53 protein-coding genes and 1 tRNA gene (1 of these 54 running past the window's edge) are annotated in these 57,314 nt (G+C 74.6%); 17 read left to right on the top strand and 37 right to left on the bottom strand.

Annotation, left to right across the window (positions count from 1 at the left end):
• A protein-coding gene (gene polA, locus ACI79I_RS05965) for a DNA polymerase I (RefSeq protein ID WP_456991370.1) crosses the window boundary here: on the bottom strand, positions 1 to 120 show its start. 2,625 nt of this gene lie to the left of the window's left edge; the window shows 120 of its 2,745 coding nt (coding positions 1-120); it begins with the start codon at positions 118 to 120; the stop codon falls past the left edge of the window.
• Between the two features lie 97 nt (positions 121 to 217).
• On the opposite strand from polA, the gene ACI79I_RS05960 reads away from it, so the two are divergent.
• Complete coding sequence (locus ACI79I_RS05960; protein WP_456991369.1) at positions 218 to 640, top strand: PaaI family thioesterase; 423 nt, start codon at positions 218 to 220, stop codon at positions 638 to 640.
• Between the two features lie 79 nt (positions 641 to 719).
• Here ACI79I_RS05960 and ACI79I_RS05955 read toward each other — a convergent pair whose 3' ends face one another.
• Positions 720 to 1,352: a GNAT family N-acetyltransferase gene (locus ACI79I_RS05955; protein ID WP_456991368.1), complete on the bottom strand. Its 633-nt coding sequence runs from the start codon at positions 1,350 to 1,352 to the stop codon at positions 720 to 722.
• A gap of 269 nt (positions 1,353 to 1,621) precedes the next feature.
• On the opposite strand from ACI79I_RS05955, the gene ACI79I_RS05950 reads away from it, so the two are divergent.
• The 5 genes from ACI79I_RS05950 (at position 1,622) to ACI79I_RS05930 (ending at position 6,316) form a co-directional block, all read left to right on the top strand.
• The gene (locus ACI79I_RS05950) at positions 1,622 to 2,908 is read left to right on the top strand and encodes an ABC transporter permease subunit (protein WP_456991367.1); all 1,287 of its coding nucleotides are present in this window, start codon (positions 1,622 to 1,624) and stop codon (positions 2,906 to 2,908) included.
• A 3-nt stretch (positions 2,909 to 2,911) separates the two neighbouring features.
• Complete coding sequence (locus ACI79I_RS05945; protein WP_456991366.1) at positions 2,912 to 3,910, top strand: branched-chain amino acid ABC transporter permease; 999 nt, start codon at positions 2,912 to 2,914, stop codon at positions 3,908 to 3,910.
• Positions 3,911 to 3,914: 4 nt separating this feature from the next.
• On the top strand, positions 3,915 to 4,955 hold the full coding sequence (locus ACI79I_RS05940; protein ID WP_456991365.1) for an ABC transporter ATP-binding protein: 1,041 nt from the start codon (positions 3,915 to 3,917) through the stop codon (positions 4,953 to 4,955).
• The gene (locus ACI79I_RS05935; protein WP_456991364.1) at positions 4,952 to 5,809 is read left to right on the top strand and encodes an ABC transporter ATP-binding protein; all 858 of its coding nucleotides are present in this window, start codon (positions 4,952 to 4,954) and stop codon (positions 5,807 to 5,809) included. Before ACI79I_RS05940 ends, ACI79I_RS05935 begins: the two co-directional genes overlap by 4 nt.
• 87 nt (positions 5,810 to 5,896) lie before the next feature.
• Complete coding sequence (locus ACI79I_RS05930) at positions 5,897 to 6,316, top strand: DUF7712 family protein (protein WP_456991363.1); 420 nt, start codon at positions 5,897 to 5,899, stop codon at positions 6,314 to 6,316.
• Positions 6,317 to 6,401: 85 nt separating this feature from the next.
• On the opposite strand, the gene ACI79I_RS05925 is transcribed toward ACI79I_RS05930, so the two are convergent.
• Both ACI79I_RS05925 and ACI79I_RS05920 read right to left on the bottom strand, forming a co-directional pair.
• Complete coding sequence (locus tag ACI79I_RS05925; RefSeq protein WP_456991362.1) at positions 6,402 to 7,739, bottom strand: ABC transporter substrate-binding protein; 1,338 nt, start codon at positions 7,737 to 7,739, stop codon at positions 6,402 to 6,404.
• Between the two features lie 192 nt (positions 7,740 to 7,931).
• Positions 7,932 to 8,531, bottom strand: a complete 600-nt coding sequence (locus ACI79I_RS05920) for an ANTAR domain-containing response regulator (protein ID WP_456991361.1) — start codon at positions 8,529 to 8,531, stop codon at positions 7,932 to 7,934.
• Positions 8,532 to 8,607: 76 nt separating this feature from the next.
• Between ACI79I_RS05920 and ACI79I_RS05915 the strand changes: the two genes are divergently transcribed.
• A tRNA-Leu gene (locus tag ACI79I_RS05915) sits at positions 8,608 to 8,681 on the top strand.
• A gap of 251 nt (positions 8,682 to 8,932) precedes the next feature.
• Entirely contained in the window at positions 8,933 to 10,741 is a 1,809-nt protein-coding gene (locus ACI79I_RS05910; RefSeq protein WP_456991360.1) for a pyridoxal-dependent decarboxylase, read from the top strand.
• 1 nt (position 10,742) lies between these two features.
• Here ACI79I_RS05910 and ACI79I_RS05905 read toward each other — a convergent pair whose 3' ends face one another.
• The 17 genes from ACI79I_RS05905 to ACI79I_RS05825 all read right to left on the bottom strand — a co-directional run bounded on the left by ACI79I_RS05905 (position 10,743) and on the right by ACI79I_RS05825 (position 33,613).
• Positions 10,743 to 11,627, bottom strand: a complete 885-nt coding sequence (locus tag ACI79I_RS05905; protein ID WP_456991359.1) for an acyl-CoA thioesterase — start codon at positions 11,625 to 11,627, stop codon at positions 10,743 to 10,745.
• Complete coding sequence (gene pyk, locus ACI79I_RS05900) at positions 11,624 to 13,039, bottom strand: pyruvate kinase (RefSeq protein ID WP_456991358.1); 1,416 nt, start codon at positions 13,037 to 13,039, stop codon at positions 11,624 to 11,626. Before pyk ends, ACI79I_RS05905 begins: the two co-directional genes overlap by 4 nt.
• A 217-nt stretch (positions 13,040 to 13,256) precedes the next feature.
• A complete protein-coding gene (locus ACI79I_RS05895; protein WP_456991357.1) occupies positions 13,257 to 14,747 on the bottom strand; it encodes a glutamate synthase subunit beta in 1,491 nt (496 codons plus the stop codon).
• A complete protein-coding gene (gene gltB / locus ACI79I_RS05890) occupies positions 14,740 to 19,431 on the bottom strand; it encodes a glutamate synthase large subunit (protein ID WP_456991356.1) in 4,692 nt (1,563 codons plus the stop codon). The genes ACI79I_RS05895 and gltB overlap by 8 nt, the downstream gene beginning before the upstream one ends.
• Before the next feature lie 320 nt (positions 19,432 to 19,751).
• Positions 19,752 to 20,723, bottom strand: a complete 972-nt coding sequence (gene lgt / locus ACI79I_RS05885) for a prolipoprotein diacylglyceryl transferase (protein WP_456991355.1) — start codon at positions 20,721 to 20,723, stop codon at positions 19,752 to 19,754.
• Positions 20,720 to 21,517: a tryptophan synthase subunit alpha gene (trpA, locus tag ACI79I_RS05880; protein ID WP_456991354.1), complete on the bottom strand. Its 798-nt coding sequence runs from the start codon at positions 21,515 to 21,517 to the stop codon at positions 20,720 to 20,722. Before trpA ends, lgt begins: the two co-directional genes overlap by 4 nt.
• On the bottom strand, positions 21,514 to 22,863 hold the full coding sequence (trpB, locus tag ACI79I_RS05875) for a tryptophan synthase subunit beta (RefSeq protein WP_456991353.1): 1,350 nt from the start codon (positions 22,861 to 22,863) through the stop codon (positions 21,514 to 21,516). The genes trpA and trpB overlap by 4 nt, the downstream gene beginning before the upstream one ends.
• Positions 22,864 to 22,936: 73 nt before the next feature.
• Positions 22,937 to 23,746, bottom strand: coding sequence for an indole-3-glycerol phosphate synthase TrpC (trpC, locus tag ACI79I_RS05870; RefSeq protein ID WP_456991352.1), 810 nt, complete (start codon positions 23,744 to 23,746; stop codon positions 22,937 to 22,939).
• Between the two features lie 128 nt (positions 23,747 to 23,874).
• Positions 23,875 to 24,510: a Trp biosynthesis-associated membrane protein gene (locus tag ACI79I_RS05865; RefSeq protein WP_456991351.1), complete on the bottom strand. Its 636-nt coding sequence runs from the start codon at positions 24,508 to 24,510 to the stop codon at positions 23,875 to 23,877.
• A gap of 70 nt (positions 24,511 to 24,580) precedes the next feature.
• A complete protein-coding gene (locus tag ACI79I_RS05860) occupies positions 24,581 to 26,089 on the bottom strand; it encodes an anthranilate synthase component I (RefSeq protein ID WP_456991350.1) in 1,509 nt (502 codons plus the stop codon).
• Positions 26,076 to 26,450, bottom strand: a complete 375-nt coding sequence (gene hisI / locus ACI79I_RS05855; protein WP_456947485.1) for a phosphoribosyl-AMP cyclohydrolase — start codon at positions 26,448 to 26,450, stop codon at positions 26,076 to 26,078. Before hisI ends, ACI79I_RS05860 begins: the two co-directional genes overlap by 14 nt.
• Positions 26,451 to 26,486: 36 nt before the next feature.
• Positions 26,487 to 27,161 carry a hypothetical protein gene (locus ACI79I_RS05850; protein WP_456991349.1) on the bottom strand — a complete coding sequence of 225 codons (675 nt, stop codon included), beginning with the start codon at positions 27,159 to 27,161 and terminating at the stop codon, positions 26,487 to 26,489.
• Positions 27,162 to 27,318: 157 nt separating this feature from the next.
• Complete coding sequence (locus ACI79I_RS05845) at positions 27,319 to 28,971, bottom strand: FAD-binding dehydrogenase (RefSeq protein WP_456991348.1); 1,653 nt, start codon at positions 28,969 to 28,971, stop codon at positions 27,319 to 27,321.
• Positions 28,972 to 28,981: 10 nt separating this feature from the next.
• On the bottom strand, positions 28,982 to 29,494 hold the full coding sequence (locus ACI79I_RS05840) for a hypothetical protein (RefSeq protein WP_456991347.1): 513 nt from the start codon (positions 29,492 to 29,494) through the stop codon (positions 28,982 to 28,984).
• Between the two features lie 29 nt (positions 29,495 to 29,523).
• A complete protein-coding gene (locus ACI79I_RS05835) occupies positions 29,524 to 29,973 on the bottom strand; it encodes a hypothetical protein (RefSeq protein ID WP_456991346.1) in 450 nt (149 codons plus the stop codon).
• Positions 29,974 to 30,026: 53 nt separating this feature from the next.
• Complete coding sequence (locus tag ACI79I_RS05830; protein ID WP_456991345.1) at positions 30,027 to 31,841, bottom strand: ABC transporter ATP-binding protein; 1,815 nt, start codon at positions 31,839 to 31,841, stop codon at positions 30,027 to 30,029.
• A complete protein-coding gene (locus tag ACI79I_RS05825) occupies positions 31,838 to 33,613 on the bottom strand; it encodes an ABC transporter ATP-binding protein (RefSeq protein ID WP_456991344.1) in 1,776 nt (591 codons plus the stop codon). The genes ACI79I_RS05830 and ACI79I_RS05825 overlap by 4 nt, the downstream gene beginning before the upstream one ends.
• A gap of 104 nt (positions 33,614 to 33,717) precedes the next feature.
• Between ACI79I_RS05825 and ACI79I_RS05820 the strand changes: the two genes are divergently transcribed.
• The gene (locus ACI79I_RS05820; RefSeq protein ID WP_456991343.1) at positions 33,718 to 34,320 is read left to right on the top strand and encodes a TIGR03085 family metal-binding protein; all 603 of its coding nucleotides are present in this window, start codon (positions 33,718 to 33,720) and stop codon (positions 34,318 to 34,320) included.
• A 12-nt stretch (positions 34,321 to 34,332) separates the two neighbouring features.
• On the opposite strand, the gene ACI79I_RS05815 is transcribed toward ACI79I_RS05820, so the two are convergent.
• The 5 genes from ACI79I_RS05815 to ACI79I_RS05795 form a co-directional block, all read right to left on the bottom strand.
• Positions 34,333 to 35,739: an FAD-binding oxidoreductase gene (locus ACI79I_RS05815; protein WP_456991342.1), complete on the bottom strand. Its 1,407-nt coding sequence runs from the start codon at positions 35,737 to 35,739 to the stop codon at positions 34,333 to 34,335.
• 129 nt (positions 35,740 to 35,868) lie between these two features.
• Positions 35,869 to 36,663: an imidazole glycerol phosphate synthase subunit HisF gene (gene hisF, locus ACI79I_RS05810; RefSeq protein WP_456991341.1), complete on the bottom strand. Its 795-nt coding sequence runs from the start codon at positions 36,661 to 36,663 to the stop codon at positions 35,869 to 35,871.
• Positions 36,660 to 37,052 carry a RidA family protein gene (locus ACI79I_RS05805; protein WP_456991340.1) on the bottom strand — a complete coding sequence of 131 codons (393 nt, stop codon included), beginning with the start codon at positions 37,050 to 37,052 and terminating at the stop codon, positions 36,660 to 36,662. Before ACI79I_RS05805 ends, hisF begins: the two co-directional genes overlap by 4 nt.
• Complete coding sequence (gene priA / locus ACI79I_RS05800) at positions 37,049 to 37,780, bottom strand: bifunctional 1-(5-phosphoribosyl)-5-((5-phosphoribosylamino)methylideneamino)imidazole-4-carboxamide isomerase/phosphoribosylanthranilate isomerase PriA (protein WP_456991339.1); 732 nt, start codon at positions 37,778 to 37,780, stop codon at positions 37,049 to 37,051. The genes ACI79I_RS05805 and priA overlap by 4 nt, the downstream gene beginning before the upstream one ends.
• 20 nt (positions 37,781 to 37,800) lie before the next feature.
• Positions 37,801 to 38,724, bottom strand: coding sequence for an SDR family oxidoreductase (locus tag ACI79I_RS05795; RefSeq protein WP_456991338.1), 924 nt, complete (start codon positions 38,722 to 38,724; stop codon positions 37,801 to 37,803).
• A 141-nt stretch (positions 38,725 to 38,865) separates the two neighbouring features.
• On the opposite strand from ACI79I_RS05795, the gene ACI79I_RS05790 reads away from it, so the two are divergent.
• The 5 genes from ACI79I_RS05790 to ACI79I_RS05770 are packed head-to-tail and all read left to right on the top strand — an operon-like array spanning position 38,866 to position 42,607.
• Positions 38,866 to 39,627 (top strand): CoA transferase subunit A, encoded by a 762-nt coding sequence (locus tag ACI79I_RS05790; RefSeq protein WP_456991337.1) that lies wholly within the window; start codon positions 38,866 to 38,868, stop codon positions 39,625 to 39,627.
• Positions 39,627 to 40,298 carry a 3-oxoacid CoA-transferase subunit B gene (locus tag ACI79I_RS05785; protein WP_456991335.1) on the top strand — a complete coding sequence of 224 codons (672 nt, stop codon included), beginning with the start codon at positions 39,627 to 39,629 and terminating at the stop codon, positions 40,296 to 40,298. The genes ACI79I_RS05790 and ACI79I_RS05785 overlap by 1 nt, the downstream gene beginning before the upstream one ends.
• 29 nt (positions 40,299 to 40,327) lie before the next feature.
• The gene (locus tag ACI79I_RS05780) at positions 40,328 to 41,173 is read left to right on the top strand and encodes an IclR family transcriptional regulator (RefSeq protein ID WP_456991334.1); all 846 of its coding nucleotides are present in this window, start codon (positions 40,328 to 40,330) and stop codon (positions 41,171 to 41,173) included.
• Positions 41,174 to 41,216: 43 nt separating this feature from the next.
• A complete protein-coding gene (locus ACI79I_RS05775; RefSeq protein WP_456991333.1) occupies positions 41,217 to 41,816 on the top strand; it encodes a nitroreductase family protein in 600 nt (199 codons plus the stop codon).
• 26 nt (positions 41,817 to 41,842) lie between these two features.
• Positions 41,843 to 42,607, top strand: a complete 765-nt coding sequence (locus tag ACI79I_RS05770; RefSeq protein WP_456991332.1) for an SDR family NAD(P)-dependent oxidoreductase — start codon at positions 41,843 to 41,845, stop codon at positions 42,605 to 42,607.
• A 69-nt stretch (positions 42,608 to 42,676) separates the two neighbouring features.
• Here ACI79I_RS05770 and hisH read toward each other — a convergent pair whose 3' ends face one another.
• Positions 42,677 to 43,321, bottom strand: a complete 645-nt coding sequence (gene hisH, locus ACI79I_RS05765; RefSeq protein WP_456991331.1) for an imidazole glycerol phosphate synthase subunit HisH — start codon at positions 43,319 to 43,321, stop codon at positions 42,677 to 42,679.
• A 188-nt stretch (positions 43,322 to 43,509) separates the two neighbouring features.
• Here hisH and ACI79I_RS05760 point away from each other — a divergent pair, with 188 nt between their 5' ends.
• Positions 43,510 to 43,767 carry a hypothetical protein gene (locus ACI79I_RS05760; protein WP_456991330.1) on the top strand — a complete coding sequence of 86 codons (258 nt, stop codon included), beginning with the start codon at positions 43,510 to 43,512 and terminating at the stop codon, positions 43,765 to 43,767.
• Here the strand turns inward: ACI79I_RS05760 and ACI79I_RS05755 are convergent.
• Genes ACI79I_RS05755 through hisD form a run of 4 tightly spaced genes read right to left on the bottom strand, consistent with a single transcriptional unit; the run spans position 43,764 to position 47,006 of the window.
• Complete coding sequence (locus ACI79I_RS05755) at positions 43,764 to 43,940, bottom strand: hypothetical protein (protein WP_456947504.1); 177 nt, start codon at positions 43,938 to 43,940, stop codon at positions 43,764 to 43,766. The genes ACI79I_RS05760 and ACI79I_RS05755 overlap by 4 nt on opposite strands.
• 23 nt (positions 43,941 to 43,963) lie before the next feature.
• Positions 43,964 to 44,560, bottom strand: a complete 597-nt coding sequence (hisB, locus tag ACI79I_RS05750) for an imidazoleglycerol-phosphate dehydratase HisB (protein ID WP_456991329.1) — start codon at positions 44,558 to 44,560, stop codon at positions 43,964 to 43,966.
• 5 nt (positions 44,561 to 44,565) lie between these two features.
• On the bottom strand, positions 44,566 to 45,705 hold the full coding sequence (locus ACI79I_RS05745) for a histidinol-phosphate transaminase (protein WP_456991328.1): 1,140 nt from the start codon (positions 45,703 to 45,705) through the stop codon (positions 44,566 to 44,568).
• Positions 45,702 to 47,006 (bottom strand): histidinol dehydrogenase, encoded by a 1,305-nt coding sequence (hisD, locus tag ACI79I_RS05740; protein WP_456991327.1) that lies wholly within the window; start codon positions 47,004 to 47,006, stop codon positions 45,702 to 45,704. The genes ACI79I_RS05745 and hisD overlap by 4 nt, the downstream gene beginning before the upstream one ends.
• Positions 47,007 to 47,205: 199 nt before the next feature.
• Between hisD and ACI79I_RS05735 the strand changes: the two genes are divergently transcribed.
• Entirely contained in the window at positions 47,206 to 48,006 is an 801-nt protein-coding gene (locus ACI79I_RS05735; protein WP_456991326.1) for an LON peptidase substrate-binding domain-containing protein, read from the top strand.
• Here the strand turns inward: ACI79I_RS05735 and ACI79I_RS05730 are convergent.
• The 6 genes from ACI79I_RS05730 to lspA form a co-directional block, all read right to left on the bottom strand.
• Entirely contained in the window at positions 47,999 to 48,679 is a 681-nt protein-coding gene (locus ACI79I_RS05730; protein WP_456991325.1) for a hypothetical protein, read from the bottom strand. The genes ACI79I_RS05735 and ACI79I_RS05730 overlap by 8 nt on opposite strands.
• Before the next feature lie 136 nt (positions 48,680 to 48,815).
• Positions 48,816 to 52,385 carry a DNA polymerase III subunit alpha gene (gene dnaE / locus ACI79I_RS05725; protein WP_456991324.1) on the bottom strand — a complete coding sequence of 1,190 codons (3,570 nt, stop codon included), beginning with the start codon at positions 52,383 to 52,385 and terminating at the stop codon, positions 48,816 to 48,818.
• 206 nt (positions 52,386 to 52,591) lie between these two features.
• Positions 52,592 to 53,035, bottom strand: coding sequence for a GNAT family N-acetyltransferase (locus ACI79I_RS05720; protein WP_456991323.1), 444 nt, complete (start codon positions 53,033 to 53,035; stop codon positions 52,592 to 52,594).
• A complete protein-coding gene (locus ACI79I_RS05715; RefSeq protein ID WP_456991322.1) occupies positions 53,032 to 53,805 on the bottom strand; it encodes a CPBP family glutamic-type intramembrane protease in 774 nt (257 codons plus the stop codon). The genes ACI79I_RS05720 and ACI79I_RS05715 overlap by 4 nt, the downstream gene beginning before the upstream one ends.
• A gap of 13 nt (positions 53,806 to 53,818) precedes the next feature.
• Positions 53,819 to 54,757, bottom strand: a complete 939-nt coding sequence (locus ACI79I_RS05710; RefSeq protein ID WP_456991321.1) for an RluA family pseudouridine synthase — start codon at positions 54,755 to 54,757, stop codon at positions 53,819 to 53,821.
• Positions 54,758 to 54,834: 77 nt separating this feature from the next.
• Complete coding sequence (gene lspA, locus ACI79I_RS05705) at positions 54,835 to 55,461, bottom strand: signal peptidase II (protein ID WP_456991320.1); 627 nt, start codon at positions 55,459 to 55,461, stop codon at positions 54,835 to 54,837.
• A 191-nt stretch (positions 55,462 to 55,652) separates the two neighbouring features.
• Between lspA and ACI79I_RS05700 the strand changes: the two genes are divergently transcribed.
• Positions 55,653 to 57,146: a malate:quinone oxidoreductase gene (locus ACI79I_RS05700; RefSeq protein ID WP_456991319.1), complete on the top strand. Its 1,494-nt coding sequence runs from the start codon at positions 55,653 to 55,655 to the stop codon at positions 57,144 to 57,146.
• The last annotated feature ends 168 nt before the right edge of the window (positions 57,147 to 57,314 follow it).

The following is a 57,314-nucleotide window of genomic DNA, read 5'->3' as shown; positions in this document are numbered from 1 at the left end:
CAGGGCGAAGAAGGCGCGGTAGGCCAGGGAGTGCCCGTCGAGCAGCAGCAGCCGCGGGCGCACGGCGCCAGCGGTCGGGACGGCGGGGCTGGACGCGGGGGCGGAGACCGGAGCGGACATCGGGCCCGATCCTAGTGAAGGGACCCCGCTGCCCCCCGGCCCTCGCGAGCTCGGGTCGGGCCCCTGCAGCGGGGCCGTGGACGGTTACCGTGCCGCGGTGACCCTCGCCCGCCCCGACTGGCTGCCCCCGGGCTTCTCCAGCCCGCTCGACGAGAAGCTCGGCATCGAGATCACCGACTACGACCCCGAGCACCTGGTCGCCACCATGCCGGTCGAGGGCAACCAGCAGCCGGCCGGGCTGCTCCACGGCGGGGCCACCTGCGCGCTGGTCGAGACGGTCGCGTCCTGGGCGGCGGCCCTCGGCGCGGGCCCGGGACGCACCTGCGTCGGCGTCGAGCTCAACGTCAGCTACCTGCGGGCGGCCACCAGCGGGACGGTCACCGCCGTCGCCACACCGGTGCGGCGCGGCCGGACACTCGCCACGTTCCGCGTCGAGGTCAGCGACGACGCCGGCCGGCCGACGGCGACCGCCCGGCTGACCTGCATGCTCGGGGACGCGGCCTCGTCGCGGCAGAGCTGACGCGACCGCGCTGCTGGGCGAGGTCCAGCTGCCAGGACCCGCGCGTCGTCGGGCAGTGACGGGCTGAACTCGAGGGCGGTCAGCCCTCGGCGGCGTCCAGGAGCGGGACGACCCGCGCGACCGGCCGGCGCCGCACCGCGGGACGGCGTGGGGCCGGGACGGTCACCCCGCCGCGCTGCCAGGCCGACAGCGCCCGGGCCAGCGTCTCCCGGGGGACGATCCGGCGGGTGGTGAGCGGGGCGAACCCCATGCGCGCGAAGAACCGCTGCCGCTCCGCCTCGTGCCCACCGACGGCGGCGACGACGTGGTCGGCCCCGGCACCGGTCGCGTGGGAGACGGCGGCGGCGAGCAGCGCCGCCCCCGCGCCGCGACGACGGTGGTCGCGGTGGACGACGAGGTTGTCGACGGTCACCTGCGGGACGCCGAGGACCACCGACAACGGGTCCAGCCCGAGGATCGCCAGGCCGACCACCACCTCGCCGCCCACCCCGCCGTCAGGCGCGTTGGGACCGGGCAGCACCGCGAGGACCACCCGGTGCGCCGGATCGGCGAGCAGCCTGCGGAACCCGGCCGCCGCGGCAGCTCCCGGCGTCTGCCCGGTGAGCACGCCCTCGGCGTGGGCCTCGGCCCGGTGCTGGCGCACCAGGGCGAGGACGGCAGGCAGGTCGTCGGGACGCGCCGTGCGCGTCGTGACGAGGGACCGTGAACCCAAACCTGGCACCGGAGTCCTCCCCTGGACGGTGGCTGCAGCCTGCACTCCCGGCGGCCTCGGGGCACGGCGGCGCGCCGCTCGGGGACGGAGGCGACACGCGCGGCGTGTCGCGGAAAGGTCACAGCTCGCGCTGAGGACAGCGACCGGAAACACAGCCGGGTTAGGGTCCCCCGCACTCAGCACGCCTAGGAGGTCGAGTGACGCACGCGCCAGGCCGTGTCCGACGACACGGTCGACGACCGGGTCCGGCTCCGGACCCCACCGGGTCCGTGGGCCGGTCCGGTCCCCACGCCCGGCGCCGCTACCTGGTCCGGGTCCTCCTGGTCGCCGCGTTCGGGTTGGGGCTCGCCGCCTTCGTCCCAGGGATCGCCCAGGCCGAGGGCGAGCAGGTCGCCGGGACGCTGCAGACCAGCCGCAGCGGCCCGATCGAGGGCGTGGAGATGACCGTCACCACGGCCACCGGCCAGGAGGTCGACTCCGTCGAGACCGACGAGCAGGGCCGCTGGGAGGTGGACCTGCCCGGGCCCGGGGAGTACGTGGTCACGCTCAACGCCGACGACCTGCCGGAGAACGTCCAGCTGGCCGGCGAGGACAGCCGCACGGTCACGGTCGACGAGGGACGCCGGCAGGCGGTGATCATCGGCCTCAACGACGGCAGCCGGGAGGGCGGCGGGAGCACCATCCGCGCCGTCCAGCTGCTGGTCGACGGCATCCGCTTCGGCCTGCTCATCGCGATGTGCGCCGTCGGACTGTCGCTCATCTTCGGGACGACCGGGCTGACCAACTTCGCGCACGGCGAGCTGGTCACCATCGGCGCGGTCGTCGCGTGGTTCGTCAACGTCGAGGGCGGCGTCCCGCTCATCCCGGCGGCGCTGATCGCCATGGTGGTCGGGGCGGCGGTCGGGGCGCTCAACGAGCTGGGGCTCTGGCGCCCGCTGCGCCGCCGGGGCACCGGGCTGATCGCCGCCCTGGTCGTGTCCATCGGCCTGTCGCTGCTGCTGCGCTACCTGGTCCAGCTGGTCTACGGCGGCCGGTCCAACCCCTACCAGGGCGTCGGCGGCGGCCGGGCCGTGGACTACGGCCTGTTCCGGCTCACCAACGCCGACCTCACCTCGATCGTCATCTCGATCGTCGTCCTGGTCCTGGTCGCGCTCATGCTGCAGCGCACCAAGATCGGGAAGGCGATGCGGGCGGTCTCGGACAACCGGGACCTCGCGGCCTCCTCGGGCATCGACGTCAACCGGGTGATCCTGGTCGTCTGGATGATGGGTGGGGCGCTGGCCGCGCTCGGCGGGGTGCTGCTGGGGCTGTCCGACCAGGTCCAGTGGGACATGGGCTTCCGGCTGCTGCTGCTCATGTTCGCCGGCGTGACCCTGGGCGGTCTGGGCACCGCGTACGGCGCCCTCGTCGGCAGCCTCGTGGTCGGGGTCTTCGTCCAGATGTCGACGCTGGTCATCCCCAACGACGTCAAGTACGTCGGCGGCCTGCTCCTGCTGATCGTCATCCTCGTCATCCGGCCCCAGGGGATCCTGGGCAGCCGCGTCCGGGTGGGCTGACCCATGAGCGAAGTCATCAACGCACTCGCCGTCGCGGGCAAGGCCGCCCTGGGCTTCCAGGCGATCTTCTTCGTCCTGCTGGCCATCGGCATCAACGTGCAGTTCGGCTACACCGGCCTGCTGAACTTCGGCCAGATCGCCTTCGCCATGCTGGGCGGGTTCGGCATCGCCATCTCGGTCAGCAAGTGGGGGCTGGACTTCTGGGTCGGGGTCGCCATCGGCCTGGTCGCCGCCGTCGTCCTCGCGCTGCTGCTCGGCCTGCCGACACTGCGGCTGCGCGCGGACTACCTGGCGATCGTGACCATCGCCGCGGCGGAGGGCCTGCGGTTGCTCTTCCGGTCGGTGTCGGCGACACCGGTCACCAACGGGACACGCGGCATCTCGGCGTTCAACGGCGACTTCCTGGCGCTCGCGCCCTGGCCGACCAACGAGCGCTACCGGCTCCTGGGCACCAGCTGGTCGGGCGGCGAGCTGTGGGTCGCGCTCATCGGCTGGCTGCTGGTCGTCCTGGCCAGCCTGCTGATCTGGGCGCTGATGCGCAGCCCGTGGGGCCGCGTGGTCCGGTCCATCCGCGAGGACGAGGACGCCGTCCGCGCCCTGGGCAAGAACGTCTACGTCTACAAGATGCAGGCGCTGGTCATGGGCGGGATCCTCGGCGCCCTCGGCGGGATGGTCTACGCCGTGGGCACCGGTTCGGCGATCCCCGACCAGTACCAGAACGCCAACACCTTCCTGGCCTACGCCGCCCTGATCCTGGGTGGCGCCGCGCGGGTGCTCGGCCCGGTGATCGGGGGGATGATCCTCCTGTTCATCCTGCAGTTCGCCGACACCATCCTGCGGGCACTGATCGACAACGGGGTCATCCCCGAGGGCCTGCTCACCTCCACCGACGTCGCGACCATCCGCTTCGTCCTCGTGGGGCTCGGGCTCATGCTGTTGTTGGTCTTCCGGCCACAAGGCATCTTCGGTGACCGACGAGAGGTGATGCTCGATGCCCGCTGACCCGATGGCTGCTCAGCCAGGGCCCGCCGAGCCCACGGCCGGCGGCGGCGCGCACGCCGCGTCCCTCGACCAGGGCACCACCGGCGCCGCGCCGCGGCGGCTCGCGCAGGCGGCCCTGCGCGACGTCCCGTGGGAGGTGGGGGTCGCCAAGCCCGACCCGATCGTCGTCGTGGACGGCGTCACCCGGACCTTCGGCGGCCTCACCGCGGTGGCGGTGGAGCACCTGGAGATCCAGCGCGGCGGCATCACCGGCCTGATCGGGCCCAACGGCGCGGGCAAGACCACGCTGTTCAACCTGCTCACCGGGTTCGACCAGCCCAACGCGGGTCGCTGGACCTTCGACGGCAAGTCGCTGTCCAACCTCCCGCCGCACCGGGTCGCCCGCCTCGGCGTCGTCCGGACCTTCCAGCTGACCAAGGCGCTGTCCCGGCTGACCGTGCTGCAGAACATGCTGCTCGGGGCGCAGGGGCAGAAGGGCGAGCACTTCTTCGGGGCGCTGTGGCCGGGCGCCTGGCGGTCCCAGGAGCGCGCCAACACCGAGAAGGCGATGGAGCTGCTCCGCCGCTTCAAGCTCGACGCCAAGAAGGACGACTTCGCCGGCACCCTCTCGGGCGGTCAGCGCAAGCTGCTGGAGATGGCGCGGGCGCTGATGAGCGACCCCAAGGTCGTCATGCTCGACGAGCCGATGGCCGGGGTGAACCCGGCGCTGACCCAGAGCCTGCTCGGGCACGTCAAGGACCTGCGCGAGCAGGGCATGACGGTGATCTTCGTCGAGCACGACATGGACGTCGTCCGGGACATCAGCGACTGGGTGGTGGTGATGGCCGCCGGCCGGGTGATCGCCGAGGGGCCGCCCGAGTCGATCAGCCAGAACCAGGCCGTCGTCGACGCCTACCTGGGCGCCCACCACGACGCCCCGCTCACCGTCGAGGAGGAGGACCGGGTCCTCGCCGAGGCCGAGCGCGAGATCGCCCGCGAGGAGCACGTCGAGGGTGGGGACGTCTTCAGCTCCGACGTCCCGCCCCAGGAGAGGACCGACCGATGAGCGACCCCCTGTTCCAGGTCGACGAGTCCGGCGAGGACCTCACCCGCGCCGCCCAGGCGGCCTCGCCGGCCGCGACGCTCTCCCCGGCGGAGAAGGCCGCGACGCGCGAGGAGCACGTCCGGCTGGCCGAGGGCGCCCTGGTGCGGGCCGACGACCTGGTGGCCGGCTACGTGCCGGGCGTCAACATCCTGCGGGGCTGCGACTTCTACCTGCAGGAGGGCGAGCTCGTCGGGATCATCGGTCCCAACGGCGCCGGCAAGTCGACCCTGCTCAAGACCCTGTTCGGGCTCATCCCCGTCCGGTCGGGGACGGTGACGCTGCGCGGGGAGGACATCACCTCCGCGCCGGCCCACCGGCTGGTGTCCCTGGGCGTCGGCTACGTCCCGCAGAACAACAACGTGTTCCCCTCGCTGACCATCGAGGAGAACATGCAGATGGGCGTCTACCTGCGGCCGAAGACGTTCAAGGAGCGCTTCGACTACGTCATCGACCTCTTCCCGCTGCTCGGTGAGCGGCGCAAGGGCAAGGCCGGTGCGCTCTCCGGTGGCGAGCGGCAGATGGTGGCCATGGGCCGGGCGCTGATGATGGACCCGTCGGTGCTGCTCCTCGACGAGCCCTCGGCCGGCCTCTCCCCCGCCTACCAGGACGAGGTCTTCATCCGCTGCCGGCGGATCAACGCGACCGGGGTCTCGATCATCATGGTCGAGCAGAACGCCCGGCGGTGCCTGCAGATCTGCGACCGCGGCTACGTCCTCGACCAGGGCCGCAACGCCTACACCGACACCGGCGGCAACCTGATGACCGACCCCAAGGTCATCGAGCTCTACCTGGGCACCCTCGCCAAGGCCCACTAGGAGCCCAGTCGGTCTCCGACGGCGCCCGTCCCCACCCGGGACGGGCGCCGTCGCTCGTCCGCGCCCGTCACGGGGTAGGGGTCCGCCATGAACTGGACCTGGAGCATGCGGTCCCGCGACGGCGGGATGAACGGCCTGGAGTTCGCGCGCGCGACCACCGCCGGCGGCTTCTCCCGGGTGCTGGTGCACGCCGCGCCCGCCCAGCTCCGGGTGGAGGTGGTGGCCGACGACGACAGCGTCGTCCTGCGCGGCGACGCCGACCGGGAGGGCGACTACTCCCCCCTCACCCTGCTCGAGCTCGGCGACGGGGGCATCCGGCGCAGCGAGGTCTGGCCCGGGCCGGAGCTCCACGGGCTGCCCGTGGTCCTGCCCGGCGGGGAGGTCGGCGTCCTGACCGCCTGGGAGCACGCTCCCGACCACAGCTGGTGGCGGTGGTCGGTGGAGTTCTCCAACCACAGGGGCCGGCCCGCCGACTGGCAGCCACGGGGCCAGCGGCTGCAGCGCTGACCCCGACAGCACGGTGGCCCGGCACCTCTGGGAGGTGCCGGGCCACCGCGGAGTCAGCGCTGTGACGGCACAGCGCCGGGTGGGGTCAGCGCTGCGGGCCGATGCCGTTCGCGTTGAGCCCCTCGATGATCCGCGAGGACTCGTCGAACCCGATGACCGCGACGGCGTCGGGGTTGAAGTCGACCATCTGCTGCACCTCGGAGTCGAAGTTGGCAGCCTGCGGGTCGTAGATGATCGTCTGGATGTCGCCCTCGGCGAGACCGGCGGCCACCAGGTTGTTCTTCACGTTCTCCGCGAGCCCGGTGCCGTACGGGTCGTTGAGCGCGAGGATCCCGACGGTGTTGTTGCCGTCCTCGATGATGAGGTCGGCCAGCGCCTCGGCCTGCAGCGTGTCCGGCGGCGCGGTGCGGAAGTACAGCCCGTTGTCGTTGTACGTCGTGAACTGGTCCGACGTGTTCGCCGGCGAGAACTGCATGACACCGGCACCGGTGATGGTGTCGATGACCGTCAGGCTCACGCCGGAGGACGCCGCACCGATGATCGCGTTGGCGCCGGCCTGCAGCAGGGCGTCGACCGACTGGGTCGCGATGTCGGTCGAGGTGTCACCCGAGTCGCGCTGGATGAGCTGCACCTGCTGGCCGAGGACGCCGCCGGCGGCGTTGATGTCGTTGACCGCCAGCTGCGCACCGGCGATCTCGGGCGGGCCGAGGAAGGCCAGGTTGCCGGTCTGCGGCAGCAGGGTGCCGATGACCAGCGGCTCGGGGCTGGTGGTGCCGGGCGGAGCCGGGGCCGGGCCCTCGTCGGTCGTGGCGTTGGCCTCGTCACCGGGCAGGACGTAGCGGGTCGCGCTGTCGTCGATCCGGTTGTCGTCGCCGAACTGCTGGATGCCGATGCTGGCCTGGGCCGGCTCGCCGGCGTCGGTGAAGCTCAGCGGGCCGGACTGGCCGTCGTAGTCGGGGTTCCCGCCGCCGTTGACGATCTCGAGGCACGAGGCGAAGTCCTCGCACTTGTCGCCGCCGACGGTCACGCCGTTGACGTAGGCCTTGAAGACGTTGGCGTCGTTGGTGCCGGCCATCTGCGCGGCCAGCGCCGTGATGACGATGGCGTCGTAGGTCTCACCCGCGTAGTTGAAGTCGACCAGGTTGGGGTCGATCTGCATCAGCCGGTCGCGGAAGTCCCCGGAGAGCTCGGTGAGGGGCAGGGTGCCCTTCATGCCGGCGAGCGCGCCCTGCTCGGTGAAGTCCTCACCGAGGGCGTTGCCCATGTTGCCGTCGGAGCCGTAGACGTTGACCTGCTTCTCGCCGCTGTCGCCGCCGCCGCCGCTCGCGCTGCCGCCCTCGTCGTCCCCGCCGCCGCAGGCGGTCAGGACGAGCAGGGCCGCAGCCGAGACAGCGGCGCTCCGGGCGAGGATGCCTGTGCGCATCAAGCCACTCCCACTGTGCTGTCGGTGGTGCACTCGGCCAGCCCGAGCCGGGCTGGCCCCATCAGTGGGGGGAAGGTAACTGCTGGTCCGAGGCACCGACCGGGGGGCGACCGGACCGTGATGAGGTCGTGACCTCCCGGATCCGGCCCCGACACACAGCGACCCGGCGCGTTCACCGGGCGGAGGCGCAGCTCACTCGGCCGCCGGGGCGTCGGCCTCCTCCTGGTCGAGGATCCGCTGCGCCAGCGCCTTCATCGACGTCCGCTCGTTCATCGCCGTCCGCTGGATCCAGCGGAACGCCTCGGCCTCGGTCATGCCCTGCTCGGCCATGAGCCTGCCCTTGGCCTTCTCGACGACCTTGCGTGCCTCCAGCCGCTCCTCCAGCGTCCGCACCTCGCCGTCCAGCGCCGCGAGCTCGGTGAACCGGGCCCGGGCGACCTCGATCGCCGGCACCAGGTCGTTCTTGGAGAAGGGCTTCACCAGGTAGGCCATGGCCCCGGCGTCGCGCGCCCGCTCCACCAGCTCCCGCTGGCTGAAGGCCGTGAGCACGATGACCGGCGCGACCCGGGCGGAGGCGATCTGCTCGGCCGCCGACAGGCCGTCGAGGACCGGCATCTGGATGTCGAGGATCACCAGGTCGGGTCGCAGCTCGGTGGCGCGGTCCACGGCCTGCTGCCCGTCGCCGACCTCGGCGACGACGGTGTACCCCTCCTCCTCCAGCATCTCCTTGAGGTCGAGGCGGATGAGCGCCTCGTCCTCGGCGATGAGGACCCGGATCGTCTCGCTGCTCACGCGCGGGAGCCTATCGATGCCGGTGGGTCGGCGACTCCCCGCTAGGCTGCTCGGGCGGCCCGGGGCACCCCGGCGCGCCCCCGTACCCCAATCGGCAGAGGGAGCGGATTCAAAACCCGCGCAGTGTGCGTTCGAGTCGCACCGGGGGCACTGCGACATCGTCGGCCTACCGGCCGACACGGCGACCACGTGCCGTCCCCCCGTGGCGCCGAGCCCCTCCCGGCCCTCGTCGGGGAGGCCTCCGGCCCCCACTCCTCAGGCCGACACGGCGACCACGTGCCGTCCCCCGTGGCGCCGAGCCCCTCCCGACCCTCGTCGGGGAGGCCTCCGGCCCCCACTCCCCAGGCCGACACCGCAGGGCGCCTCACACGGGTGGACGGCGACCGCCATACGGTGGGCCCGTGAGTGAGCCGACGCCGTCCGCCCCGCACATGACGCCCGAGCAGTTCCGCCGGCACGGGCACGAGGTCGTCGACTGGATCGCCGACTACTGGACCCGCATCGACGCCTTCCCGGTCCGCTCCCCCGCCGCCCCCGGGGACGTCCGCGAGTCGCTGCCCGCCGCGCCGCCCGAGCAGGGCGAGCCGTTCTCGGCCGTCCTGGCCGACCTCGACCGCGTCGTGCTGCCCGGCGTGACCCACTGGCAGCACCCCGGCTTCTTCGGCTACTTCCCCGCCAACACCTCCGGCCCCTCGGTCCTGGGTGACCTCGTGTCGGCAGGACTCGGCGTCCAGGGCATGTCGTGGGTGACCAGCCCGGCGGCCACCGAGCTCGAGCAGCACGTCCTGGACTGGTTCGCCGAGCTGCTGGGCCTGCCCGAGGCCTTCCGCTCGACGGGCCCCGGCGGCGGCGTCGTCCAGGACTCCAGCTCCGGCGCGAACCTGGTCGCGCTGCTCGCCGCGCTGCACCGGGCCAGCGGCGGGGGAACCGTGCGCTCCGGCGTGCGCCCGGACGAGTACACGGTCTACGTCTCGGCCGAGACGCACTCCTCGATGGAGAAGGCGGTGCGGATCGCCGGCCTCGGCAGCGACGCGGTCCGCATCGTCGAGGTGGACGGCGACCTGGCCATGCGGCCCGAGGCGCTGAGGGCCCGGCTCGAGCGCGACACCGCCCGCGGGTTCCGGCCGGTGCTGGTCTGCGCGACGGTCGGGACGACGTCCACGACCGCCGTCGACCCGCTCGCCGTGCTCGGCCCGATCTGCCGCGACCACGGCGTCTGGCTGCACGTGGACGCCGCCTACGCCGGGGTGAGCGCCGTGGCGCCCGAGCTGCGCGAGCTGCAGGCCGGGGTGGAGTGGGCCGACAGCTACACCACCGACGCGCACAAGTGGCTGCTCACCGGCTTCGACGCGACCCTCTTCTGGGTCGCCGACCGGGCGGCGCTGACCGGCGCCCTGGCGATCCTCCCGGAGTACCTGCGCAACGCCGCCACCGACGCCGGCGCGGTCGTCGACTACCGCGACTGGCAGATCGAGCTCGGCCGCCGGTTCCGCGCGCTCAAGCTGTGGTTCGTGCTCCGCTGGTACGGCGCCGAGGGGCTCCGGGCCCACGTGCGCTCCGGTGTCGCGCTGGCGCAGGAGCTCGCCGCACGGGCCGACGCCGACGACCGGTTCGACGTCGTCACCAAGCACCCGCTGTCGCTGGTCTGCCTGCGTCCGCGTTGGGCGGCGGACGTCGACGCCGACGTCGCGACCATGACGCTGCTGGAGCGGCTCAACGACGGCGGTGAGGTGTTCCTGACCCACACGACCGTCCGCGGGCAGGTGGTGCTGCGGGTGGCGATCGGCGCGCCGGCGACGACCCGGGCCCACGTGGAGCGCGCCTGGGCGTTGCTGTGCGAGGGCCACGACTGGCTGGCGGCCGACTTCGCCGAGTCCGCCGCCGAGCGGGCGCGCGAGGAGGCCGAGCGCCGGGCCGCGGCGCAGGAGGCCGAGCGCCGGGCGGCGCAGGAGGCCGAGCGCCGGGCGGCGGCGCAGGAGGTCCCGGCCGCGCAGGACGAGACCGCGACGCAGGCGGCCGCCCAGGACGGCAGGGCGGCTCCGACCGCCGAGGGGAGCCCCGAGGTCGGGAGCCCGCAGCCGGAGCCCGGCGAGCGTCCCCAGGAGCCGGCGGCGGCGGGCGGGGAGCCCGAGGGGGCTGCCGACGCCCCCCAGTCCCCCGAGGAGGCCGCTGCGGCCGTCCCCGGGGACGGCGGGGGCACCGGCTCCTGACTCAGCGCCCGACCGGGCGCAGCAGGCCCTCCTGGGCGACCGTCGCCACGTGCGTGCCGTCGGCCGTCCAGATGCGCCCGAAGCAGAGGGCGCGGCCGCCGCTGGCGGCGGGGCTGTCGGTCTCGTAGAGGAACCAGTCGTCGGCCCGCACCGGCGCGTGGAACCACACGGCGTGGTCGAGGCTGGCGCCGGCGTAGCGGTCCTGCCAGCCGCCCACGCGGGCGAGCCCGGCCCCCAGCAGCGTGAGGTCACTGACGAAGGTCAGCGCCGCCGCGTGCACCGCCGGGGCGTCGGGCAGCCGGCCCGAGACCCGCATCCAGACCCGGGTCGAGGTGTCCGGCGGCTGCTTGGCCACGCCGGCGAACGGGTCCTCGAGCAGCCGCTGCTCGACCGCCCGGCCGATCTCCAGCGCGCCCGAGCCCTGCTTGCCGTGCCGGGCGGCGACGTCGGCCAGGGAGGGGAGCTCCTCGGGCGCCGGGACGTCGGGCATCGGCAGCGAGTGCTCGACCACGGCCGGCTCCCCCGCGTGGAAGTCGGCGGTCAGCGCGAAGATCGCGACGTCCTCGCCCTTGCGCCGCTGGCAGCCGATCACCCGCCGGGTGGTGAACGACCGGCCGTCGCGGATGCGGTCGACGGCGTAGCGGATCTCCTCGTGCGGGTCCCCCGGCCGCAGGAAGTAGGCGTGCAGGGAGTGCACGCCGCGCTCGGCCGGCACCGTCCGCCCCGCGGCCATGAGCGCCTGCCCGGCCACCTGCCCGCCGAAGATCCGCTGCAGCCGACTGGTCGGCGTCTGGCCGACGAAGACGTCGGGTTGCCGCTCCTCGAGGTCGAGCACCTGCAGGAGCGAGGCGGCCTGGCTGTCGCCGTCCCCCGCCCCCGCGCTCACGAGTCGGTCCCGACCTCGTGCACCCGGATGAGGTTGGTGGACCCGACGGTGTTGGGCGGGCTGCCGGCCACGACGACGACGCGGTCGCCCTCGCGGAGCCGGCCGATCGACAGCAGCGAGAAGTCCACCTGCCGGACCATGTCGTCGGTGTGCGACACCTCCGGCACCAGGAAGGTCTCCACCCCCCACGACAGCGCGAGCTGGCTGCGCACCCGCGCGTCGACGGTGAAGGCCAGCAGCGGCTGGCGGGGGTGCAGGGCGGCCAGCCGCCGGGCGGTGTCACCGGTCTGCGTGAAGGTGGCCAGCGCCTTGACGTCGAGGGACTCGCCGATGTCGCGGGCCGCGCGGACGATGGCGCCGGAGCGGGACCGCGACTTGCGCACCAGCTCCGGAACGCGGACGGTGTCGCTCTCGACCGCGTCGATGATCCGCTCCATCGTGCGGACGGCGGCGATGGGGTAGCGGCCGACCGAGGTCTCCCCCGACAGCATGACCGCGTCGGCCCCGTCCAGGACGGCGTTGGCGACGTCGGAGGCCTCCGCGCGGGTCGGCCGCGACGAGCTGATCATCGACTCCAGCATCTGGGTGGCCACGATGACCGGCTTGTTGCGCTCGCGGGCGGCCTGCACGGCGCGCTTCTGCACGAGCGGGACCTTCTCCAGCGGGAGCTCCACGCCGAGGTCGCCGCGGGCCACCATGACCCCGTCGAAGGCCTCGACGATCGCCTCGAGGTCCTCCACCGCCTCGGGCTTCTCCAGCTTGGCGATGACCGGGACGAAGACGTCCTCCCGGCGCATGATGTCGCGCACCAGCTCGACGTCGGCCGGGGAGCGGACGAACGACAGCGCCACGAAGTCCACCGACAGGTGCAGGGCGAAGCGGAGGTCCTCCTCGTCCTTCTCGGACAGCGCCGGCACGCTCACCGCCACACCCGGCAGCGAGAGGCCCTTGTTGTTGGAGACCTCGCCGCCCTCGACGACCAGGCACCAGACGTCGGGGCCCTCCACGCCGACCACCGACAGCGCGAGCTTGCCGTCGTCCACCAGGAGGCGGTCGCCCACCTTGACGTCGGCGGCCAGGCCCTTGTACGTCGTCGACACCCTCTCGGCGGTGCCCTCGACGTCGTCGACAGTGATGCACACCCGGCTCCCGGTCTCCCAGAGCACCGGCCCGTCGGTGAAGGTGCCGAGGCGGATCTTCGGGCCCTGCAGGTCGGCGAGGACGGCGACGGCGTGACCGGTCCGGTCCGACGCCTCTCGGACCAGCTTGTAGGCCCGCTCGTGGTCGGCGTGCGCGCCGTGGCTGAAGTTCAGCCGGGCGACGTCCATGCCGGACTCGACGAGGGCGGTGACCTGCTCCAGGGAAGAGGTCGCCGGCCCGAGCGTGCAGACGATCTTGGCGCGACGCGACATGCCGCAAACGCTATCCGCCGCGACCCGGTCGCGTGCGCCCGACCTCTGTGAGCGCTCACATGTGCACCAGGAGCCACTCCAGGGCGAGGGTCCGGCGCGCCTCCTGACGACTCGGGGCCGGGTCCCGCGCGGTGCGGGCCCGGCCCCGAGTGGGCGGTGGCCCCGTCCCGAGGCCCACCCCGAGCGTGCGAGGGGTGAGCAGGACGGGGTCCTCCTGCTAGCGCAGGGCGACCGCGGTCGGCGTGATCGGTCGCGGCAGCATCGACGCACCGGTCAGCCAGCTGTCGACGGCGCCGGCGGCGGCCCGGCCCTCGGCGATCGCCCAGACGATCAGCGACTGGCCGCGACCCATGTCACCGGCGACGAAGACGCCGGGGACGGTCGACATGAACTCGCCGTCGCGGGCGACGTTGCCGCGACCGTCGATCTCCACGCCGAGGGCGTCGAGCAGGCCCTCGCGCTGCGCGCCGGTGAAGCCCATGGCGAGGAACACCAGGTCCGCCGGCAGCTCGCGCTCGGTGCCCTCGACCTTCTGGAACCGGCCGTCGACGCGCTCCACCTCGTGGATGAGCAGCGCGCGGACGTTGCCGTCGTCGTCGCCCAGGAACCGCTCGGTGTTGACGCTGTAGAGCCGCTCCCCGCCCTCCTCGTGGGCGCTGGAGACCCGCATGACCATCGGGTAGGTCGGCCACGGGTTGCTGGACTGGTCCCGGCGGTCCGGCGGCGCGGGCATGATCTCCAGCTGGGTCACCGAGAGGGCGCCCTGCCGGTGCGCGGTGCCGAGGCAGTCCGCGCCGGTGTCGCCGCCGCCGATGATCACGACGTGCTTGCCGTGGGCGTTGATCGGCGGATCGTCGAGCTCACCCAGGGCCTGCCGGTTGCCGAAGGGCAGGTACTCCATCGCCAGGTGGATGCCGCGCAGCTCCCGGCCGGGCGCCGGCAGGTCGCGGCCGACGGTGGCGCCGCCGGAGAGCACGACGGCGTCGTACTCGGCCCGCAACTGCTCGGCGGACAGGTCGCCCTCCCCGCTGCCGCCGACCTCGACCCCCGTCACGAACCGGGTGCCCTCGGCGCGCATCTGGTCCAGCCGCCGGTCGAGGACGGCCTTCTCCATCTTGAACTCGGGGATGCCGTAGCGGAGCAGCCCGCCGACGCGGTCGGCCCGCTCGTACACGGTCACCTCGTGCCCGGCGCGGGTCAGCTGCTGGGCGGCGGCCAGGCCGGCCGGCCCGGAGCCGACGACGGCGACCTTCTTGCCGGTGTGCTCCTGCGGCGGGACCGGCGTGACCAGGTCCCGCTGGAACGCCTGGTCGACGATCTCCCACTCGATCTGCTTGATCGTGACCGGCGACTCCTGCAGGTTCAGCACGCACGAGCCCTCGCACGGCGCCGGACACAGCTTCCCGGTGAACTCCGGGAAGTTGTTGGTCGCGTGCAGCCGCTCGATGGCCTCGGTCCAGTCGTCGCGGCGGGCGAGGTCGTTCCACTCCGGGATCAGGTTGCCCAGCGGGCAGCCGTGGTGGCAGAACGGGATGCCGCAGTCCATGCACCGCGCCGCCTGCTGCCGCACCGCGGCCACGGGGAAGACGGCGTCCTCACCGCTGTCCCGGGTGAGGTAGACGTCCTTCCAGTCCAGGATCCGGACGTCGACCGGACGGCGCGGGGGCAGCGCCCGGTCGTGCTTGAGGAAACCGGTCGAGTCAGCCACGTGCGGCCTCCATCAGTGCCTTGTCCACATCCGTGCCGGCGGCCTCCGCGGCCCGCCGGGCCTCGAGCGCGCGACGGTAGTCGCGCGGCATGATCACGCTGAACCGCTCCGACCAGCGGCCCCAGTCGGCCAGCAGCGCCGCGGCCACCGGCGACTCGGTGTCGGCGGCGTAGCGGACCAGGACGTCGCGCAGCCACTGCGCGGACCCGCCGTCCAGCGGCTCGACGTCCACCATCTCGCTGTTGACCCGGTGGCGGGGCAGGTCGAGGACGTAGCCGATGCCCCCGGACATGCCGGCCGCGATGTTGCGGCCGGTGGCGCCGAGGATCACCGCGCGCCCGCCGGTCATGTACTCCAGGGCGTGGTCGCCGACGCCCTCGACGACGGCCAGCGCGCCCGAGTTGCGCACGCAGAACCGCTCCCCGACCCGGCCGCGCAGGAAGATCTCGCCCCCGGTCGCGCCGTAGCCGATGACGTTGCCGGCGATGACGTTGTCCTCGGCGGCGAAGCCGGCCTCGCGCGCCGGCCGGACGACGATCCGCCCGCCGGAGAGGCCCTTGCCGACGTAGTCGTTGGCGTCCCCGAACAGCCGCATGGTGATGCCGCGCGGCACGAAGGCGCCGAAGGACTGGCCGGCCGACCCGGTGAAGGTCAGGTCGATCGTGCCGTCGGGCAGGCCCTCGCCGCCGAAGCGGCGGGTGACCATCGAGCCGAGCATCGTGCCCACGGTGCGGTTCACGTTGCGCACCGGCAGCTCGAGGCTGACCGGGCGGGCGTCGAGCAGCGCACCCTCGCACAGCTGGATGAGGGTCTGGTCGAGCGCGACGTCCAGGCCGTGGTCCTGCTCCCGGACCCGGTGCAGCGGCGCGCCCTCGGGCAGCTCGGGCACCGCGAGCATCGGGGTGAGGTCCAGGCCCGCGGCCTTCCAGTGGTCGACCGCCTTGCGGGTGTCGAGCAGCTCGGCGTGGCCGATGGCCTCGTCGAGGGACCGGAAGCCCAGCTCGGCCAGGTACTGGCGCACCTGCTCGGCGAGGAACTCGAAGAAGGTGACCACGAACTCCGGCCGCCCGGTGAACCGCTTGCGCAGCTCCGGGTTCTGGGTGGCCACGCCGACCGGGCAGGTGTCGAGGTGGCAGACGCGCATCATCACGCAGCCGGAGACGACCAGCGGAGCGGTGGCGAAGCCGTACTCCTCGGCGCCCAGCAGCGCGGCGATGACCACGTCGCGGCCGGTCTTCATCTGCCCGTCGCACTGCACGACGATGCGGTCGCGCAGACCGTTGGCGAGCAGCGTCTGCTGCGTCTCGGCCAGGCCCAGCTCCCACGGCGAGCCCGCGTGCTTGAGCGAGGTCAGCGGCGCCGCGCCGGTCCCGCCGTCGTGCCCGGAGATCAGGACGACGTCGGCGTGGGCCTTGCTCACGCCGGCCGCGACCGTGCCGACCCCGACCTCGCTGACCAGCTTGACGTGGACCCGCGCCTGGTTGTTGGCGTTCTTCAGGTCGTGGATCAGCTGCTTGAGGTCCTCGATCGAGTAGATGTCGTGGTGCGGCGGCGGGCTGATCAGGCCGACGCCCGGCGTCGAGTGCCGGGTGCGGGCCACCCACGGGTAGACCTTCTGGCCGGGCAGCTGGCCGCCCTCGCCGGGCTTGGCCCCCTGCGCCATCTTGATCTGGATGTCGTCGGCGTTGACCAGGTACTCGCTGGTGACGCCGAACCGGCCGCTGGCCACCTGCTTGATCGCCGAGCGGCGCAGGTCGCCGTTCGGGTCGGGCTGGAAGCGGTCGGGGTCCTCGCCGCCCTCACCGGTGTTGGACTTGCCGCCCAGCCGGTTCATGGCGATCGCGAGCGTCTCGTGCGCCTCCTGCGAGATGGAGCCGTAGCTCATCGCGCCGGTCGAGAACCGCTTGACGATCTCGCTGACCGGCTCGACCTCCTCCAGCGGGACGGGCGGGCGCACACCGGTGCGGAGGGAGAACAGCCCGCGCAGGGTCGCGGCCTCCTCCGACAGCTTGTCGACGGTGTCGGTGTAGCGCTGGAACACGTCGAACTGCCGGGCCCGGGTGGCGTGCTGGAGCAGGAACACCGTCTCGGGGTTGAACAGGTGCACCTCGCCCTCGCGGCGCCACTGGTACTCGCCGCCGGTCTCCAGCCGGCGGTGCGCCCGCTCGGTCGGGTTCTCGGGGTAGGCGCGGCGGTGGCGCATGGCCACCTCCTCGGCGAGGACGTCGATGCCGACACCGCCCAGCGGGCAGGAGGTGCCGGTGAAGTACTCGTCGACGACCTCCTGGGACAGGCCGACGGCCTCGAAGATCTGCGCCATCGTGTACGAGCCGACGGTGCTGATGCCCATCTTGCTCATGACCTTCAGGACGCCCTTGCCCAGCGCCTTGACGACGTTGCGGTTGGCCTGGGCGGCCTCGATGCCGGTGAGGTCGCCGGCGCGGATGAGGTCCTCGATCGACTCGAAGGCCAGGTACGGGTTGACCGCGGCGGCGCCGTAGCCGAGCAGCAGGGCGACGTGGTGGACCTCGCGGCAGTCGCCGGACTCGACGACCAGCCCGACCTCCATGCGGGTCTTCTGCCGCACGAGGTGGTGGTGGACGGCGGCGGTCATCAGCAGCGACGGGATCGGGGCGCGCCTCTCGTCGCAGTCGCGGTCGGAGAGCACGATGATCCGGGCGCCGGCGGCGATCGCCTTGCTCACCTTGGCGCGCAGCTGCTCGATCGCCTCGGCGAGGGCCGCGCCGCCGCCGGTGACGTCGAAGTGGCCGGTGATCCGGACGGCGGCGTACCCGGGCAGGTCGCCGTCGTCGTCGATGTGCAGGATCTTGGCCAGCTCGTCGTTGTCGATGACCGGGTAGGGCAGGAACACCTGCCGGCAGGACGCCGGGGTGGCGTGCAGCAGGTTCTGCTCCGGGCCGAAGGTGCGGCCCAGGCTGGTCACCAGCTCCTCGCGGATGGCGTCCAGCGGCGGGTTGGTCACCTGGGCGAACAGCTGCCCGAAGTAGTCGTAGAGCAGCCGGGAACGGTCCGACAGGGCCGCGACCGGGGTGTCGGTGCCCATCGAGCCGATCGGCTCGGCGCCGGACGAGGCCATCGGGGTGAGCAGGACCCGCAGGTCCTCCTCCGTGTAACCGAACAGCTGCTGCCGGCGGACGACGGAGGCGTGGCTGGGCCGGGCGCGGCGGCGCTCGGGCAGCTGGGGCAGGTGCACCAGGCCGGCGTGCAACCAGTCCTCGTAGGGGTGCTCGGCCGCGAGCGCGCCCTTGACCTCCTCGTCGGAGACGATCTTCCCGGCGGCGGTGTCCACCAGGAACATCCGGCCCGGCTGCAGCCGGCCCTTGGCCACCACCTCGGAGTCGGGGATCTCCAGGACGCCGACCTCGCTGGCCAGCACCACCAGGTCGTCCGTCGTGTGCCACCAGCGGCCCGGGCGCAGCCCGTTGCGGTCGAGGACGGCGCCGATGAGCGTGCCGTCGGTGAAGGCCACCGCGGCCGGCCCGTCCCACGGCTCCATGATCGAGGAGTGGAACCGGTAGAAGGCCCGGCGGGCCGGGTCCATCTCGTCGTGGTTCTCCCACGCCTCCGGGATCATCATCAGCACCGCGTGCGGCAGTGAGCGCCCGGACAGGTGCAGCAGCTCGAGGACCTCGTCGAAGGTCGCCGAGTCGCTGAAGTCGCTCGCGGTGACCGGGAAGATCCGGTCCAGCCCCAGCTCGGACGCCGGACCGGCCGGGCCGTCGAACAGCGCCGTCTCGAGCTTGGCCTCGCGGGCCCGCATCCGGTTGCGGTTGCCCTTGATGGTGTTGATCTCGCCGTTGTGCGCGATCAGCCGGAACGGGTGGGCCAGTGGCCAGCTCGGGAAGGTGTTGGTGGAGAACCGGCTGTGCACCAGCGCGATCGCCGACTCGTAGCGCTCGTCGCGCAGGTCGGGGAAGAACGCGGGCAGCTGGTCGGTGGTCAGCATGCCCTTGTAGGTGATGGTCCGGGCCGACAGCGAGGCGATGTAGAGGGAGCTGCCCGCCTCCGACGCGGCCCGCTCCGCCCGCTTGCGCAGCACGAAGGAGCGCCGCTCCAGCCGGGTGACCCCGTTGACCGCGACGTTCCCGCCGAACGCGGTGGCGTCGGCGCGGGCGCCCATGGTCTCGGCCACGAACAGCTGCGCGAAGTGCGGCATCACCGCGCGGGCGGTCGGGCCGACGTCCGCGCCGTCCGGGTCGACCGGCAGCTCGCGCCAGCCGAGGACGGTCAGGCCCTCCTCGGCGGCGAGGCGGGCGACGTCCTCGACCCGGGCGGCGCGCTCGGCCTCGTCGACGGGGAGGAAGGCGATGCCCACGGCGTACTCGCCCTGCGGGGGCAGGTCGAAGTCGACCTCGGCGCGCAGCAGCGCGTCGGGGATCTGGGTCAGGATGCCGGCGCCGTCACCGGAGTTGGGCTCCGAGCCAGCCGCACCCCGGTGGTCGAGGTTGTGCAGCGCGGTCAGGCCGGCGGCCACGATCCTGCGGGAGCGGCGCCCCTGGACGTCGGCGACGAAGGCGACGCCGCAGGCGTCCTTGTCGTTGGCCGGGTCGTACAGGCCCGCGGCGGCGGGGACCGCCGAGAAGGGGACGGCGGTCCCGCGGGCGGCGGGGGGCACCGTGCCGGAGGCGGGAGAACCGGTGGCGGGGGCGGGGATCTCGGGCATGTCACTCCCGTCGTCGGCGCACCGTCCGGGGCCGTCGGCGGTGACGGGCGGACGGGGGGCGGAGGGCCCGGGGCCGGTGGTCAGAGGGCGGAGGGGCGGCACTGCGGGAGAGCCGGGAGCAGGGGGATCCGTGGATGGACCTGTCCAGCTCTGGCTCGCGAGCCTCGGGGGTGGTGCCCTCGGGGCTGTCGTCCGCGGGGCGGCACTGGCCCGGTTCCGACGCAGGTGACCCCACCAGGATCACTGGGAGGTCTGGGAAGGAGGGTACACAGCCGTAACACGAGCCTCACTCGGTCAAACCCCGCTGCGGCGCGTCGTCCTCAGGTTCCCTTCCGGCGGAGCGGATCGGCCCCACCAGCGGCTTCGTCCCCCGCGTCCGCCGCACCGTCCGGAGCGGCCGTCGCAGCGGTGGAGCCGGGCTCGGCGCGAGGGGCGGAGGTGTCGGGGATCTCACGTCCGCGGGTGATCACCTCGCGGGGGCGGCCGCGCTGCCAGACCAGGTAGGCCACCGCGAGCAGGCCGACGATCACGGCGGTGAAGACGTTCAGCCGGACCCCGAAGAAGGTCTCCGCGGGGTCGGTGCGCAGCAGTTCCACCCACAGCCGCCCGGCGCAGTAGCTGGCCACGTAGAGGGCGAAGGCGCGGCCGTGGCCGAGGCGGAACCGCCGGTCGGCCCAGATGACCAGCGCCGCCGCGGCGAGGTTCCACAGCAGCTCGTAGAGGAACGTCGGGTGGAAGGTGCCCAGGACGACCGGCTGCCCGTCGGGGCCGACGACCGCGCCGGTGCCGTTCCACTCGTAGATGGTCAGCCCCCACGGCAGGTCGGTGGGACCGCCGTAGAGCTCGTTGTTGAACCAGTTGCCGAGCCGGCCGATCGCCTGGGCGACCAGCAGCCCCGGGGCGAGGGCGTCGGCGAAGGCGGGCAACGGGATGCCGCGGCGGCGGCAGGCGATCCAGGCCCCCACCCCGCCGAGGGCGATGGCCCCCCAGATGCCTAGCCCGCCCTCCCAGATCGCGAAGGCGCGCAGCGGGTCCCCGCCCTCGCCGAAGTAGGGGCGCGGGCTGGTCACCACGTGGTAGAGCCGGCCGCCGACGATGCCGAAGGGCACGGCCCAGACGGCGATGTCCAGGACGTCGCCCTCCGCTCCCCCGCGGGCCCGCCAGCGCCGGTCGGTCAGCCAGACGGCGGCGACGATGCCGGCGATGATGCACAGCGCGTAGGCGCGGATGGGCAGCGGGCCGAGCTCCCAGACGCCCTGCGTGGGGCTGGGGATGGCCGCGAGCGCGCTCATGCGGCGCTCCGGCGGCGGACGCCGTCGGCCAGCTCGGCGGCCAGCGCACGGACGCCGTCGGGGCCGGAGCCCTCGAGCAGCGCGCGCACGAACGCCGACCCGACGATCACGCCGTCGGCGAAGGCGGCGACCTCGGCGGCCTGCGCGGCGTTCGAGACGCCCAGGCCGACGCACACCGCCAGGTCGGGAGCGACCGCACGGGTCCGCGCGACCAGCGTCTCCGCGGCGTCGCTGACCGTGGCCCGGGTGCCGGTCACGCCCATCGTGGAGGCGGCGTAGACGAACCCCCGGCAGGAGGCGGTGGTCATGGCCAGCCGGGCGTCGGTGGACGAGGGTGCCACCAGGAAGACCCGGTCGAGGTCGGCCCGCTCGGCGGCGGCCAGCCACTCCCCGGCCTCGTCGGGGATCAGGTCGGGGGTGATCGCCCCCGCTCCCCCGGCCGCGGCCAGGTCCGTGGCGAACCGCTCGACGCCGTAGCGCTCGATGGGGTTCCAGTAGCTCATGACCACCGGCACCGCGCCCGCGGCGGCGACCGCCTCGACGGCTCGCAGCACGTCCCGCATCCCGACCCCGGCCCGGACGGCGACGTCCACGGCCTGCTGGATCACCGGCCCGTCCATGCCCGGGTCGCTGTAGGGGACGCCGACCTCGACGACGTCGGCCCCACCCTCGACGGCGGCGACCATGGCCGCGATCGAGTCGTCCACGGTGGGGTACCCGACCGGCAGGTAGGCGACCAGCGCCGACCTGCCCTCTGCCCTCGCCTTGCCGATCGTGTCCGCCAGGGCGCTCACGCCGTCTCCCCCGCGTCCTGGCCGGCGACCGCGTCGCCGGACGTCACGGCACCCTCGGTGGGGTGCTGGTCGGTGTCCAGCCCCGGTCCCGGGTCGACCTCCTCGCGGTCGCCCAGCCCGAACCAGCGCGACGCCGTCTCGACGTCCTTGTCGCCACGGCCGGAGAGGTTGACCAGGAGCAGCGCGTCCGCCCCCAGCTCCCGGCCCAGGGCGAGCGCCCCGGCCAGGGCGTGCGCGGACTCGATCGCCGGGATGATCCCCTCGGTCCGGCACAGCAGCGCGAACGCCTCCATGGCCTCGGCGTCGGTGACCGCCCGGTACTCGGCCCGGCCGATGTCGTGCAGGTAGGAGTGCTCGGGGCCCACACCCGGGTAGTCCAGGCCGGCGCTGATCGAGTGCGACTCGATGGTCTGGCCGTTGTCGTCCTGCAGGAGGTAGGAGCGGGCGCCGTGCAGCACGCCCGGCGACCCGCCGGTGATCGTGGCCGCGTGCCGGCCGGTCCCCACACCGTCGCCACCGGCCTCCAGGCCGACCAGGCGGACGTCGGCGTCGGGCACGAAGGCGGTGAAGATGCCGATCGCGTTGGAGCCACCGCCCACGCAGGCCAGGACGGCGTCGGGCAGCCGGCCCTCCCGCTCGAGCACCTGGGCCCGCGCCTCGTCGCCGATGACCCGCTGGAAGTCGCGGACCATCTCCGGGAACGGGTGCGGCCCGGCCACGGTGCCGAACACGTAGTTGGTGGTCTCCACGTTGGTGACCCAGTCCCGGAACGCCTCGTTGATCGCGTCCTTGAGCGTGCGCGAGCCGGTCGTGACCGGGATGACCTCGGCACCGAGCAGCCGCATCCGGGCGACGTTGAGCGCCTGGCGGCGGGTGTCCTCCTCGCCCATGTAGACGGTGCAGGACAGGCCCATGAGCGCCGCCGCCGTCGCGGTGGCGACCCCGTGCTGCCCAGCGCCGGTCTCCGCGATCACCCGGGTCTTGCCGATCCGCTTGGTGAGCAGCGCCTGGCCCAGCACGTTGTTGATCTTGTGCGAGCCGGTGTGGTTGAGGTCCTCGCGCTTGAGCAGCACCCGCGCCCCGCCCGCGTGCGCGGCGAACTTCGGCACCTCGGTGACCGGGCTGGGCCGGCCGGTGTAGTCGCGCTGCAGCCGCGCGAACTCCTCCTGGAAGGCCGGGTCCACCCGCATGGCGGCGTAGGCCTCGGTCAGCTCGTCGAGCGCGGCGATGAGGGCCTCGGGGACGAAGCGGCCGCCGAAGACGCCGAAGTGGCCGGTGGCGTCGGGCCAGCCCGGGCGCGCCGGAAGGAGCTGGTCCTCGGGCTGCGGTGGGCTGGTCGTCGTCATGCCCCCAGCGTAAGGACCTCCCTGCCCCCCACCGCTCACAGGCTCGCGGCGGGTCCCTGCGGGGAGGCCGGCCTCAGCGGCTCGTGCGGGGCGTCGCGGGGTGGGAGCCGGCGGTGACCAGGTCGGCGACCGCCTGGCGGGCGTCCCCGGCGGTGACCAGGCCCTCGCCCACGAGCACCGCGTCGGCACCGGCAGCGGCGTAGGAGATGAGGTCGTGCGGCCCGCGCACGCCGGACTCGGCGACCTTGACCACCTCCGACGGCAGGCCCGGGGCGATCCGCTCGAAGGTGGAGCGGTCCACCCGCAGGGTGGTCAGGTCACGGGCGTTGACGCCGATCACCGAGGCGCCGGCGTCGAGCGCGCGGTCGGCCTCGGCCTCGGTGTGCACCTCGACCAGCGCGGTCATGCCCAGGGACTCCACCCGCTCCAGCAGCCCCACGAGGACGTTCTGCTCCAGCGCGGCCACGATCAGCAGGACGACGTCGGCACCGTGGGCCCGCGCCTCGTGCACCTGGTAGCTGGTGACCACGAAGTCCTTGCACAGGATCGGCACGTCCACCGCGGCGCGGACGGCGGCGAGGTCGGCGTGCGTGCCGCCGAACCGGCGCCGCTCGGTCAGCACGCTGACCACCCGGGCGCCGCCGTCGGCGTACTGCGCGGCCAGCACCGCCGGGTCGGGGATGTCGGCCAGCGCGCCCTTGGACGGGCTCTGCCGCTTCACCTCGGCGATCACGCCGACGCCGGGGGCGCGCAGCGCGGCGAGGGCGTCCAGCGCCGGGCGGGTGTCCCGGGCGGCGGCCTTGACCTCCGCCAGCGGCGTCACCGCCTCGCGCGCGGCGAGGTCCTCCCGGACCCCGGCGACGATCTCGTCGAGCACGGACACGCGTCCTCCCCGCTGGAATCGTCGGCCTCGCCGTTCGCGGCCCGGTCGGGGGACCACTCTAGAGGCGACAGGAGTCCCGGCCTCCCGCGGGGCTGTCCCGGGCGGTTTGCCGCTCGGGAGCCGGGTAGTCAGCGGGGTTCGGGCCCGCCGGGCGCCGGGTCGGTGGGGTCCTCGCCCCGGTCGAGGGCCCGCCAGGCGTCCAGGGCGCGGTCCTCCTCGGACCGCGCGCGGACCGTCTCCCGGGCCGCGACGGCGCCGGCCGGACGCTCGTAGCGGCGGCCCATGCCGGGCCAGCCCCGGCCGCGGAGGACCGTGAGCACCCCCGCGAGGACCGCGGCGACGCCGGCGAGGAGGGCGAGCACCGGCCAGGCGGGGTGCACCTCGACGGTGAGCCCGCCGCCGCTGCCAGCGCCGACCGCGCCGGCCACGGCGGACCGCACGTCACCGGCCAGCGGGCGCAGCCCCGACCAGCCCAGGACCCCGCCCGCGACGGCCACCAGCAGGCCCACGACGACCCGGCCCGCTCCGCGGACGGCCAGCAGCGCGACCGCCGCGGCCAGCAGCAGCAGGCCGGCGGCGGGGACCAGCGGCGCGAAGGCCCCCCCGGTCAGCTCCTCGGTGACCGGCGGCAGCGGTGCGGGGCGCTGCAGGGTCGCGGTGACCCAGGTCTGCCCGCCGGTGGACAGCGCCAGCCCGCCGGCGACCGCTGCCGCGGCGACGGTGGCCCCGAGCTCCCGCCGTGCCGACCCGCTCACGGAGCCCACGGCCCGGCTCCGCGCAGCGCTCCGCACCTCGCTCGCCGGCGCTCGCTGTCGGGCGTGCGCCGCTGTCGGCTCACGGGAGCTCCCGCATCCCCTCGGCCGTCGCGATCGCCGAGAGCACGGCGCGGGCCTTGTGCCGGGTCTCGGCCTCCTCCGTCGCGGCGTCGCTGTCGGCGACGACCCCGGCGCCGGCCTGCACGTAGGCCCGGCCCTGGTGCAGCACCGCCGTGCGGATGGCGATCGCCATGTCCAGGTCGCCGCTGGCGTCCAGGTAGCCGACCGTGCCGGCGTAGAGCGCGCGGCGGGTGGGCTCCAGCGACTCGATGATCTCCATCGCCCGCGGCTTGGGGGCACCGGACACCGTGCCGGCCGGGAACGTCGCGTCGAAGACGTCGAGCGCGTCCCACTCCGGCGCGACCTCGCCCGCGACGGTCGACACCAGGTGCATGACATGGCTGTAGTGCTCGATCCGCATGAAGTCGGGCACCTCGACGGTGCCCGGCACGCACACCCGCCCCAGGTCGTTGCGGGCGAGGTCGACCAGCATGACGTGCTCGGCGCGCTCCTTGGGGTCGGCCAGCAGCCCCTCGGCCAGCCGCACGTCCTCGTCGGGCGTGGCGCCGCGGGGCCGCGTGCCGGCCGGCGGGTGGACCACGGCCGAGCTGCCGGTCACCGTGACCAGCGCCTCGGGCGAGGAGCCGACCACGTCGAACGGCGTCTCCCGGCCCGCGAAGCGCAGCAGGTACATGTACGGCGAGGGGTTGGTCGCGCGCAGCACCCGGTAGAGGTCCAGCGCGTCGACCTCGGTCGGCGTCTCGAAGCGCTGCGAGAGCACCACCTGGAAGGCGTCGCCGGCGCGGATGTGCTCGCGCACCCGCTCGACGCCGTCCTCGAAGACGCCCGGCGCCATGTTGCTGACCACCGGCGGGAGCTCGGCGGTGGCGAAGGTGGCGACCCCGGGCGGCACCGCCTTCGTGAGGTCGGCGGCCATCGCGTCGATCCGGGCCACGGCGTCGTCCCACCCGGTGCCGGGCTCCCCCTCCCCCCGCACCGCGTTGGCGATGAGCAGCACCGACCCGTCGGTGTGGTCGAGCACGGCCAGGTCGGTGACCAGCATGAGCGCGAGCTCGGGCATGCCCAGGTCGTCGACGCTGGTCACCGGCAGCCGCTCCAGCCGCCGGACGACGTCGTAGCCGAGGTAGCCCACCAGGCCACCGGTCAGCCGCGGCAGGCCCGGGGTGCGCGGCGAGCGGAGCCGGCGGGCCAGGGTGCGGACGGCGTCCAGCGGGTCGGCCGGCAGGTCGTCGGTCAGCCCGGGGAGCTCCTCCCCCAGCCACTCGGTGACGCCGTCCCGCTCGGTGAGCACCCCGGCGCTGCGGACGCCCACGAAGCTGTACCGGCTCCACTGCTTGCCCTGCTCGGCGGACTCCAGCAGCACCGTGCCCGGCCGGTTGCCGGCGAGCTTGCGGTAGATGCCGACCGCGGTCTCGGCGTCGGCGAGCAGCCGCCGGGTGACCGGGACCACCGGTTGGTCGAGGGCCGCGAAGTCCTCCCGGCTCGGGGACGTCTCACCGAGCCGCACGGGACACCTCCAGCTCCCGGTGGAAGCAGCTGCGCTCGCCGGTGTGGCAGGCCGGGCCCTCCTGGTCGACGAGCACCAGCAGGGCGTCGCCGTCGCAGTCCAGCCGCACGTCGCGCACCCACTGCCGGTGTCCGGAGGTCTCGCCCTTCACCCAGTACTCCTGCCGGCTGCGCGACCAGTAGGTGGCCCGGCCGGTGGTCAGCGTGCGGCGCAGCGCCTCGTCGTCCATCCAGGCGACCATGAGCACCTCGCCGGTGTCGTGCTGCTGGACGACGGCGGCGACCAGGCCCGCGGCGTCGCGGCGCAGCAGGTCGGCGACGGCGGGGTCCAGGGCGGACTCGGCGGCGGGGACGGCGGACATGCCTCCGATCGTCCCACCCGGCGGCGCCCGCCCCGGTCACCGGCTCGGCGCCGCCCCCTCCTCCGGGGCGCCGGCGAACCAGACCCGGGCCGGCCGGCTGTTCGCCAGGCCGAGCGCGACCGCCGGCGGGGCGGCGAAGCAGAGGATGCCGACGAGCACCACCGCCGACGGGCCGGAGCCGATCGCCGCGCCGGACAACCCCTCCAGCCGCAGCCACCAGTACGCGGCGAGGGCGACCTGCACGGCCAGGGCGGCGACGAGCGTCCAGCGGGCGGCCGCGCTGCGCCGGTTCAGCGCCAGGACCCCGGCGACGACGAGGGCGACGACCGACGCGAGCTGCACCCCGGCCACGGTGGTGGCCTCGGTGGCCAGGGCCCCGGCGTCCGCGGGGAAGCCGACCTCGCCCTCGGCGAGGGTGAACACCGAGGCGAGCAGGAACACGTAGGCCGAGGCGAGCGCCACCACGCCCGCCTGCACGAAGGCGAGCACCGCGGCGGCGACCACCTGCCCCGGCCGCCGCGGGCCGCGCGGCGGGACCGCCCACGGCGTGCCGTACGGCGCGGGCCAGCCGTGGGCCGGGAGTGCCCCGTAGGCCGGCGGTGCGCCGTACTGCGGCGTCCAGGCCGGGGCGGTCGGCGGCGGGCCCGCGTAGGGGGCGCCCGGCTCGGTCTCCGTCGCCGGGTCCGACCACGGGCTCCGCGGCTCGGTCACAGCATCCCCCGTTCGACCCCGCACTCGATCCGCTCCTCGGTCCACGCCGTCGATCGCCTCCGCGGTCGCTCCGCTCCTCGCTCGCTGGCGCTCCCTGCGATGCTCACTCCCTGTCGGCTCCAGGCATCTCCCCGCGATGTCCCCTCGCGCGTCGTCCTCACAGCTGCGCGGCCAGGGCCCGGCCGGCCACCCGCCCCGAGAACAGGCAGCCGCCGAGGAAGGTGCCCTCCAGCGACCGGTAGCCGTGCATCCCGCCGCCGCCGAACCCGGCGACCTCCCCGGCCGCGTAGAGGCCGGGGAAGACCTCGCCGCCGGGACGCAGCACGCGGCCGGACAGGTCGGTCTCCAGCCCGCCGAGCGTCTTGCGGGTGAGCAGGTTGAGCCGCACGGCGATCAGCGGGCCGGCCTCGGGGTCGAGCAGCCGGTGCGGCGGGGCGACGCGGATGAGCTTGTCGCCGAGGTAGTTGCGGGCGCCGCGGATGGCGGTGATCTGCAGGTCCTTGGTGAAGGGGTGCCCGACCTCGCGGTCACGGCACACGATCTCCGCCTCGACGGTGGCGAGGTCCAGCTCCGGCGTCCCGCCGGTGACCCGGTTCATGCCCGCGACCAGCTCGGGCAGCGTCCGGGCGACGACGAAGTCCTCGCCCCGGTCGAGGAAGGCCTGCACCGGCCCCGCCACCCCGGCCTTGACGCGGTTGAGCAGGAGCCTGACGTCCTTGCCGGTGAGGTCGGGGTTCTGCTCGGACCCCGACAACGCGAACTCCTTCTCGACGATCTTCTCCGTCGCGACGAACCAGGTGTGCTCGTACCCGGTCTGCCCGATGTGGGCCAGCGTGCCCAGGGTGTCGAAGCCGGGGAACAGCGGTACGGGCAGCCGCTTCCCGGTGGCGTCCAGCCACAGGGACGACGGGCCGGGGAGGATCCGGATGCCGTGCTGGGCCCACACCGGCGAGTGGTTGGCGATGCCCTCGGTGTAGTGCCACATCCGGTCGCGGTTGACCAGGTGCGCGCCCGCGGCCTCGGTGGCCTGCAGCATCCGGCCGTCGACGTGCGCGGGCACGCCGGAGAGCAGCCGCCGGGGCGCGGGGCCGAGCCGGGCCGGCCAGTTCTGGCGGACCAGCTCGGGGTTGCCGCCGATGCCGCCGGAGGTGACGACGACGGCCTGCGCCGTGAGCTCGAAGGGCGCCACCTCGGTGCGCGAGCTGGCCTCGCCGCGGGCCACGTCGCTGGCCTCGAGGACCGCGCCGCGGACCCCGGTGACCGCGCCGTCGCTGACGACCAGCTCGTCGACCCGGTGGCGGAAGCGCAGCTCGACCAGCCCCCGCTGCACCGCGGCGCGCACCCGGCGGGCGAAGGGCTCCACGAGGCCCGGGCCGGTGCCCCAGACGATGTGGAAGCGGGGCACCGAGTTGCCGTGACCCGTGGCCGTGTAGCCGCCCCGCTCGGCCCAGCCGACCACGGGGAAGAACCGCACGCCCTGCTCCCGCAGCCACGCCCGCTTCTCCCCCGCGGCGAACTGCAGGTAGGCCTCGGCCCACCGGCGCGGCCAGTGGTCCTCCTCGCGGTCGAAGGCGGCGGTGCCGAACCAGTCCTGGCGGGCGAGCTCGAGCGAGTCGCGGACGCGCAGCCGGCGCTGCTCCGGCGAGTCGACGAGGAACAGCCCGCCGAAGGACCACCAGGCCTGGCCGCCGAAGGAGGCCTCCGGCTCCTGCTCGAGCAGCACCACCCGCTTGCCCGCATCGGCCAGCTCCGCGGTCGCGACCAGCCCGGCCAGCCCCGCCCCCACCACCACGACGTCCGTCTGCGACACGGTCGGCACGCTAGCGGGCGCGGGCTGCCCGACGCGGCCGCTCGGGCGGTCGCGTCGCCCGGCCGGGGCGGGTCCACTCCCGGATCGGGCGGCGGAGGGTCAGCGCCAGGCAGCCGATCGGGCCGGCCAGCAGCAGCACCGCCCACCACATCGCCGAGCCGCCGCCCAGCAGCCCGAAGACGACGACGAGCCCGATCAGCGCGAGCAGCGGCGGCACCGCGGCGCCGGCGAGGACCAGCCACCCGCGCCTCCGCCCGAGCCACACCGCCACCGCGCCGGCGACCGCCCAGACCGCGAGCACCAGCGGCGCCAGCACGTACCAGTGCCAGCCGCGGTCGGGTGCCCACAGCAGGTAGGACAGGTAGACGTCCTCGGCGGCCACCAGCACCCCGAACACGGCGGCGAAGGGCGCGAGCAGCGGGCGCTCCACCGGCGCCGCCGACGTCCGGACCGGCGCGGGACGCGGGGCCGGGCGGGGCGAGCGCCGGACCGCCGCCCGGCTGCGCGAGGAGGACGACGCCATGTCCGCAGCGTAGGAGGGCGAGCTGGGCGTCAGCCGGGCGCCGCGGAGGCGCGCCGGGATCTCCCCGCAGTCCACCGGCGGACCCGCGGCGTGAGCGCCAGCGCCGCCGCCAGCACGGGCAGGGCCACCAGCATCAGCGGCCACGCCGGGCTCCCGGCGTCCTCCCGGGTCGCGGCCACGACGACCGCGCCGGTGAGCACGGCCACCGGCAGGACCGACAGCACCAGCGGCAGCCAGCCCCGGCGCAGCAGCAGCCACAGCGCGCCGGCCAGCTGGACCACCGGGGCGAGCAGGAGCAGGTAGGTCCACGGGTCGGGGCCGCTGTCGGCCGACAGCCCGCCCAGCGCGACGGCGAAGACGGCGACGAAGAGGAGCGGCACCGCACCGAGGATGCCGAGGACGCCGGCGGCGAGGGCGAGCCCGGGCGTCCGCGGGTCCGACGGAGGGACGCCGCCCGCCCGGGCGGGATGGGAGGACACGCTGCGCAGGCTAGGACGCCGCGGCCGGTCCCGGTGGCCCGGCGGCCGCGACCTCAGCCGGCCGGCTGCGGCTCCCCCGTCGACGAGCGTCGCCAGGAGGCGTGCAGCCGGGCGTAGGGGCCCTCGGCGTCGACCAGCTCGGCGTGCGTACCGCGCTGGACCACCCGGCCGGCGTCGACCACCAGCACCTCGTCGGCCCGCTCGGCGGTGGACAGCCGGTGCGCGATCGTGAGCGTCGTCCGGCCCTCGGTGAGGGTGTCGAGGGCGTGGGTGAGCCGCCGCTCGGTGGCCGGGTCCACGGCACTGGTGGCCTCGTCGAGGACCAGCAGGTCGGGGTCGGCGACGTAGGCGCGGGCGACGGCGACCAGCTGCCGCTCGCCGGCCGACAGCGACTCCCCCCGCTGTCCGACCGGCGTCGCCACCCCGCCGGGCAGGCCGGAGACCCAGTCGCCCAGGCCCAGCTCGTCGAAGGCGGCCCGCACGTCGTCGTCGGACTGGCCGGGCCGGCCGTAGCGCACGTTGTCGGCGACGGTCGCGTCGAACAGGAACCCGTCCTGCGGCACCATGACCACCCGCTGCCGCAGCGACGCGAAGGAGACCTCGTCCAGGGGGACGCCGCCCAGCAGCACCCGGCCCTCGGTCGGGTCCATCAGCCGGGTGACCAGCTTGGCGAAGGTCGTCTTCCCCGAGCCGGTCTCGCCCACGATCGCCACCCGGCGGCGGGGGGCGATCGCCAGGTCGACGTCGTCGAGCGCGGGGCGGGCCTCCGGCGCGTAGCGGAAGGTGACGTGCTCGAACCGCACACCCAGCGGCCCCGGAGGCAGCAGCCGGGCGCCCGCGGGGTCGCTGACCGCGGGGTCGCGGACGTCGGGCTCGGTCTCGAGCACGTCGAGGACACGGCGGAAGCCGGCGACCGCGTTCTGCGCCTCGTTGAGCACCTCGCTGGCCGTCTGCACCGGCGCCACGAACAGCGTCACCAGGAACAGGAAGGCCACCAGCGTGCCGGCGGTCAGGTCGCCACCGATGCCGAGCAGGACGCCGACGACGACCACCGCGGCGTTGGCGACCGCGGCGACGAACTCACCGGTGACGAACACCGCGGCGGTGGTCTGCTGCGCGCGGACCTGGGCGCGGTAGTGCCGGGCGATGGCGCGGTCGATGCGGGCGGCGGTGCGGTGGCGGATGCCGTAGGCCCGCACGGTGGGGGCACCGACGACCGACTCGGAGACGGCGGCCAGCACGTCGCCCACCCGCTCCCGGACCACGCCGTAGACCACGGCCAGGCGCTGGGCGAAGAAGCGGACGGCGAAGCCCAGCGGCACGAAGCAGACCAGCACCAGCAGCGTGAGCTGCCATGAGTAGACGGCCATGACGACGGTGGCGACCAGCAGCTGGCCCAGGCTGACCACGCCGAGCACGCCGCCCCACTGCATGAACGTGGAGAGCTGGTCGACGTCGCTGGTGACCCGGGAGACCAGCGATCCCCGCCGCTGCCCCTGCTGGTGCAGCACGGAGAGGTCGTGGACGTGGCGGAAGGCCCGCGCCCGCAGCCCGGCCAGCGCGGTCTCCGTCGTCCGGAACAGCCGGACGTTCATCCGGTAGACCGCGACGGCGGTGACCACCACGACGGCGGCGCACACCAGCACCAGGTCGCGCACCAGGTCGAGGTCGGGGCCGCCGGGGCCGGACAGGCCGCGGTCGATCACCTGCTGGACGGCGATCGGCACGACCACCCGCCCGGCCGTGGCGACCAGCGCGAGGGCGAAGGTGGCCGGCAGCCCGCGGCGGAACTCGGGCATCATCCGCAGGCCCCGGCGCAGGGTCGCGAACGCGCCCTCCTCGCGGTGCTCGGCGACGACGGTGCTCATGCCGCCACCTCCGTCTGCGCGTAGGCGCGCACCAGCGCGGCGTAGCCCGGCACCGACGCGAGCAGCTCCTCGTGGCTGCCGCGGGCGAGCACCCGGCCGTTCTCCAGCCAGACGACCTCGTCGGCCAGCGCGATCGTGGCCTGCCGGTAGGCGACCACCACCACCGTGGAGGGGTGGTCGGCGGCGCGCAGCGCGTCGAGGATGCGGGCCTCCACGGCCGGGTCGACCGCGCTCGTGGCGTCGTCGAGGACCAGCAGGCGGGGCTGGCGGACCACCGCGCGGGCCAGCGCGATCCGCTGCCGCTGCCCACCGGACAGGGTCGCGCCGCGCTCGCCGACCCGGGTGTCGAGCCCGTCGGGCAGCCACCGCACGAACTCGTCGGCGGCGGCCACCCGCAGCGCCGCCCACAACTCGTCGTCGGTGAGGTCGGCGCCGAGGGTGACGTTGCCGCGGACGGTGTCGTCGAACAGGAAGGTGCCCTGCGGCACGAACGCCGCCGCGGCGCTGACCTCCCCCTCGCGCAGGGCGCGCAGGTCCACCCCGTCGAGCAGGACGGCGCCGGTGCCGGGGTCGACCAGCCGCACCAGCAGGCCGGCGAGTGTCGACTTGCCCGAGCCGGTCGGCCCGACGACGGCGACGGTGCTCCCGGCCGCCACGTCGAAGGTGATGCCCGAGAGTGTGGGCCGCTCGGCGCCGTCGAAGCCGAACCCGACGTCCCGCAGCGCCAGGGCCGCGCCCCCCGCACCGGCCGGGGCCGCGTCGTCGCCGTGCGGGGTCTCCCCGGTGGCGTCCAGGACCGGGGTCACCCGGTCGAAGCCGGCCAGCGCGCGCGGCAGGTCGGCGAGCACCCAGCCGATCGCGCGGATCGGCAGCGCGAGCAGGGTGAACAGGTAGGCGATGGAGACCAGGTCCCCGGCGTCGGCCGCGCCGTCGGCCACGCGGCCGGCGCCGATGAGCAGCACCGCGAGGGTGCCCAGGTTGGGCAGGGCCTCCATGAGCGGGTCGAACAGCCCGCGCACCCGCCCGACGGCGACCAGCCCGTCGCGCAGCTCCTCGGCGCGGGCGGTGAAGCGGGCGGTCTCGACGTCCTCCCGGCCCAGGGTCTTGACCACCAGGGCGGCGTCGAAGCTCTCGTGCGCGATCTCGCTGACCTCGGCGCGCAGCTGCTGGGCCCGGGCCATCCGCGGGCTCATCACCTGGGAGTAGACGGCGTTGACCGCGAAGACCAGCGGGAAGACGACCAGGCCGACCAGCGCGAGCCACGGGTCGGTGGCCACGAGCGCGACGACGGTGATGCCGATCATCACGACCGCGCCGCAGGCGAAGGGCAGCGGCGCGACGAAGAACCAGGCGGCCTCGACGTCGGAGTTGGCGTTGGACAGCAGCTGGCCGGTCGGGTGGCGCTGGTGCCACGACAGCGGCAGCCGCAGGTACTGGCCGGTGACCCGGCGGCGGTAGTCGGCCTGCAGCCGGTAGCCCATGATCCCGGCGAACAGGCGCCGCCCGAGGATGCCGAGGATCTTCAGGACGGCGACGGCGAGGATGGCGACCGAGGCGAGGGTGAGCGCGGCCGCGGTGGTCGCGCCGTCGGCGAAGGCGGGGAGGACCACCCGCTCGGTGACCTCGCCGATGACGTAGGCGCTGGCGACGGTCATGCCGCCGTAGAGGCTGCTGGCCAGGAAGGCCAGCGTGAACATGCCGGGCTGCTCGGCGATCGCGCGCCCGACGTGGCGCATCCCTCGCCGGACCACGGCGTCTCGGCGGCGGGGCACAGCTCTCCTCTTCTCGGCGGCGGGGGCGGTGACCTCGATGCTACTTAGAGTCGCTAACGGACACCTCCGGTTTCCCGGACCCGCCTGACCGGTAACCCCGGACGGTGACCGCCTCTTCCCGGCCGCTGGCCGCCCGCGAGCGCGCCGCCCTCGCCGACCTCCTCGAGGAACTCGGACCGGACGCGCCGACCTGCTGCGCGGGGTGGACCACGCGGCACCTGGCCGCGCACCTGGTGGTGCGCGACCGGCGCCCCGACGCCCTCCCCGGCTTCGGCGTGGAGCAGCTCGGGGTCGCCCGGCCCCTGACCGCCTGGTCGCACCGGCTGGAGGACCGGGTGCGGGCCTCGACCCCCTACCCGGAGCTGGTGGCGAAGGTCCGGGCCGGGGCGCCGGTGTGGTCGCCGATGGGCTGGCCGGTCGTCGGCGACGCCGTCAACGGCGCCGAGTTCGCCATCCACCACGAGGACGTCCGCAGGGCGCAACCGGGCTGGGCCCCGCGCTCCCTGCCGCGGACCGACGCCGACCAGCTGTGGCGCGCGGCGACCTTCTTCGCCCGCCGTCGGCCCGGCGGCGTGGTGCTCCGGCGCACCGACACCGGCGCCGAGCACCGGGCGGGCGCCGGGGGGACCACGGTGGCCGGCGAGTCGCTGGAGCTGCTGTTGTGGGCCGCCGGCCGGGAGGACGTCGCCCGGGTCACGCCGTCCTGAGCCCGGCCCACGTCATCGCGCGCGGGGCCGCGGGACCCGACCGGACGGGACGATGTTCTGGTTGAGGCAGAACAGGTTGTCCGGGTCGTAGCGGTCCTTGAGAGCGACCAGGCGGGCGTACTTCTCCGGCCCGAAGGCGGCACGGACCCGGTCGGGGCCCTCGTCGCCCAGGAAGTTGAGGTAGGCGCCGGCGGCTGCGTACGGCTTCAGCGCCCCGGAGAGCTCGCGGGTCCAGGCGATGTTCCGCTCGTCGTCAGCCGGGTCGGGCCACATGCTCAGGAAGTGGACGTTCCACGGCGCGTCCCGCAGGTCGAACGCCGTCGCCTCCCGCGGGACCCGTGCCGGCGCACCGCCACCGGGGACCAGGATGACCTGGGTCAGCGGGGAGGGCACCTCGGCCGTCCGCGTCGCGGCTGCCTCGATCGCCTCGTCGGGCAGCTCCCGCAGGAAGTCCGCCGTCCACCAGTTGCGCATGCCTGCGGGATAGGCCGCGTCGAGCATCCGCTGGATCGCCGTGTACGGCATCGGCTGCACCATGGTGACCACCGGCGCGCCGTGCTCCAGGAGCGGCCGCAGGACACTCCGCGCCTCCTCCACGTCGCCGGTGTGGACCACGATCACCCCCACCGCGGGACGACCCCGGGCCGCCTCGGGCACGAACGGCTCCGGCGGGGCGGAGAGGAGAGCCGCCCCACCGCCGACCTCGTCCGGCGCCTCGGCGATGAACTCGCGGTAGTGCCGGATGACGTCGACGGCGTCCTCGTGCCGGTACAGGAGCATGCCGCCGAGGATCACCGGGCCCAGCCGGTGCGCGCGGAAGTCGAACCGGGTGACCACGCCGAAGTTGCCGCCGCCACCCCGGAGTGCCCAGAACAGGTCGGGTTCGTGGTCGGCGTCCACCTCGAGGACCTCGCCGGCCGCCGTCACGACCTGGGCGCCGACCAGGCTGTCGCACGTGTAGCCGAACGTGCGCTCCACCCAGCCGCTGCCGCTGCCGAGCGTGAGGCCGCCGACCCCGGTCGAGGACACCCGCCCGCCGGTCACCGCCAGTCCGTGCTCCTGCGTGGCCGCGTCGAACTGCGCCCAGGTGGCGCCGCCCTCGGCGCTGACCCAACGGTCGGACACGCGGACCTGCACGCGGTTCATCGGCCGCAGGTCGAGCATGAGCCCGGCGTCGCACACTGCGTGGCCCACGACGCCGTGCCCGCCGCCGTGCACCGCCAGGGGCAGGCCGGCGTCGCGCGCGTGCACCACCGCGGCCACCACGTCGTCGGTGCCGGTGCACCGGGCGATCAGGGCGGGCGAGCGGTCGACCATGCCGTTGAAGACGTGCCGGGCGTCGTCGTAGCCGGGGTTCCCGGGACGTAGCACCTCACCCCGGAAGCCGCGGATGCCGGACTGCACGGTGGGAGTGGCCATCGCTGTCTCCTGCGGAGAGCGGAACGGGGTCCTCAGGTTCCCACCGCGACGCGGCCCCGGAGATGGTCCTACGTCCCGGGCGCCACCGCCGGGCTCGCACCGGTCACGCGGTCGGGCCGACCGCCGCGGTCAGGCGATCGGGTGGTCTGTCTCCCGCCGCACCGGGACGCCGGCGTGGTGCAGCGCGGTCTTGACCTCGCCGATCCGCAGCTTGCCGAAGTGGAAGACGCTGGCGGCGAGGACCGCGTCGGCACCGGCCTCGACGGCGGGCGGGAAGTGCTCCGGTTCGCCCGCTCCCCCGCTGGCGATCAGCGGCACGGTGACCTCGCGGCGCACCGCCCGGATCAGCTCGAGGTCGAAGCCGGCCTGGGTGCCGTCGGCGTCCATGGAGTTGAGCAGCACCTCGCCGACGCCGAGCTCGGCGGCCTGCACCACCCACTCGACGGCGTCCCGGCCGGTGCCGCGGCGCCCGCCGTGCGTGGTGATCTCGAAGCCGGAGTCGGTCCGCGCGCCGTCGCGGCAGCGGCGGGCGTCGAGGGAGAGCACCAGCACCTGGTTGCCGAACCGGTCGGTGATCTCGCTGATCACCTCCGGGCGGGCGACGGCGGCGGTGTTGACCGCGACCTTGTCCGCCCCGGCGCGCAGCAGCCGGTCGACGTCCTCCACGCTGCGCACCCCGCCGCCGACGGTCAGCGGGATGAACACGCTCTCCGCCGTCCGGCGGACGACGTCGTAGGTGGTCTCCCGGTCGCCGGAGCTGGCCGTGATGTCGAGGAAGGTCAGCTCGTCGGCGCCCTCGGCGTCGTAGACCCGGGCCATCTCGACCGGGTCGCCGGCGTCGCGCAGGTCGACGAAGTTGACGCCCTTGACCACCCGGCCGGCGTCGACGTCCAGGCACGGGATGACGCGCACCGCGAGGCTCACGCGCCCGCCTTCCGGACGGCGTCGGCCTCGATCTCCACCAGCATCGCGGGGTCGATCAGGGCGGCCACCTGCACCATCGAGGTCGCCGGCCGGATGTCGCCGAACACCTCGCCGTGGGCGCGGCCGACCTCCTCCCAGCGGGAGATGTCGGTGACGTACATGCGGGTGCGGACGACGTCGGCGACGGTGAACCCGGCGCGCTCCAGGGCGTCGGCGAGGTTGGCCAGCGCCTGGCGGGTCTGCCCGGCGGCGTCACCGGGGTGCACCACCGCGCCGTCGACGGTCGCGGTCGTCCCGCTCACCCAGGCCATGTCGCCGTGGACGACGACCCGGCTGTAGCCGACCACGGCCTCCCACGGGGCGTCGGAGCCGAACCGGAGGAGGCTCATGCCAGCTCCTCGGTGACCCGCAGCGCCTCGGGCAGGGTGAACGCGCCGGCGTAGAGGGCCTTGCCGACGATCGCGCCCTCGACGCCGACCGCGGTCAGGCCGGCCAGCGCGCGGATGTCGTCGAGCGAGCTGACCCCGCCGGAGGCGACCACCGGGCGCGGCGTCGCGGCGCACACCTCGCGCAGCAGTTCGAGGTTGGGGCCGCGCAGCGTGCCGTCCTTGGTGATGTCGGTGACGACGTAGCGGGCGCAGCCCTCGGCGTCCAGGCGGGCGAGGGTCTCGTAGAGCTCGCCGCCCTCGCGGGTCCAGCCGCGGGCGGCCAGCCGGGTGCCGCGCACGTCCAGGCCGACGGCGATCCGGTCGCCGTGCTCGGCGATGGCACGGGCACACCACTCGGGCGACTCCAGCGCGGCGGTGCCGAGGTTGACCCGGCGGCAGCCGGTGGCCAGCGCGGCGGCCAGCGACTCGTCGTCCCGGATGCCCCCGGAGAGCTCGACGTCGACGTCGAGCTCCCCGACGACCCGGGCGAGCAGCTCGCGGTTGCTGCCGCGGCCGAAGGCGGCGTCGAGGTCGACCAGGTGCACCCACTCCGCGCCGTCCCGCTGCCACTGCAGGGCGGCCTCCAGCGGCTCCCCGTACCCGGTCTCGCTGCCCGCCTCCCCCTGCACGAGACGGACGGCCTGGCCGTCGGCGACGTCGACGGCGGGGAGCAGCTGCAGCTTCGGCACGCTCCCAGGTTAGTGAGGCGTCATCTGTAGCCCGCGTCACCGGCGGGGCGGCCGGTGTCCTGCACCTCCACGACGTAGCGCCACGCGTCGGGCTGGGTGCCGTCGACGTCGGGGAAGCCGTAGACGCGGGCCAGTTCCCCACTGGAGGTCGACCGGCCCGACCACCGGGCGCGGTCGGGGTCGGCGGCGAGCGCGGCGACCGCCCGGCCGACGAAGGCGGGGCTCTCCGAGATGCAGAAGTGCGGGTGCTCGGCGGTGGCGTCGCGCCAGGTGGCCTCGGTGACGCCGAACCCGTCGAGCATCATCTCCGAGCGCAGCCAGCCGGGGGTCAGCGCCACCGCCGTCCCGCCGTGGGGCCGCAGGTCGTGCGCCTGGGAGAACGCCAGCCGCAGCACCGACCACTTGGCCAGGTCGTAGAAGGCGTTCACCCGGAACGTGCGCGCGTTGTACTCCGCCGTCCCGTCGGTCATCTCCACGACCAGACCACCGGGCCGGCGGACGAGCAGCGGCAGCGCGAGCGCGCTGGTGACCAGGTGGGTCTCCACGCCCAGCCGGAGCAGCCGCAGGCCACGGTCGAGGTCGTGCTCCCACAGCGGCACGTCCCACTCGAACAGCGTCTCGCCGCCCCAGACGTCGTTGACCAGGACGTCGAGACGGCCGGACTCGGCGTCGATGCGCTCCACCAGCGCGGCCACCTGCGCCGGGTCGAGGTGGTCGCAGACGGCCGGGATGCCGCGGCCACCGGCGGCGGTGACCAGCCCGGCGGTCTCCTCGATCGTCTCGGGCCGGTCGTACTCCGAGCGGCGTCCGGCGGTGCTGCGCCCGGTGCACCAGACCGTGGCCCCGGCCGCGCCCAGGGCGACGGCCGTCCCCCGTCCGGCGCCGCGGGTGGCGCCGGCGACGAGGGCGACGGTGGCGGACAGGTCGGGAGGGGTGTAGTCCACGAGCGCACCCTGCACCCGCCCACCGACGGTTCGGGGCGGCCCGACGGACGGGGCCATCCTCCCGCCAGGCGGAAGGGACGCTGCTCGGGCGAGGCACGGCCTGCTGGACTCGGCCGACCCCGTCCCCGGAGAGGACCGCCCGTGATCGACAAGTTCCGCGAGGACGTCCTGTCCGTGGTGGACGCCGTGCCCTCGGGTGCCTCCATCGCGGTGGGCGGCTTCGGCAGCTCCGGCCGCCCCGACGGGCTGCTCGACGCCCTGTGCGCGCTGGACAAGCGCGACCTGCACGTCTACGTCAACAACGTCGGTCACGACTTCACGGGGGTCGGGCGCCTGCTGCACGAGGGCCGGCTGCGCCGGGTCACGGCGTCCTTCCCGATCCTGCAGGAGTTCTACGACGAGTACTTCGCCGGCAGGGTCGAGCTCGAGCTCGTCCCGCAGGGCACCCTGGCCGAGCGGTTGCGCGCCGGTGGCGCCGGCATCCCCGCGTTCTTCACGCCCTCCGGCGCGGGCACGATGCTCTCCGACGGCTCCTTCACGCTGCGCTACTCCCCCGACGGCGGCGTCGCCGAGCACGTGCCGGCCAAGGAGACCCGGCTGATCAACGGCCGCGAGCACGTCCTCGAGGAGGGCATCGTCGCCGACTTCGGGTTCGTCAAGGCGCACCGGGGCGACCGGAAGGGGAACCTGCGGTTCCGCCTGTCGGCCCGCAACTTCAACCCGATGGCGGGTATGTCCGGGAGGACGACGTTCGCCGAGGTCGAGCACCTCGTCGAGGTCGACGAGCTCCACCCCGACGACGTCCACCTGCCCGGCGTGTTCGTGGACGACGTCGTGCTCTCCACGGGCAAGGCCCCGGCCGTCGACGAACCGGCCGCCGCGACGACGAGGGAGGCCCCCTGATGACCGGCACCGTCCCCGCCCCGACCCCCGTGGCCGGGCGCACCCGCGAGGGCATCGCGCAGCGGCTGGCCGAGGACCTCCAGGACGGCTACGTCGTCAACCTCGGGGTCGGCATCCCGCTGCTGGTCCCCCGCTTCCTCCCCGAGGACGAGGAGGTCGTCCTGCACGCGGAGAACGGCGTCCTGGGCATCGGCGCCGAGGCCGCCCCCGGCGAGGAGGACCCCGACCTCACCGACGCCGGCAAGCAGCCGATCACCCTCACCAGCGGCGCGGCCATCACCGACTCGGCGCTGTCGTTCGCGATCATCCGCGGCGGCCACCTCGACTGCACCATCCTCGGCGCGCTGCAGGTGTCGGCGGCCGGCGACCTCGCCAACTGGTACGTGCCGGGCAGGAACCCCGCCGTCGGCGGGGCGATGGACCTCGTCGCCGGCACGCCGCAGGTGTGGGTCGCGATGGAGCACGTCGACCGCGCGGGCCGGCCCAAGATCGTGCCCGAGTGCACCTTCCCGCTGACCGGCAAGCGGTGCGTCACGCGGATCTACACCGACCTGGCCGTCTTCCACGTCGTCGACGGCACCCTGCGGCTGGTCGAGTGCGCCCCGGGGGTCGCCCCCGAGGTCGTCCGCGAGCGCACCGCCGCCCCCTACACCGAGGACCTCCGCCACTGACCGGCGCGCCGGCAGGGGATGCTCGACCCATGACCACACAGCTGCGCGCCGGGCAGACAGCGGACGGGGGGACCCCCGGGCGCGGAGCCGCACGGAGCACCGCGTCGGCGACGGCGGCCGGCCGCGTGCTGGCCGTCCTGGACGCGTTCGGCCCGGCCCACCCGACCCTGACGCTCAGCGAGATCAGCCGGCGGTCGGGGCTGGCCCTGTCGACGACGCACCGCCTGGTGGGCGAGCTCCGGGCGTGGGGGGCGCTGGAGCGGGGGCCCGACGGCCGCTACGGGATCGGACTGCGGCTCCTGGAGCTCGGCGCCCTGGCCCCGCACGGGTTGCAGCTGCGGGAACTGGCCGTGCCCTACGTCGACGACCTCCACCAGGCCACCCGCGCCAACGTCGTCCTCGGGGTGCGCGACGGGTCCGACGTGGTCTACGTGGAGGCGCTGCGCGCGCGGGGAGCGGTCCGGCTGATGAGCCGCATCGGGGGGCGGTGGCCGCTGCACGCCACGGGCACCGGTCAGGTGCTGCTGGCCTTCGCCGGGGCGGAGGTGCAGGAGCAGGTGCTCAGCGGTCCGCTGCGGCGCTTCACGCCACAGACCATCGTCGACCCCGTCGCGCTGCGCCGCACGCTCGCCGAGGTCCGCCGCACCGGCGTCGCGGTCGCGGAGAACCAGCTGACCGCCGAGTCCCCGGCCCTGGCCGTCGCGGTGCCGGTGCGCGGAGCCGGGGACGAGGTGGTCGCCGCGCTGGGGGTCACCGTGGCGGCGGGGACGGCGCAGCCGCAGACGCTGGTCCCGGTGCTCAACGCCACCGCTCGCGGCATCTCCCGCGCCCTCGGCGCCCCCTCCGCGGAGCCGGCCGTCCGCCGTCGCCCCTGAGCGCCGGCCTCCCGCGCGCGGGGCGGGTGGCAGGGTGGCCGCCGTGGAGTTCGCGAACGTCGTCCGCCGGCGCCGCATGGTGCGCGACTACGACCCCGACCGCCCGGTCCCCCCGGAGGTGCGCGAGCGGCTGCTCGAGCACGCGATCCGCGCGCCGTCGGCGGGGTTCAGCCAGGGCTGGGCGTTCCTGGTCCTGGAGGACGCCGCCGACCGCGAGCTGTTCTGGTCGGTGACCACGTCCCCGGGCGCCCCCGACGCCTGGCTGACCCGGATGCGGCGGGCACCGCTGCTGATCGTGCCGCTGTCGTGCAAGACCGCCTACCTCGACCGCTACGCCGAGCCGGACAAGGGCTGGACCGACCGGGACGAGTCGCGCTGGCCGGTCCCCTACTGGGACGTCGACACCGGCATGGCCGCGCTGTTGGTGCTGCTCACCGCCGTCGACGAGGGGCTGGGCGCCTGCTTCTTCGGGGTGCCCGCCGAGCGGGTGGACGCCTTCCGCGCCGCCTTCGGGGTGCCCGCGGACCACCGGCCGGTGGGCTGCGTGTCGGTCGGCTACCCGGGCGGCGAGGACCGCCGGTCGCCGTCCCTGCGCCGGGGCCGCCGCGGCGTCGAGGAGGTCGTGCACCGCGGCCGGTGGTGAGGACCCCGCCTGGTTGACTGCCCGGCGTGGCAGACGACGACGAGTCCCGGCCGGTCCTGGTCACCGGTGGTTCCCGCGGCATCGGACGGGCCATCGCGCACGCCTTCGCCGCTCGCGGGGACCGCGTGGCCGTGCACTGGGGCAGTTCCCGCGAGCGGGCCGAGCAGGTGCTGGCCGAGATGCCCGGGGACGGGCACGTGCTGGTGCAGGCCGACCTCGCCGATGCCGACGCGGTGGGCCGGATGGTCGACGAGGCCGCCGCGGCCCTCGGCGGGCTGCGGGTGCTGGTCAACAACGCCGGGGTGTTCACCGCGCACCCGCCGCTGTCGACGTCCTACGAGGAGTGGCAGGCGGCGTGGTCGCGGACCCTCGCGGTCAACCTCGTCGGCGCGGCCAACGCGACCTTCCGGGCGGTTCCGCACCTGCGGGCCGCCGGTGGCGGCGCGGTCGTGAACGTCTCCAGCCGCGGCGCCTTCCGCGGCGAGCCCGACACCCCCGCCTACGGCGCCGCCAAGGCCGGGCTCAACGCCTTCGGCCAGTCCATGGCCGTCGCGCTGGCGCCGCACGGCATCGCGGTGGGCACCGTCGCCCCGGGCTTCGTGCAGACCGAGATGGCCCGCGAGGTGCTCGACGGGCCCGGTGGGGACGCCGTCCGGGCACAGTCGCCCTACGGCCGGGTGGCCCGGCCCGAGGAGGTCGCCTCGGCCGTGCTGTGGCTGGCCTCCCCCGACGCGCGGTTCTCCACCGGCACGATCATCGACGTCAACGGCGCGTCCTACCTGCGCAGCTAGGAGGCCGGGAGGCGCTGCGCGCCGGGGTCGCGGGGCGGGAGACCCCCGCGGTCCGGGAGGACCGCGGTGTCACAGCGTCTGCAGCCAGTTGGTCAGCAGCTGCGCGCCGGCGTCGCCGCTCTTCTCGGGGTGGAACTGGGTGGCCGACAGGGCGCCGTTCTCCACGCCGGCGACGAACCGGTCGCCGTGCTCGGCCCAGGTGACCAGCGGCGGCGCCAGCGGGGACGGCGCACCGTCGGCGCCCAGCGGGAAGTCGCGCACCCCGTAGGAGTGCACGAAGTAGAAGCGCTGGTCCTCGAGCCCGGCGAACAGGACACTGCCCTCCGGCGCCTGGACGGTGTTCCAGCCCATGTGCGGCAGCACCGGGGCCTGGAGCTGCTCGACGACGCCGGGCCACTCCCCGCACCCCTCGGCGTCCTGACCGTGCTCCACGCCGCGCTCGAAGAGGACCTGCATGCCGACGCAGACGCCGAGCACCGGCCGGCCGCCCGCGAGCCGGCGGTCGATCACCCGCGGGCCGTCGACGGCCCGCAGCCCGGCCATGCACGCGGCGAAGGCGCCCACGCCGGGGACGACGAGCCCGTCGGCCTCGAGGGCCGCCTGCGGGTCGCCGGTCACGGTGACGTCGGCGCCGACGCGGGTCAGCGCCCGCTCCGCCGAGCGCAGGTTGCCCGACCCGTGGTCGAGGACGACGACCTTCTTCACAGCGCTCACGGTAGTAGGGAGCGCCGGCCGGACCGCTCGGTGTTCCCGCTGGCCGGTCCGGGCGACGGGGGTCACGCTGGGGACACCCGAGCGGTGGAGGTGGCGGTGGACCGGGACAGCCTCCGTCAGGGCGCGGTGCTCGCCGCGGTGGCCGGCGGTGCAGACGCTGCGCCCCTCGCGCCGCCGGCGCCACCGAGGTGCTCCTGGCCGAGGGGGTCGACGTCCGCCCGCGCGGCCGGGACGCCTGGGCGGTCGCCGTCCTCGCCCTGGTCGCCGGCACCGCCGCGGCCGTGACCAGCCGCGTGCCCGTGTCGTCGGGGTACCCCGCCGCCGTCGTCTGGGGGCTGGGCGCCACGGCGGCCCGGTCCCTCCCCCGCCGCCGGCCCCCCGGGGTCGCGGCCGCGGCGGGCGCGGCCGCGGTGGGCGCGGCCGCGGTGGCGGCCGGCCGCCGCTAGACCATCCGGAGGATGCCGGACGCCGTCGCCAGCAGAGCCGCGGCCAGCAGGACCACGGCGAAGAACACCTGCGGGCCGGTGCGGCCGCGGGTGTCGGAGTCGGCCTTCCAGATGCTCCAGGCCCCGCCGAGCAGGAAGCCGCCCAGGACGAGCAGCAGGACGGCGAAGGTCATGCGGGGAACCGGCGCGGGGTCACCTAGAGAGCGCCCTTGGTGGAGGGGACGTCGGTGACCCGGGGGTCGAGGGCGACGGCCGCCCGCAGCGCCCGGGCCAGCGCCTTGAACTGGCCCTCGACGATGTGGTGGGCGTCGCGGCCGGCGTAGAGGACCCGTACGTGCAGGCTGATCCGCGCGTTGAACGCGAAGGACTCCAGCACGTGCTTGGTCAGGCTGGTCGGGTAGTCCGGCCCGATCATCGGCGTCATGTCCTCGGGCTCGGCGTGCACGAAGTACGGCCGGCCGGAGAGGTCGACCGCCGCCTGGGCGAGGACCTCGTCCATGGGGATCGTGGCGTCGCCGTAGCGGGTGATGCCCTTCTTGTCCCCGAGCGCCTGCGCGAAGGCCTGGCCCAGCGCGATGGCGACGTCCTCCACCGTGTGGTGTGCGTCGATGTGCAGGTCGCCGTCGGCCCGGACGCTGAGGTCGATGCCGCTGTGCTTCGACAGCGCGGTCAGCATGTGGTCGTAGAACCCGACCCCGGTGCTGATCGAGCTCGTCCCGGTGCCGTCGAGGTCGAGCTCGACGACCAGCTTGGTCTCGCTGGTCTCGCGCTCGACGCGTGCGGTGCGACTCATGGCGGTCAGTCTCCCAGGCGGTGGTCGGGCGCGACCTCACCCAGCGCGGTGAGGAACGCGTCGGTCTCCTCCGGCGTCCCGGCGGTCACCCGCAGCCAGCCGGGCAGCCCGACGTCGCGGACGAGGACGTCGCGGTCGAGCAGCGCCTGCCAGGCGGCGGGGGCGTCGGCGAAGCGGCCGAACAGGACGAAGTTGGCGTCGCTGGGCACGCTGGTCAGGCCCATGCCCGGCAGCGCCGCGACGATCCGGTCCCGCTCGGCCTTGACCGCGTCGACGGTGGCCAGCAGGGCGTCGGTGTGCGCCAGCGCGGTCCGGGCCGCGGCCTGGGTCAGCGAGCTGAGGTGGTAGGGCAGCCGGACCAGCTGCAGCGCGTCGACGACGGCGGGGTCGGCGGCCAGGTAGCCCAGCCGCAGCCCGGCCATGCCGAAGGCCTTGCTCATGGTGCGGCTGACGACCAGCCGCGGCCGGCCCGGGAGCAGGGTCAGCGCCGAGGGCGTCCCGGTGCGGGCGAACTCGGCGTAGGCCTCGTCCACGACCACCACGCCGGACGTCGCGTCGTGGAGGGCCTCGATCGTCGCGAGGTCCACCGCGGTGCCGGTGGGGTTGTTGGGGCTGGTCACGAAGACCACGTCGGGCGCGACCTCCCGCACCTGCGCGGCGGCGGCCTCCGGGTCGATGGTGAAGTCCGGGCGCCGCCGTCCGTCGACCCAGGCGGTGCCGGTGCCGGCGGAGATGATCGGGTGCATCGAGTACGAGGGCGTGAAGCCCAGCGCCGTCCGGCCCGCGCCGCCGAAGGCCTGCAGCACCTGCTGGAGGATCTCGTTGCTGCCGTTGGCCGCCCACACCTGCGCGGCCTCCAGCTGCTGGCCGCCGGTGCGGGTCAGGTAGGCGGCGAGGTCGCGGCGCAGGTCGAGGGCGTCGCGGTCGGGGTAGCGGTTGAGCTCCAGCGCCGCGTGCCCGAGGGCCGCGCCGAGGTCGGCCAGCAGCTCCGGCGGCAGCGGGTGCGGGTTCTCGTTGGTGTTGAGCCGGTACTTGGCCGGCAGCTGGGGGGCGCCGTAGGGCGTGCGGCCCCGCAGCTCCGGCCGCAGCGGGAGCTCGTCGAGCCGTGCGCTCTGCCCGCCCCGTGACCTCGCGAGCTCGGTCACGTGCGCTGCCGGACCCGGACGGCGGCGGCGTGCGCGGGCAGGTCCTCGGCGCCGGCGAGGGCGTCGATGTGCCCGGCCACCTCGGCGAGGGCCTGCTCGTCGTACTCGACCACGTGGATGCCGCGGAGGAAAGACTGCACCGACAGGCCGCTCGAGTGCCGCGCGCAGCCGCCGGTGGGCAGCACGTGGTTGGAGCCGGCGCAGTAGTCGCCCAGCGACACCGGCGACCAGGCGCCGACGAAGACCGCACCGGCGTTGCGCACCCGCGAGGCCACCTCGCGGGCGTCCCGCGTCTGGATCTCCAGGTGCTCGGCCGCGTAGGCGTCGACCACCCGCAGGCCGGCCTCGACGTCGTCGACCAGGACGATGCCGGACTGGCTGCCCTCCAGCGCCGTGGTGATCCGGTCGGAGTGCTTGGTGGCGGCCACCTGCCCGGGGACCAGCCCGAGGACGGCGTCGGCCAGGTCCTCGCTGGTCGTCACCAGCACCGCGCCGGCCAGCGGGTCGTGCTCGGCCTGGCTGATCAGGTCCGCGGCCACGTGCGCCGGGTCGGCGGTGTCGTCGGCGAGGATCGCGACCTCCGTGGGGCCGGCCTCGGAGTCGATGCCGATCAGCCCCCGCAGCAGCCGCTTGGCCGCCGTCACGTAGACGTTGCCGGGGCCGGTCACCATGTCCACCGGCTCGCAGGAGCCCGCGCCGTAACCGAACACGGCGATCGCCTGGGCCCCGCCGACGGCGTGGACCTCGCTGACGCCCAGCAGGGCGCAGGCGGCGAGGACGCCGGGGTCGGGCAGGCCGCCGTGGTCGCGCTGCGGCGGGGAGGCGACGGCGATCGACTCCACGCCGGCGATCTGCGCCGGGACGACGTTCATGACCACGCTTGACAGCAGCGGCGCGAGGCCGCCGGGGACGTAGAGGCCCACCCGGCGCACCGGCACCCAGCGCTCGGTCACCGTGCCGCCGCGGACCACCTGGGTGGTGACGTCGGTGCGCCGCTGGTCGGCGTGCACCTTCCGGACCCGGGAGATCGCCTCCTCCAGCGCGGCCCGGACGGCGGGGTCGATCTCGGCCAGCGCCCGCTCGATGGCCTCGGCGGGGACGGTGAAGTCCTCGAGGTCGACACCGTCGAGCCGGGCGGTGATCTCGCGGACCGCCTGGGCGCCGCGGATGCGGACGTCCTCGCACAGCGGCCGGACCGTCGCCAGTACCGAGTCGATGTCGGTCGCGGCGCGCGGGAGCAGGCCGGAGAGCTCACGCACCCCCGGCAACGCGGACCCACGCAGGTCGATGCGGGCGAGCACGGCGGACCTCCGGGCGGTTCCGAGGCGGGGAACGGGAACACCCCAGGGTAGACGGGGCTCTCGGGCGCACCGGCGTCGTGCCCGGTCCGGGGCCCGCCGCTCCCCCGTAGGCTCGGCGCACACGATCGAGCGGACGAGCTCGTGGCCGGGGCGCGGGGACGCCGGCCGCGCGACCGCCGAGCGCCGGCGAGGAGGGTGCATGGGCGAGGTGATCCCGCTGTTCCCGCTCTCGACGCCGCTGTTCCCCGGGGTGGTCCTGCCGCTGCAGGTCTTCGAGCTCCGCTACCGGCGGCTGGTGCGCGACCTGCTGGCCCGGTCCGACGCCGACGGCCGGTTCTTCGGCGTGGTCGCCATCCGGCAGGGCTGGGAGGTCGAGCAGGTGGCGCCCGCGGAGGCGCTCTACGACGTCGGCTGCACCGCCCGCCTGCAGGCGGTGCGCCCGCAGACCGACGGCGGCTTCCGCATCGTGACCGTCGGGGGCGACCGGTTCCGGCTGCTCGACGTCATCGTCGCCGAGGACCCGCCCTACCTGCAGGCGGAGGTGGAGTGGCTGGCCGACGAGGAGGCCGCCGAGGAGGCCGCCGGTGACCAGGAGGGCCTGGCGCCGACCGAGGGGCCCGCGCCCGACGCGGCGCTCGACGACCTCGTGTCCGACGTCGCCCGGGGCTCGCTGGACGTGCTGGTCCGGGGGGTCGGCGAGCTGTTCGCCGAGTACGTCGGCGCGGTCGCCGGCCTCACCGGGGAGTCCGACGACGACGAGCCGGACCCCGAGGCGCTGCTGGACGCCGTCTCCGGGGACCCGCGGGCGCTGTCCTACCTGGTGGCGTCGGCGGCCCTGCTGACCACCGAGGACCGCCAGGCGCTGCTGGCCGAGTCGGCCACCCGGCGCCGGCTGCGGGCGGAGTCGCGGCTGCTGCGCCGCGAGCTGACCCTGCTGGAGACCGTGGGCGCGGTGCCCGCCCCGCTGCAGCGGTTCGCCGGCCCGCGCAGCGTCAACTGAAGCGGACGTCCTCGCGGGGCGGCGCCGGGACCGGTGCGCCCGGGACCGGTGCGCCAGGCAGCGGCGGCAGGGCCACGGCGGGCGGCGGGTCGGGACGGTCGAGGTCCTCGGCGGGGGCGAACAGGGTGCCCAGCACGTAGGCCAGCACGGCGGAGAAGGGGCCGACGGCCAGCGCCGCGATCGAGTTCAGCCGCAGGCCGGTGGTGACCTCTGTCCCGACGTCGGCCAGCTGCGCCCGCGTCGGCCCGGCGCCGAGCAGCTCACCGAGCTGCCAGGCCAGGACCCCGGCGAGCAGCGCGCCCACGGCGAGCGCGAGCAGCACGGCCACGCCGCGGCGGCGACGCAGCCGCCAGGCCAGGATGCCGGCCAGCAGGCCGAGGCCGGCGAGCACCAGGGTGAAGACGCCGTCGTCGGCCACCAGCAGCTCGGCCGAGGGGCGCCCGATCGGCACGGGGCCGTCCTGGGTGACCTGGAACCGGGCCCGCGGCGCCAGGGCCCACCACAGCAGGCCCGCAGGCAGGCCGCACAGCAGCAGCAGGCCGGTCACGCCGAGCGCGCTGCGCAGGTCGGCCCGCAGCTCGGCGGCACCGGGCCAGCGCGGCCCGCCGGCCCGCAGCACCCGCCGGGGAGCGCCCAGCGGCTCGGCGGGACCGGGGGCTGCGGGACCGTGCACGACCCCAGTCAACCCCGGACGGCCGGGAAACTCTTCCCGGGTCGCCGGCCGGCCGCCCAAGGCCCCGGGACGGCGGCCCTGCCGCAGGGCTCCGCTGCGAGCCTGCGGGTGGCGGGGAGCAGCGTGGCCCTCCTGCTCACAGCAGCGCCACGCTGGTCGGGCCGAGCAGCGCCTTGATGTCGCCCATCAGCGCGGTGCTCGGCCGCACCCGCAGGCCCTGGTCGAGCCGGAGCACCGTCTCCCGGCTGCCGTTGACCAGCTTCAGCTGCACCTCGGTCGTGCCCGGGTGGCTGCCCAGGACCTCGCGCAGCCGCTCGACGACCGGCGGGGTGCAGCGGGCGGCGGCCATGGACACCATGACCGGGCCGCGCGGGCCCTCCGTGAGCTCGGGGATCGTCACCTCGGCGCCGAACAGCGAGGGCTGGTCGTCGCGCCGGCTGATCCGCCCCTTGACCACGACGATCTGGTCGCGGACGACCTTCTCCGAGACCTCGGCCCAGGTCTTCGGGAAGAACAGCACCTCGATGCCGGACTCGAGGTCCTCCAGGGTCGCGATCGCCCAGGGCGCACCCTGCTTGTTGGTGCGCGGGGCGACCGACGTGAGGATGCCCGCGATCGTCACGTTCGCGCCGTCCTCCACACCGCCGGCGTTGATCTCGGCGATCGGGGTGTCGGCGTGCGCGGTGAGGACGTGCTCGACCCCGTGCAGCGGGTGGTCGGAGACGTAGAGGCCGAGCATGTCGCGCTCGAACATCAGCCGCTCGCTCTTGGACCAGTCGGCGGTCGGGATGGCGATGTCCAGCGCTCCGCCGAACGGGTCGTCGTCCGCGGCGCCGTCGCCGCCGAAGCTGCCGAACAGGTCGAACTGCCCCTCCGCCTCCTTGCGCTTCAGCGACATCGCCGAGTCGACGGCCTGGGCGTGGACGGCGACGATCCCCTGGCGGGAGTGCCCGAGGGAGTCGAACGCGCCGGCCTTGGCCAGGGACTCGATGACCTTCTTGTTGCAGGCCACCGTGTCGATCTTGCGCATGAAGTCCGCGAAGTCCTTGAACGCGCCCTTCTCCTCGCGGGCCCGGCGGATCGAGTCGACGACGTTGTGCCCGACGTTGCGGACCGACGCGAGACCGAAGCGGATGTCGGTGCCGACGGCGGTGAAGTCCCAGGAGGACTCGTTGACGTCGGGCGGGAGCACCTTGATGCCCATCCGCCGGCACTCGGCCAGGTAGATCGGCCGGCGGTCCTTGTCGTCGCCGACGCTGGTGAGCAGCCCGGCCATGTACTCGGCCGGGTAGTTGGCCTTGAGGTAGGCGGTCCAGTACGACACCAGGCCGTAGGCCGCCGAGTGGGCCTTGTTGAAGGCGTAGTCGGCGAACGGGACGAGGATGTCCCACAGCGTCTTGATCGCCGCGTCGGAGTAGCCGCGCTCCTTCATGCCGGCCTCGAAGCCGACGAACTCCGCGTCGAGGACCGACTTCTTCTTCTTGCCCATCGCGCGGCGCAGCAGGTCGGCCTTGCCGAGGGAGTACCCGGCGACCTTCTGCGCGATCGCCATGACCTGCTCCTGGTAGACGATCAGGCCGTAGGTCGTGCCGAGGATGTCCTCCAGCGGCTCGGCCAGCTCCGGGTGGATCGGCGTGATCTCCTGCTGGCCGTTCTTGCGCAGCGCGTAGTTGGTGTGCGAGTTCGCGCCCATCGGGCCGGGCCGGTAGAGCGCGCCGACGGCGGAGATGTCCTCGAAGTTGTCCGGCCGCATGAGCCGCAGCAGCGACCGCATCGGGCCGCCGTCGAACTGGAAGACACCGAGGGTGTCACCGCGGGCCAGCAGGTCGTAGGTGGCCTTGTCGGTGAGGTCCTTGCTGATCTCGTCGAGGTCGACGGGCTCCTTGCCGTTGGCGACGATGTTGCGCAGCGCGTCGTCGATGACCGTGAGGTTGCGCAGGCCCAGGAAGTCCATCTTCAGCAGGCCGAGCGTCTCGCAGGTCGGGTAGTCGAACTGCGTGATGATCGCGCCGTCGTTCTCCCGCCGCATGATCGGGATGCTGTCGATCAGCGGGTACCGGCCGATGATGACCCCGGCGGCGTGCACGCCCCACTGCCGCTTCAGCCCCTCGAGCTTGCGGGCCTGGTCGACCACCTCGGCCGCGCCCGGGTCGGACTCGTAGCGGGCGCGGAACTCCGAGGCCTCCTTGTAGCGCGGGTGGGAGGGGTCGAAGACCCCCGACAGCGGGATGCCCTTGCCCATCACGTCCGGGGGCATGAGCTTGGTGAGCTCGTCGCCCACCGAGTAGGGCCGGTCGAGCACGCGGGCGGCGTCCTTGATGGCGGCCTTGGCCTTGATCGTCCCGTAGGTGACGATCTGGCTGACCCGCTCCTCGCCGTACTTCTGCGAGACGTACTGGATGACCTCACCGCGGCGGCGGTCGTCGAAGTCGATGTCGACGTCGGGCATGGAGACGCGCTCCGGGTTGAGGAAGCGCTCGAAGATCAGCCCGTGCGCCAGCGGGTCGAGGTCGGTGATGCCCATGGCGTAGGCGGCCAGCGACCCGGCGGCCGACCCACGTCCCGGACCGACGCGGATGCCGTTGTCCTTGGCCCAGTTGATGAAGTCGGCGACCACGAGGAAGTACCCCGGGAAGCCCATCTGGGTGATGATCCCGACCTCGTAGTCGGCCTGCTTGCGGACGTGGTCGGGGATCCCGTTCGGCCAGCGCTTGTGCAGGCCGCGCTCGACCTCCTTGACGAACCAGGAGGTCTCGTCCTCCCCCGGCGGGAGCGGGAAGCGCGGCATGAGGTCGGCCCCCTCGGTGAAGGACACCTCGCACTGCTCGGCGACCAGCAGCGTGTTGTCGCAGGCCGCGGCGAGCTCACCGGGGAACAGCGCCCGCATCTCGGCGGCGCTCTTCAGGTAGTAGCCGTCGCCGTTGAACTTGAAGCGGTTCGGCTCGTTGAGCCGCGACCCGGTCTGGATGCACAGGAGCGCGTCGTGGGCCTCGGCGTCCTCCTTGTGCGTGTAGTGCAGGTCGTTGGTGGCCAGCAGCGGGATCCCGAGGTCCGCCGCGATGGCCAGCAGCTGCGGCCGGGTCTTCTTCTCGATGGACAGCCCGTGGTCCATCAGCTCGGCGTAGAAGTTCTCCTTGCCGAAGATGTCCTGGAAGTCGGCGGCGGCCTGGCGGGCGCGGTCCTCCTTGCCGGCCCGCAGCCACATGTTGACCTCCCCCGAGGGGCAGCCGGTGGTGGCGATCAGGCCCTTGCCGTACTTCTCCAGCAGGTCCCGGTCGAAGCGCGGCTTGCGGTACTGGCCCTCCAGGCTGGCCAGGGAGGAGATGCGGAAGAGGTTGTGCATCCCCTCGGTGGTGCGGGCCAGCAGCGTCATGTGGGTGTAGGCGGCCTTGCCCCGCGACGACCCGCCCTCGCCGTCCTCGTCGATGAGGTTGTCGCCGAAGTCGAACGGCGCCCGGTCGAACCGCGACCCGGGGGTGTAGTAGCCCTCCATGCCGATGATCGGCTTCACGCCGGCCGCCTTGGCCTGCTTGTAGAAGTCGTAGGCGCCGAAGACGTTGCCGTGGTCGGTCATCGCCAGCGCCGGCATGCCCTGCTCCGCCGCGGCCTTGGTGACCTCGGGCAGCTTGGCCGCGCCGTCGAGCATCGAGTACTCGGTGTGGACGTGCAGGTGCACGAACGAGTCGGTCGACGGGGTGCTGCTCACGGGGGTGCGTGCTCCTCACAGGTCGTGCGTGCCCGGCCGTCGGGGATCGGAGCGGGCGACCGGCGGGGAAGACCGGCGGTGCTGTGTCCGGGGTGCGGGCCGGGGGACGACCCGATCCTCGCACCACGGAGGTCTACTCCGGGGCACCGACAGGAAGGTGTCTCGCCACAGGCGGACCGATCCGTCACGGCCGCCCTGTGGCCGCGTCAGGGGAGGGCGCGTCGCATCGTGACGTGCACGATCCCGGCCTCCACGTACACGTCCCCGACGGGGGTGTAGCCGGCCCGCTCGTAGAACCCGCGGGCGGTGACCTGGGCGTGCAGCTCGACCTCCGGCAGCCCGCGCAGCACCGCCTGCCGGTGCAGCTCGGCCAGGACGGCGGCGCCGTACCCGTGGCCGCGCACCCCGGCGTCGACGGCCATCCGGCCGATCACGGCCCGGCCCTCGCGGGCCAGCAGCCGTCCGGTGGCCACCACCCGCCCCGTGTCGTCCCGCACGAGCGCGTGCACGGCCGTGGCGTCGAGGGCGTCCTGCTCGATCTCGGCCGGCACCCCCTGCTCCTCGACGAACACCCGGGTCCGCAGCGCCACCACCTCGGGCCAGTCCTCGGCGGTCGCGACCCGCGCCGTCCCGCCGTCCGGCCGGCTCACCGGCTGCCCGCCGGGAGCGCGCTGGCGGGGACCAGCAGGAAGCGCAGGTCGATGAGCACGTGCAGGACGACCGGCAGGAGCAGCGAACCGGTGTCGAGGTACAGCGCGGCCAGCACGCCGCCGAGGACGCCGGTGGTCAGCACCCCCGCCACCCCCTGGTAGGCGTGCGCCAGGCCGAAGGCGGCGGCGGCGACGGCGACCAGCGCGGGGGTGGACAGCCCGCTGGCGACCGCGGCGACGACGGCGAGGAAGAACCCGCGGTAGAGCCACTCCTCGCAGACCCCGGCGGTGATCCCCACGACGGTGAACAGCCGCCGCTCGCCGCGGGTCCGGGGCAGCAGCGCGAGCGTGGCGTGCGCCTGCGGCTCGGCGTGCCGCCCCTCCCCCGGCCGGCGCACCTGGGCGGCCGCGACCAGCGCGCCCGAGCGCAGCGCCCGCGTGGAGAGGACGACGAAGGCCACCACCAGGACGGCCGCCGCGCCCGACAGCGGGCCCGGCAGGGACTGCGGCCACCGCAGGCCCACCTCCCCCGCGGTCACGCCGGGCGCGGCCAGCCACACCACGGCCGCGACGAGGGCCAGCCCCCACTCCAGGACCAGCAGCCGCCGGTAGAAGGACCGGCGGGCGCCGCCGTCGGAGCGCAGCCGTCCCTCGAACCGCCGGTGCAGCACGTGCCCGACCAGGGGCTCGCCGGCCACCAGGTAGCCGGCGACGACGACCGCCGACAGCGCCGCCGGGCCGTACTCGGTCAGAGACCCGGGCAGGTCCATCAGGAGCCCGGGTTCACGCCTCTGCGCGCAGGACGTCCAGCGCGCCGGCGAGGTCGGGCGGGTACGGGCTGGTGAACTCCATCCACCGCCCGTCGGCCGGGTGCGGGATCCCCAGCCGGACGGCGTGCAGCCACTGCCGCGCCACCCCCAGGCGGGCGGCCAGGGTCGGGTCGGCGCCGTAGGTCGTGTCGCCCACGCACGGGTGGCGCAGGGCGGAGAAGTGCACCCGGATCTGGTGCGTGCGGCCGGTCTCGAGCGCGATGTCGACCAGGCTGGCGGCCGGGAACGCCTCGATGACCTCGTAGTGCGTCACCGACGGCCGGCCGCCCTGCACGACGGCGAACTTCCAGTCGTGCCGCGGGTGCCGGTCGATGGGGGCGTCGATCGTGCCGCGCGAGGGATCGGGGTGGCCCTGGACCAGCGCGTGGTAGCCCTTCTCGACGGTGCGCTCCTTGAACGCCGCCTTGAGCAGGGTGTAGGCGCGCTCGCTCTTGGCCACCACCATGAGCCCGGTCGTGGCGGCGTCCAGCCGGTGGACGACGCCCTGCCGCTCGGCGGCTCCGGAGGTGGAGATGCGATAGCCGGCCGCGGCCAGGCCGCCGACCACGGTGGGCCCCTCCCAGCCGGGGCTCGGGTGCGCCGCGACGCCCACCGGCTTGTCGACCACCACGATGTCGTCGTCGTCGTGCACGACCGTGAGGCCGGCGACCGGCTCGGGGGCGACCGGCTCCCCGGGCGGCGCGGGCAGCTCGACCTCCAGCCAGCTGCCGCCGCTCACCCGGTCACCCTTGCCGCGGACCCGCCCGTCGAGCAGCACCCCGCCGGCGTCGGCGAGGTCGGCCGCGGCGCTGCGGGAGAGGCCGAAGAGCCGGGACAGCGCCTGGTCGACCCGCTGGCCCTCCAGCCCGTCCGGCACCGGGAGGGCCCGGTGCTGGCCCGCGGGACTGGTCACGGCTCCATCGTGACAGAGCAGGGAGCCTCTCCCCCCACCCCGTCGCGAGCCCGGGGCGGCGCCCCGGAGGGGCCGGGTCAGTCGGCCGCCGGACCGCCGTCGCGCGCCGCCCGCCCGGACGCCGACCGGGAGCCGTCGAACTCGACGCCGCGCAGGGCCAGCACGGCCCCGAGGACGCCGCCGCACACGATCGCCGAGTCGGCCACGTTGAAGATCGGGTACACCCGGCCGTCGGGCGCGAAGACGGAGACGAAGTCGACGACGCCGCCGCGCAGGAAGCCCGGGTCGCGGAAGACGCGGTCGACCAGGTTGCCCACCGCCCCGCCGAGCACCAGCCCCAGCGCCACCGTCCAGCCGGCCGAGAACAGCCGGCGCGCGGTGCGCACGATGACCACCGCCACGGCGGCCGCGATCAGCGTGAAGACGATGGTGAAGCCCTCGGCGAAGGAGAACGCCGCGCCGGTGTTGCGCGCGTGGGTCAGGTAGACGAGGCCGCCCAGGAGGCGGACGTCCTCCCCCGGGGCGATCGTGGCGACCACGAGCAGCTTGCTGCCGAGGTCGAGGGCCAGGACCACGACGGCGAGCAGGAACAGCAGCCGGGTGCGCGGGCGCCGCGGTGCCGGGACCGCTGGGGCGCCGTCCTGCCGGGCGTCACGGGGTTCGGACAGCGGGGCTCCTCGGTCGTTCCGGTCGCGGCCGGTCACCGCCGCCCGACCGACGATAGCCGCGGCGCCGACCCCTCCTGCCGCCACCGGGACCGGGGCGCAACTCGAACGAGGTGTGATCCATCTCATGACTGCGTGCGACACAACTCACCACGGCGGGTGACATGTTCGGGCTGTCAGTGGCCGTTACCTGGTAGGTACAGCTCCTCCCCCGAGCACGGAAGGCCGTCGTGTCCACCGATCTCGCCCCCGCCACCGACCCCGACGTAGTCCTGGTCGGCGGCGGCATCATGAGCGCGACCCTGGCGTCGCTGCTCGGTGTCGTCGCTCCCGACTGGAGCGTCACCGTGTTCGAGTCCGGGGCCGGGGTCGCCGGGGAGAGCTCCGACGCCTGGAACAACGCCGGGACCGGTCACGCGGCCCTCTGCGAGCTCAACTACACGCCCGCCGGGCCGGACGGCACGGTCGACGTCACCAAGGCCCTCACCATCAACGAGCAGTTCCAGGTGTCGCGGCAGTTCTGGTCGCACCTGGTCCGCGCCGGCCTCACCGGGTCGCCCAAGGAGTTCATCACCCCGGTCCCGCACATCAGCTTCGTCACCGGCGAGGCGGGCCGCCGGTACATGCGGACCCGGTACGAGGCCATGGCCGCCCAGCCGCTGTTCGCCGGCATGGAGTACACCGACGACGCCGCCGAACTGGCGCAGTGGGTGCCGCTGATGATGGCCGGGCGCCCGGCCGACCAGGTGGTGGCCGCGACGCGGGCCACCGCCGGCACCGACGTCGACTTCGGCTCGCTGACCCGGCTGCTGTTCGCCGCCGCCGAGGACCGTGGCGTGCACGTGCACGTCAACCAGCGGGTCACGGCCGTGGAGCGGCGCAGCGACGGCCGGTGGACGGTCACCGTCCGCGACACCCTCAGCGGCGAGGAGCGCACCGTCCGCACCCGCTTCGTGTTCGTCGGGGCCGGCGGCGGTGCGCTGCCGCTGCTGCAGAAGGCCGGCATCCCGGAGATCCGCGGCTTCGGCGGCTTCCCGGTCAGCGGCATGTTCCTGCGCACCCGGTCACCGGAGCTGGTCTCGGCGCACCAGGCCAAGGTCTACGGCCAGGCGGCCGTCGGGGCCCCGCCGATGTCGGTCCCGCACCTGGACCTCCGGCTGATCGACGGGGACCACTCGCTGCTGTTCGGTCCCTACGCCGGCTTCTCCCCCAAGTTCCTCAAGGCCGGCTCGATCTTCGACCTGCCGCTGAGTGTCAAGCCGAACAACCTCGGGTCGATGCTGGGCGTGGCGCGCACCGAGATGGCGCTGACCCGGTATCTCATCGGCGAGCTGCTCCAGTCGCGCAGCGCCCGGCACAAGACGCTGACGGCGTTCGTGCCGCTGGCCGAGCAGCAGGACTGGGAGATGATCACCGCCGGCCAGCGGGTCCAGGTCATCAAGCAGGACCCGAAGACCGGCCGCGGCGTCCTCCAGTTCGGCACCGAGCTGGTCGTCGGTGGCGACGGCACCATCGCCGGCCTGCTGGGCGCCTCCCCCGGCGCCTCCACGGCGGTCTCGGCGATGCTCACCGTGCTCGAGCGCTGCTTCCCCGAGCGGGTGGATCGCTGGCGGCCGCTCCTGCAGGAGGCGATCCCCTCCTACGGCCGCCGCCTGGCCGACGACCCCGCCCTGCTCGCCGAGGTCCGTGCCGAGACGACGCAGACCCTGGAGCTCAACGGCTGAGCCCGCTCTCCTCGACCGAGGCCCCCTCGCACACCGCGAGGGGGCCTTCGTCTGTCCGGCCTCCCGCGCACCGACCTCGCCGTGGGGGGGGGGGGCGGGGGCGGCCCGCCCCCCGCGCCCCCCCCGCACCCCCGGCCGCGGCCCGGCCCCCCCCGGCGGCGCCCGCGC

The sequence above is a fragment of the Geodermatophilus sp. SYSU D01105 genome (assembly GCF_054050095.1).
The sequence above is the reverse complement of the archived record's forward strand: the minus strand, read 5'-3'. Positions and strand labels throughout refer to the sequence as shown.

Bases quoted from the DNA above. Each gene is read 5' to 3' on its own strand.
- ACI79I_RS05735 (WP_456991326.1), top strand. From the start codon at position 47,206: ATGGGCGAGGTGATCCCGCTGTTCCCGCTCTCGACGCCGCTGTTCCCC.
- ACI79I_RS05780 (WP_456991334.1), top strand. From the start codon at position 40,328: ATGACCACACAGCTGCGCGCCGGGCAGACAGCGGACGGGGGGACCCCC.
- ACI79I_RS05925 (WP_456991362.1), bottom strand. From the start codon at position 7,739: ATGCGCACAGGCATCCTCGCCCGGAGCGCCGCTGTCTCGGCTGCGGCC.
- ACI79I_RS05715 (WP_456991322.1), bottom strand. From the start codon at position 53,805: ATGGACCTGCCCGGGTCTCTGACCGAGTACGGCCCGGCGGCGCTGTCG.
- pyk (WP_456991358.1), bottom strand. From the start codon at position 13,039: ATGTCGCGTCGCGCCAAGATCGTCTGCACGCTCGGGCCGGCGACCTCT.
- hisI (WP_456947485.1), bottom strand. From the start codon at position 26,450: ATGTCCGCCGTCCCCGCCGCCGAGTCCGCCCTGGACCCCGCCGTCGCC.
- ACI79I_RS05830 (WP_456991345.1), bottom strand. From the start codon at position 31,841: ATGAGCACCGTCGTCGCCGAGCACCGCGAGGAGGGCGCGTTCGCGACC.
- lgt (WP_456991355.1), bottom strand. From the start codon at position 20,723: ATGAGCGCGCTCGCGGCCATCCCCAGCCCCACGCAGGGCGTCTGGGAG.
- ACI79I_RS05945 (WP_456991366.1), top strand. From the start codon at position 2,912: ATGAGCGAAGTCATCAACGCACTCGCCGTCGCGGGCAAGGCCGCCCTG.
- ACI79I_RS05940 (WP_456991365.1), top strand. From the start codon at position 3,915: ATGGCTGCTCAGCCAGGGCCCGCCGAGCCCACGGCCGGCGGCGGCGCG.
- ACI79I_RS05805 (WP_456991340.1), bottom strand. From the start codon at position 37,052: ATGAGCCTCCTCCGGTTCGGCTCCGACGCCCCGTGGGAGGCCGTGGTC.
- ACI79I_RS05935 (WP_456991364.1), top strand. From the start codon at position 4,952: ATGAGCGACCCCCTGTTCCAGGTCGACGAGTCCGGCGAGGACCTCACC.
- ACI79I_RS05785 (WP_456991335.1), top strand. From the start codon at position 39,627: ATGACCGGCACCGTCCCCGCCCCGACCCCCGTGGCCGGGCGCACCCGC.
- ACI79I_RS05755 (WP_456947504.1), bottom strand. From the start codon at position 43,940: ATGACCTTCGCCGTCCTGCTGCTCGTCCTGGGCGGCTTCCTGCTCGGC.
- ACI79I_RS05930 (WP_456991363.1), top strand. From the start codon at position 5,897: ATGAACTGGACCTGGAGCATGCGGTCCCGCGACGGCGGGATGAACGGC.
- hisB (WP_456991329.1), bottom strand. From the start codon at position 44,560: ATGAGTCGCACCGCACGCGTCGAGCGCGAGACCAGCGAGACCAAGCTG.
- ACI79I_RS05815 (WP_456991342.1), bottom strand. From the start codon at position 35,739: ATGGCCACTCCCACCGTGCAGTCCGGCATCCGCGGCTTCCGGGGTGAG.
- ACI79I_RS05840 (WP_456991347.1), bottom strand. From the start codon at position 29,494: ATGGCGTCGTCCTCCTCGCGCAGCCGGGCGGCGGTCCGGCGCTCGCCC.
- trpB (WP_456991353.1), bottom strand. From the start codon at position 22,863: ATGACGACGACCAGCCCACCGCAGCCCGAGGACCAGCTCCTTCCGGCG.
- gltB (WP_456991356.1), bottom strand. From the start codon at position 19,431: ATGCCCGAGATCCCCGCCCCCGCCACCGGTTCTCCCGCCTCCGGCACG.